52 protein-coding genes (2 of these 52 cut by a window edge) are annotated in these 57671 nt (G+C 33.2%); 34 read left to right on the forward strand and 18 right to left on the reverse strand.

What is annotated here, in order from left to right; all coding sequences use genetic code 11:
- A protein-coding gene (nadC, locus tag AC1RRQ_RS22165; RefSeq protein WP_493025171.1) for a carboxylating nicotinate-nucleotide diphosphorylase crosses the window boundary here: on the reverse strand, positions 1–524 show its 5' portion. Its footprint begins 334 nt before the window's first position; the window shows 524 of its 858 coding nt (coding positions 1–524); it begins with the start codon at positions 522–524; the stop codon falls past the left edge of the window.
- A 203-nt stretch (positions 525–727) separates the two neighbouring features.
- On the opposite strand from nadC, the gene AC1RRQ_RS22170 reads away from it, so the two are divergent.
- The 7 genes from AC1RRQ_RS22170 (at position 728) to rlmH (ending at position 6376) form a co-directional block, all read left to right on the forward strand.
- The gene (locus tag AC1RRQ_RS22170; RefSeq protein WP_493025172.1) at positions 728–1828 is read left to right on the forward strand and encodes a DNA alkylation repair protein; all 1101 of its coding nucleotides are present in this window, start codon (positions 728–730) and stop codon (positions 1826–1828) included.
- A 318-nt stretch (positions 1829–2146) separates the two neighbouring features.
- Positions 2147–3028, forward strand: coding sequence for a pirin family protein (locus AC1RRQ_RS22175; protein ID WP_493025173.1), 882 nt, complete (start codon positions 2147–2149; stop codon positions 3026–3028).
- A gap of 3 nt (positions 3029–3031) precedes the next feature.
- Positions 3032–3427 (forward strand): OsmC family protein, encoded by a 396-nt coding sequence (locus AC1RRQ_RS22180; protein WP_493025174.1) that lies wholly within the window; start codon positions 3032–3034, stop codon positions 3425–3427.
- A gap of 5 nt (positions 3428–3432) precedes the next feature.
- Entirely contained in the window at positions 3433–3717 is a 285-nt protein-coding gene (locus AC1RRQ_RS22185; RefSeq protein ID WP_493025176.1) for a GNAT family N-acetyltransferase, read from the forward strand.
- 239 nt (positions 3718–3956) lie between these two features.
- Positions 3957–5372 carry an amidohydrolase family protein gene (locus tag AC1RRQ_RS22190; RefSeq protein WP_493025178.1) on the forward strand — a complete coding sequence of 472 codons (1416 nt, stop codon included), beginning with the start codon at positions 3957–3959 and terminating at the stop codon, positions 5370–5372.
- Positions 5373–5504: 132 nt separating this feature from the next.
- Positions 5505–5807, forward strand: coding sequence for an antibiotic biosynthesis monooxygenase family protein (locus AC1RRQ_RS22195; RefSeq protein ID WP_493025179.1), 303 nt, complete (start codon positions 5505–5507; stop codon positions 5805–5807).
- A 95-nt stretch (positions 5808–5902) separates the two neighbouring features.
- Positions 5903–6376, forward strand: coding sequence for a 23S rRNA (pseudouridine(1915)-N(3))-methyltransferase RlmH (gene rlmH / locus AC1RRQ_RS22200; protein ID WP_053473473.1), 474 nt, complete (start codon positions 5903–5905; stop codon positions 6374–6376).
- Positions 6377–6432: 56 nt separating this feature from the next.
- Here rlmH and AC1RRQ_RS22205 read toward each other — a convergent pair whose 3' ends face one another.
- Together AC1RRQ_RS22205 and folP are read right to left on the reverse strand one after the other, a co-directional pair.
- On the reverse strand, positions 6433–7065 hold the full coding sequence (locus AC1RRQ_RS22205) for a hypothetical protein (RefSeq protein WP_493025181.1): 633 nt from the start codon (positions 7063–7065) through the stop codon (positions 6433–6435).
- Between the two features lie 135 nt (positions 7066–7200).
- Positions 7201–8034: a dihydropteroate synthase gene (gene folP, locus AC1RRQ_RS22210; RefSeq protein ID WP_493025182.1), complete on the reverse strand. Its 834-nt coding sequence runs from the start codon at positions 8032–8034 to the stop codon at positions 7201–7203.
- Between the two features lie 209 nt (positions 8035–8243).
- On the opposite strand from folP, the gene AC1RRQ_RS22215 reads away from it, so the two are divergent.
- The 5 genes from AC1RRQ_RS22215 (at position 8244) to tpiA (ending at position 12482) form a co-directional block, all read left to right on the forward strand.
- On the forward strand, positions 8244–8786 hold the full coding sequence (locus AC1RRQ_RS22215; RefSeq protein ID WP_053473476.1) for a DUF1599 domain-containing protein: 543 nt from the start codon (positions 8244–8246) through the stop codon (positions 8784–8786).
- An 87-nt stretch (positions 8787–8873) separates the two neighbouring features.
- On the forward strand, positions 8874–9995 hold the full coding sequence (locus AC1RRQ_RS22220) for a BT_3928 family protein (protein ID WP_493025183.1): 1122 nt from the start codon (positions 8874–8876) through the stop codon (positions 9993–9995).
- A gap of 145 nt (positions 9996–10140) precedes the next feature.
- Positions 10141–10809: an alpha/beta hydrolase gene (locus tag AC1RRQ_RS22225; RefSeq protein WP_493025185.1), complete on the forward strand. Its 669-nt coding sequence runs from the start codon at positions 10141–10143 to the stop codon at positions 10807–10809.
- A gap of 338 nt (positions 10810–11147) precedes the next feature.
- Positions 11148–11645: a TlpA family protein disulfide reductase gene (locus AC1RRQ_RS22230; RefSeq protein ID WP_493025186.1), complete on the forward strand. Its 498-nt coding sequence runs from the start codon at positions 11148–11150 to the stop codon at positions 11643–11645.
- Positions 11646–11729: 84 nt separating this feature from the next.
- Positions 11730–12482 carry a triose-phosphate isomerase gene (gene tpiA / locus AC1RRQ_RS22235; RefSeq protein WP_493025187.1) on the forward strand — a complete coding sequence of 251 codons (753 nt, stop codon included), beginning with the start codon at positions 11730–11732 and terminating at the stop codon, positions 12480–12482.
- A gap of 124 nt (positions 12483–12606) precedes the next feature.
- On the opposite strand, the gene AC1RRQ_RS22240 is transcribed toward tpiA, so the two are convergent.
- Both AC1RRQ_RS22240 and AC1RRQ_RS22245 read right to left on the reverse strand, forming a co-directional pair.
- Positions 12607–14943, reverse strand: a complete 2337-nt coding sequence (locus AC1RRQ_RS22240) for a hypothetical protein (RefSeq protein WP_493025188.1) — start codon at positions 14941–14943, stop codon at positions 12607–12609.
- Entirely contained in the window at positions 14903–16039 is a 1137-nt protein-coding gene (locus AC1RRQ_RS22245; RefSeq protein WP_493025189.1) for a hypothetical protein, read from the reverse strand. Before AC1RRQ_RS22245 ends, AC1RRQ_RS22240 begins: the two co-directional genes overlap by 41 nt.
- A gap of 112 nt (positions 16040–16151) precedes the next feature.
- Here AC1RRQ_RS22245 and prmA point away from each other — a divergent pair, with 112 nt between their 5' ends.
- The 13 genes from prmA to AC1RRQ_RS22310 all read left to right on the forward strand — a co-directional run bounded on the left by prmA (position 16152) and on the right by AC1RRQ_RS22310 (position 26513).
- Positions 16152–16985, forward strand: a complete 834-nt coding sequence (gene prmA, locus AC1RRQ_RS22250) for a 50S ribosomal protein L11 methyltransferase (RefSeq protein WP_493025190.1) — start codon at positions 16152–16154, stop codon at positions 16983–16985.
- Positions 16986–17123: 138 nt separating this feature from the next.
- Positions 17124–17399, forward strand: a complete 276-nt coding sequence (locus tag AC1RRQ_RS22255) for an ATP-dependent Clp protease adaptor ClpS (RefSeq protein ID WP_493025191.1) — start codon at positions 17124–17126, stop codon at positions 17397–17399.
- Between the two features lie 86 nt (positions 17400–17485).
- The gene (locus AC1RRQ_RS22260) at positions 17486–18997 is read left to right on the forward strand and encodes a WG repeat-containing protein (RefSeq protein ID WP_493025192.1); all 1512 of its coding nucleotides are present in this window, start codon (positions 17486–17488) and stop codon (positions 18995–18997) included.
- A 139-nt stretch (positions 18998–19136) separates the two neighbouring features.
- Entirely contained in the window at positions 19137–20417 is a 1281-nt protein-coding gene (locus AC1RRQ_RS22265) for a sterol desaturase family protein (RefSeq protein ID WP_493025193.1), read from the forward strand.
- The gene (locus AC1RRQ_RS22270) at positions 20417–21094 is read left to right on the forward strand and encodes a lysoplasmalogenase (RefSeq protein ID WP_493025195.1); all 678 of its coding nucleotides are present in this window, start codon (positions 20417–20419) and stop codon (positions 21092–21094) included. Before AC1RRQ_RS22265 ends, AC1RRQ_RS22270 begins: the two co-directional genes overlap by 1 nt.
- Positions 21095–21138: 44 nt before the next feature.
- Complete coding sequence (locus AC1RRQ_RS22275) at positions 21139–21591, forward strand: 2-dehydro-3-deoxyphosphooctonate aldolase (RefSeq protein WP_493025196.1); 453 nt, start codon at positions 21139–21141, stop codon at positions 21589–21591.
- Between the two features lie 43 nt (positions 21592–21634).
- Entirely contained in the window at positions 21635–21955 is a 321-nt protein-coding gene (locus AC1RRQ_RS22280; protein WP_493025198.1) for a hypothetical protein, read from the forward strand.
- A 105-nt stretch (positions 21956–22060) separates the two neighbouring features.
- Positions 22061–22849: an arylamine N-acetyltransferase family protein gene (locus AC1RRQ_RS22285; RefSeq protein ID WP_493025199.1), complete on the forward strand. Its 789-nt coding sequence runs from the start codon at positions 22061–22063 to the stop codon at positions 22847–22849.
- A gap of 283 nt (positions 22850–23132) precedes the next feature.
- Positions 23133–23951, forward strand: coding sequence for a 3-deoxy-8-phosphooctulonate synthase (kdsA, locus tag AC1RRQ_RS22290; protein WP_493025200.1), 819 nt, complete (start codon positions 23133–23135; stop codon positions 23949–23951).
- Between the two features lie 19 nt (positions 23952–23970).
- Positions 23971–24876 (forward strand): hypothetical protein, encoded by a 906-nt coding sequence (locus AC1RRQ_RS22295; protein ID WP_493025201.1) that lies wholly within the window; start codon positions 23971–23973, stop codon positions 24874–24876.
- Positions 24877–24982: 106 nt separating this feature from the next.
- On the forward strand, positions 24983–25660 hold the full coding sequence (locus AC1RRQ_RS22300) for a YiiX family permuted papain-like enzyme (RefSeq protein ID WP_493025202.1): 678 nt from the start codon (positions 24983–24985) through the stop codon (positions 25658–25660).
- An 89-nt stretch (positions 25661–25749) separates the two neighbouring features.
- The gene (locus tag AC1RRQ_RS22305) at positions 25750–26211 is read left to right on the forward strand and encodes a hypothetical protein (protein ID WP_493025203.1); all 462 of its coding nucleotides are present in this window, start codon (positions 25750–25752) and stop codon (positions 26209–26211) included.
- Positions 26208–26513: a hypothetical protein gene (locus AC1RRQ_RS22310; RefSeq protein ID WP_493025204.1), complete on the forward strand. Its 306-nt coding sequence runs from the start codon at positions 26208–26210 to the stop codon at positions 26511–26513. Before AC1RRQ_RS22305 ends, AC1RRQ_RS22310 begins: the two co-directional genes overlap by 4 nt.
- A 394-nt stretch (positions 26514–26907) precedes the next feature.
- Here AC1RRQ_RS22310 and AC1RRQ_RS22315 read toward each other — a convergent pair whose 3' ends face one another.
- From AC1RRQ_RS22315 to dnaK, 13 genes are all read right to left on the reverse strand, one after another.
- Entirely contained in the window at positions 26908–28299 is a 1392-nt protein-coding gene (locus tag AC1RRQ_RS22315) for a M20/M25/M40 family metallo-hydrolase (RefSeq protein ID WP_493025205.1), read from the reverse strand.
- Between the two features lie 165 nt (positions 28300–28464).
- Positions 28465–30384: a discoidin domain-containing protein gene (locus AC1RRQ_RS22320; protein ID WP_493025206.1), complete on the reverse strand. Its 1920-nt coding sequence runs from the start codon at positions 30382–30384 to the stop codon at positions 28465–28467.
- 29 nt (positions 30385–30413) lie between these two features.
- Positions 30414–31199, reverse strand: a complete 786-nt coding sequence (locus AC1RRQ_RS22325; RefSeq protein ID WP_493025207.1) for a glycerophosphodiester phosphodiesterase family protein — start codon at positions 31197–31199, stop codon at positions 30414–30416.
- A 91-nt stretch (positions 31200–31290) separates the two neighbouring features.
- Positions 31291–33591, reverse strand: coding sequence for a beta-glucosidase BglX (bglX, locus tag AC1RRQ_RS22330; RefSeq protein ID WP_493025208.1), 2301 nt, complete (start codon positions 33589–33591; stop codon positions 31291–31293).
- A 10-nt stretch (positions 33592–33601) separates the two neighbouring features.
- Complete coding sequence (locus tag AC1RRQ_RS22335; protein WP_493025209.1) at positions 33602–34315, reverse strand: carboxylesterase family protein; 714 nt, start codon at positions 34313–34315, stop codon at positions 33602–33604.
- Between the two features lie 6 nt (positions 34316–34321).
- The gene (locus AC1RRQ_RS22340) at positions 34322–35698 is read right to left on the reverse strand and encodes a glucoamylase family protein (protein WP_493025211.1); all 1377 of its coding nucleotides are present in this window, start codon (positions 35696–35698) and stop codon (positions 34322–34324) included.
- A 68-nt stretch (positions 35699–35766) separates the two neighbouring features.
- Positions 35767–37251, reverse strand: coding sequence for a RagB/SusD family nutrient uptake outer membrane protein (locus AC1RRQ_RS22345; protein WP_493025213.1), 1485 nt, complete (start codon positions 37249–37251; stop codon positions 35767–35769).
- A 4-nt stretch (positions 37252–37255) separates the two neighbouring features.
- Positions 37256–40267 (reverse strand): SusC/RagA family TonB-linked outer membrane protein, encoded by a 3012-nt coding sequence (locus tag AC1RRQ_RS22350; protein WP_493025214.1) that lies wholly within the window; start codon positions 40265–40267, stop codon positions 37256–37258.
- A gap of 244 nt (positions 40268–40511) precedes the next feature.
- Positions 40512–43256, reverse strand: a complete 2745-nt coding sequence (locus AC1RRQ_RS22355; protein ID WP_493025216.1) for a helix-turn-helix and ligand-binding sensor domain-containing protein — start codon at positions 43254–43256, stop codon at positions 40512–40514.
- A 99-nt stretch (positions 43257–43355) separates the two neighbouring features.
- Positions 43356–44540, reverse strand: a complete 1185-nt coding sequence (locus AC1RRQ_RS22360; RefSeq protein ID WP_493025217.1) for an acetate/propionate family kinase — start codon at positions 44538–44540, stop codon at positions 43356–43358.
- Between the two features lie 92 nt (positions 44541–44632).
- Positions 44633–46726, reverse strand: a complete 2094-nt coding sequence (gene pta, locus AC1RRQ_RS22365) for a phosphate acetyltransferase (RefSeq protein ID WP_493025218.1) — start codon at positions 46724–46726, stop codon at positions 44633–44635.
- Positions 46727–46787: 61 nt separating this feature from the next.
- Entirely contained in the window at positions 46788–47858 is a 1071-nt protein-coding gene (gene corA, locus AC1RRQ_RS22370; RefSeq protein ID WP_493025220.1) for a magnesium/cobalt transporter CorA, read from the reverse strand.
- Between the two features lie 213 nt (positions 47859–48071).
- Positions 48072–49955 (reverse strand): molecular chaperone DnaK, encoded by a 1884-nt coding sequence (gene dnaK / locus AC1RRQ_RS22375; RefSeq protein ID WP_493025221.1) that lies wholly within the window; start codon positions 49953–49955, stop codon positions 48072–48074.
- 360 nt (positions 49956–50315) lie between these two features.
- Here dnaK and AC1RRQ_RS22380 point away from each other — a divergent pair, with 360 nt between their 5' ends.
- The 9 genes from AC1RRQ_RS22380 to AC1RRQ_RS22420 form a co-directional block, all read left to right on the forward strand.
- Positions 50316–51593, forward strand: coding sequence for a Na+/H+ antiporter (locus tag AC1RRQ_RS22380; protein WP_493025222.1), 1278 nt, complete (start codon positions 50316–50318; stop codon positions 51591–51593).
- A gap of 17 nt (positions 51594–51610) precedes the next feature.
- Complete coding sequence (locus tag AC1RRQ_RS22385; protein WP_493025223.1) at positions 51611–52636, forward strand: saccharopine dehydrogenase family protein; 1026 nt, start codon at positions 51611–51613, stop codon at positions 52634–52636.
- A gap of 8 nt (positions 52637–52644) precedes the next feature.
- Complete coding sequence (locus tag AC1RRQ_RS22390) at positions 52645–53235, forward strand: hypothetical protein (protein ID WP_493025224.1); 591 nt, start codon at positions 52645–52647, stop codon at positions 53233–53235.
- 77 nt (positions 53236–53312) lie between these two features.
- A complete protein-coding gene (locus AC1RRQ_RS22395) occupies positions 53313–53750 on the forward strand; it encodes an acyl-CoA thioesterase (RefSeq protein ID WP_493025225.1) in 438 nt (145 codons plus the stop codon).
- A 185-nt stretch (positions 53751–53935) separates the two neighbouring features.
- Positions 53936–54772, forward strand: coding sequence for a mechanosensitive ion channel family protein (locus AC1RRQ_RS22400; RefSeq protein ID WP_493025226.1), 837 nt, complete (start codon positions 53936–53938; stop codon positions 54770–54772).
- A 148-nt stretch (positions 54773–54920) separates the two neighbouring features.
- The gene (locus tag AC1RRQ_RS22405; protein ID WP_493025227.1) at positions 54921–55910 is read left to right on the forward strand and encodes an alpha/beta fold hydrolase; all 990 of its coding nucleotides are present in this window, start codon (positions 54921–54923) and stop codon (positions 55908–55910) included.
- Positions 55911–55934: 24 nt separating this feature from the next.
- Entirely contained in the window at positions 55935–56324 is a 390-nt protein-coding gene (locus tag AC1RRQ_RS22410) for a DUF1398 domain-containing protein (RefSeq protein ID WP_493025229.1), read from the forward strand.
- Between the two features lie 8 nt (positions 56325–56332).
- Positions 56333–57184 carry a ThuA domain-containing protein gene (locus AC1RRQ_RS22415; protein WP_493025230.1) on the forward strand — a complete coding sequence of 284 codons (852 nt, stop codon included), beginning with the start codon at positions 56333–56335 and terminating at the stop codon, positions 57182–57184.
- A gap of 11 nt (positions 57185–57195) precedes the next feature.
- On the forward strand, positions 57196–57671 hold the 5' portion of the coding sequence (locus AC1RRQ_RS22420) for a sulfurtransferase (RefSeq protein ID WP_493025231.1). 370 nt of this gene lie beyond the right edge of the window; the window shows 476 of its 846 coding nt (coding positions 1–476); its start codon is at positions 57196–57198; the stop codon falls past the right edge of the window.

Below are 57671 nucleotides of genomic sequence, written 5' to 3' on the forward strand. Positions count from 1 at the left end.
AAATCAATATGATTGTCTTTTAGCATAATCATATCATAAAGCGCAAAACGGTGATTCTCGCCTCCTCCTATCTTTACAGCCCATTTTTCGGCCACTCTAAAATTGGGAGTTGTTTTACGCGTATCTAATATTTTAGCATTTGTGCCTTCTAAAAGCTGCATCAAATGATGTGTTTTTGTAGCAATTGCAGACATACGCTGCATGGTGTTTAACACCACTCTTTCGGCCTTTAAAATAGACTGTGAACTTCCTGAAACTTCAAAAACAATTTCACCGTATTCTACATGCGTTCCGTCTTCAATAAAAGTTTTTACTTTCAATTTAGGGTCTACATGTTCAAATATCATTTTCGCAGCTTCAACGCCGGCAATTATTCCCTGATCTTTTACTAATAATTTTGCCTGACCGTGAGCAGTATCCGGAATACAGGCCAGCGAACTATAATCGCCCGGGCCAACATCTTCTCTAATGGCATTACTTATCAAAAGTTGCAATTCTGCTTGAAATTGAGCTTCGCTTATCATTTTTATATTTTTAATAATATGCTAAATTAGGACTTATTTTATGGATTTAAAAGTTCCAACAGCATGAAAAATTATACCAAACATTAAATATCTCTTTTTTAACCATTAAGATATTCTGAAAAATAAAGTTACAATTCTTAACAAAACATAGTCTCTTAATAAGAGAACAATTAAATATCTTTGAGATTCAATCAAACAAAATTATGGGGTTAATTAAAGATATTTATTCAGTTTCTTTTTACGAAAAATTTAGTCAGGCTGTCGCCGAAGTGCATCCGGCATTCGACAAACAAAAATTTATTGAAGCAATTTACGAAGGAGATTTTGCTCAAAAAGAATGGAAAGAAAGAATGAAACATACCACTGTTGTATTTCATGAATTTATGCCTCAAAATTTCCCTGAAGCCGTTTCTTTAATCGATAAAATCATCAAAAACCTAAAGAAAAATAATTTTGCCGACAGCAATCTGGCTTTTATTTTCTTTGCAGATTACATCGAAATATATGGTTTAGACGATTTTAAAACTTCGGCGAAAGCCTTTGTATCGATAACGCAGTTTATAAGCTGTGAATTTGCCGTTCGTCCTTTTATTTTAAAATATAAAGAACAAATGATTGCCGAGATGACCCAATGGTCACTGCACGAAAATCATCATGTTAGAAGATTGGCCAGCGAAGGTTCACGTCCGAGATTACCGTGGGCAATGGCGATTCCGTTTCTTAAAAAAGATCCTTCTTCTATACTTCCAATCTTGGAAAACCTAAAAAATGATCCTTCAGAATACGTTCGCAGAAGCGTTGCCAATAACTTAAATGATATTGCAAAAGATAATCCGCAGATTGTGTTAGAAATTGCTAATAAATGGAAAGGCAGCAGTAAAGAAACCGACGGAATCATTAAACACGGAAGCCGAACTTTACTAAAACAAGGCCATCCGGAAATTTTAAGTCATTATGGTTTAGAAAGCACCAATATTGAACTTTCGTTATTTGAAATTAAAACACCAATTGTAAAAATTGGCAATTATCTGCAGTTTCATTTTCACTTAAATAATAAAAACGAAGAACCAAAAACCATTCGTTTAGAATATGCCGTTCATTACAAAAAAGCAAAAGGGCATTTGGCAAAAAAAGTCTTTAAAATCAGCGAAAAAATCTATCAGCCTAATCAGTTAACTAAAATCGAAAGAAACCAGTCTTTTAAACTAATTACCACTCGCGTTTTTCATACAGGAGCACATCAATTGTCTATTATTATTAATGGAACAGAAAGTGATGTTTTGGAGTTTGAGTTGATTGATTAATATTCCAATTTTAATGCTCCAGCGGAGCAGAATATTTATAGCCAATATTATCGTCTTACACAAAAGAGCTCCAGCGGAGCGGTATATTTATTTCGCCCCGCTGGGGCTTTGTTATTGTGGTAACCTTGTTATTCTACAAATATTTCGTCCCTCTGGGACTTTTTGAAACTAAATTTAATCATCAACTAAAAACTTAACCAACGTTTTTCCTTATTTTTATAATTCAAAAAAAACAAAAACAAGTTTCTTAATCTAAATTAAGTTACAAACAATCCCTGTTGCTGTAATTTTGTTTTCAAATCAAATAAAAAATACCACATGTCAAATATCAGTTTAATTATCGAAGAACGCGCTGCCAATATTGGCAACTTTATGGTAGGCCGTTTATTGCCTTTCCGTGAAAAAAGAGCTGTTGGACCATTTGTCTTTATCGATCATATGGGTCCTGCACATTTAAGTGATCATGAAAATATGGATGTGCCGCCACATCCGCATATCGGGCTTTCTACTTTGACTTTTTTGTTTGAAGGAAGCATCATGCATCGTGACAGTTTAGGAACCGAATTAGAAATAAAACCAGGCGCCGTAAACTGGATGACGGCCGGAAAAGGAATTGTTCACTCCGAAAGAACTCCTGAATATTTAAGACATTCAGATAAAATGCTTCACGGATTGCAAATCTGGGTTGCGCTTCCGAAAGAATTAGAGCAAATGGATCCTAATTTTACACATGTCGAAGCAGATGATATTCCAGCTTGGGAAGAAGACGGAGTTTCATACAAATTAATTGCCGGAGAAGTTTTCGGAAAAAAATCTCCAGTTCCTGTTTATAGTCCGTTATACTTTATTGAAATTAAAAGTACAGCTGCAAAGAAAATAAACATCGGAAAGGATTTATTCGGCGAAAGCGGATTATATATTTTGGAAGGAAGTATTAAAAGCGGCGAGCATGTTTACGATCCGAAACAAATATTAATTACAACCGACAGTACACTTTGTGAGTTTGAAATTGCCGAAAACTCGACCGTTTATATCTTTGGAGGAACGCCTTTTCCTGAAGAACATTTTATCTTTTGGAATTTTGTCTCATCAGATAAAAACCTCATCGAAAAGGCTAAAACGGACTGGACAAACCAAACATTTCCTAAAGTTCCGGGCGAAACAGAATTTGTTCCATTACCTGAACCAAGAATCAAATAAATTATGGATACGATCTCAGCAAAAATAGATATTCGTTTATACCGAACGGAAATAACATCGGCCAGCGGCAACATTGTAATTGCAGATGAACCTCAGGAAGTTGGAGGAAAAAATCTTGGCTTTAGCCCATCAGAGCTTTTGGCTTCTTCATTGGCTTCCTGCACGCTGATTACTCTTAGAATGTATATTAACCGTAAACAATGGGATGTTTCTGAAATCAATATAAAAGTTGATTTTCAAAGAGATGCAGAACAAAACATATCGCATTTCACCAGAAAAATCGAAGTTATAGGCGAAGTCGACGACAAACAAAGACAGCGTTTAGAAACCATTGCAAACAGCTGCCCAATACATAAAACATTAACAAACTCAATAGAAATTAAAACCACATTAATATAATTATCATGGAAATTCAACAAATAAACGATACAAGAAGAGGCTATTTTGAAGCTGTAGAAGACGGAAAACAAGCTGGAAAAATGACATATACCTGGGCAGGAGATTCTAAATTTATCATAGACCACACAGAAGTTAACGAAGAGTTTAACGGAAAAGGCGTTGGTAAAAAACTAGTTATGGCAGCCGTAGAATATGCCAGAACGAACAATCTTAAAATTATTCCGCTTTGTCCTTTTGCTAAAAGCGTTTTTGATAAGGTTGAAGAAATTCATGATGTACTTTTTTCTTAAAGGTACTGAGGTTCTGAGATGCTAAGGTTCTAAGGTTTTAGGCTCAAAGAAGCAAAGGAACAAAGGTTCAAAGATTTTATGTAGAGACGCACAGCAGTGCGTCTTTCTTGTTTCTTATAATACTCATTTCTCTTAAACTTTGTACCTCTGTACCTTTGAACCTTTGTACCTAAAAAAAAAAATGAATTTTCAAATCTCCGCAGAAACTCGTATATTTGCATGTAATTTAAACTTAGAGTATGACAAGGATAATTACGCTTTTCTGTATTTTTATAGCACAAATCGGCTTTTCTCAATCGGCTGAGAGTTATTTAGAAAAAATCAGAAACAATGAAGCTCTCTTAACAGCTTTCTTTCAACAAATGCCAAAAGGAGGCGATTTACACCACCATTTTTCAGGATCAGTTTATGCAGAACCTCTTTTAGAAAGAGCCATTGCAGAAGACTTTTATTTGAATCTGGAAACTATGGCAGTTTCAAAAACAAAACCCGAAAAAGGAAACTGGGAAAGCTTTTCATCTCTTAAAGCAAAAGATAAACTAGAGTATTACGAACAGCAGATTATGCAGACTTGGTCTGTTAAAGATTATAATGGTTCTGTTCCTTCTGACGATCAGTTTTTTGATTCTTTTATGAAATTTGAACCTACTATAAAAGGTCATTTTACAGAAGGAATGCTTGAATTAAAAAAACGCGCCATTGCCGAAAACGTAAGCTATATCGAAACACAATTGTCCACAATTCCGTGTGATATGAATGTTTCTGACTTAAGTGATTTCAACACAAAATTACGCCAGGCTTCTGCTCAAAAAGACGAAAAAGCAGTTTTAAAACTTTTAGACGAATTGTATAAATCGATTCAAAAAAAAGATGCCAAAAAATATGCTGACGATTTCAATAATAATTTCATAGCAAAACTTCACAAAGACCTGAAAATGGATGATGAGCGTTTTACAATGCGTTATCAGAACTTTGTGCTGCGCTTTATGGAACCGGTAGATTTATTTAAAAATCTGGTTATCGCTTTTATTTCTTCAAACGAAAGCAAACTAACCGCAGGTGTAAATATCGTTTCTCCAGAACACGGACAGACTTCTATGAAAGATTACTGGCTTCACATGGTGATGTTTAAATACTGCCACGAGAAATTTCCTGATGTAAAATATACGCTTCACGCAGGCGAATTGACTTTAGGTCTGGTACAGCCGGAAGATTTAACCTGGCATATTAATGACGCAATTTACATCGCGGGCGCTAACCGAATTGGTCATGGAGTTGATATTGCTTACGAAGCAAATTCGTATGATTTATTGAAATATATGTCTAATAAAAATATTCCTATCGAAATCAATTTAACAAGCAACGAATTTATTTTGAAAGTGAAAGAAAACAGACATCCATTTACACTTTACAAAGAATTCAATGTGCCAATTGTAATCAGTACAGACGATGCGGGAATTTTAAGAAGCAATATGACAGAGCAATATGTTTTATTAGCCAAAAGATATCAGGATGTATCGTATGCTACTATAAAAAAATATGTTTATAACAGCATTAATTACAGTTTTATCCAAGATCCATCAGTTAAAAAACAACTGATTAAAGATCTTGATAACAGATTCAAAACTTTTGAAGCTAAGTTTTCTAAAAATTAAATTTGTCCAATCTTTAATAGATTCAACGCAGATTTTAAACAGATTTGAGCCGATTAGCGCAGATTTTCATTTTAAAATATCAAAAATAAAATCTGCTAAAATCTGCTAAATCTGCGTGAAAAAAAATATAATATGATTTTAGAAGCCGCATATCTTTTCGTTAAACCCGAATTAGCCTCTCAATTTGAAGCTGATTTTGCAAAAGCAAGTCAGTATATTTCATCCATAAACGGTTATGTAGGACATCGTTTAGAAAAATGTCTGGAAGTCGAAAATAAATATCTTTTATTAGTCGATTGGAATACGCTTGAAGATCATACAATTGGTTTTAGAACTTCTGAAGCTTATCTGGAATGGAAAAGGATCCTGCATCATTATTACGAACCATTTCCTATTGTAGAACATTTCGAAACTGTTTTTGAAAATAAAAAGTAAAGCCCGCAGATTTTACAGATTGAACAGATTTATACAGAATTAATTTAAAAAAAATCTTTTTAATCCTTTTAATCTGTGGCAAAAAAAAACTTAAAATGAACATCAAACTTATCGCCATTGGCAAAACAGACAATAAATCGCTTCAGACTTTGATTGACGATTATACCAAACGTTTGTCTTTTTATATCAAATTTGATTTGGAAATTATTCCCGATATCAAAAACGTAAAAAACCTATCCGAAAGTCAGCAAAAAGAAAAAGAAGGCGAATTGATTCTGTCTAAACTTTCACCAACCGATCAATTGATTTTATTGGATGAAAACGGAAAAAACTTCTCCAGCGTTGGTTTTTCTGAAGAATTGCAAAAGAAAATGAATTCGGGGATCAAAACTTTGGTTTTCGTAATTGGCGGTCCATACGGATTCTCTGATACAGTTTACAGCAAAGCGCAGGGAAAAGTTTCGCTTTCGCTGATGACGTTTTCGCATCAAATGGTTCGTTTATTTTTTATCGAACAATTGTATCGCGGCTTTACCATTTTAAGGAATGAACCTTATCATCATCAATAAAGAATAGTGTTCAGTCGCGGTGTTCAGTATTCAGTCACTCTTTACAGTGTTCGGTTTTAGAAAATGAATTCTACGGGAAGTTTATCAAGATTGTAAGTCACGTATTTTTGCAGTACAATTTTATGCTGTATATATTCTTCATAACTCATGTTCTTGTCAAATAAGAATACCAAATCTGGTACTTTTTGAAACTTGAAGCTGTAAAAATATTTTAATATTTCTGATGTTTTGATCTCCATATTTCCCATGAAAACTTTTTTTTTTCCTTTTCTAAAATAAAAAACAAAATTTCCTTTAGTTGGTTTTTCCATTTTATAATACACTTTCGTGAAAGGCAAAAATGCTAAATTCTTTCCGATAGAATCTGCATAGGAATAATAATTTTCGGCGTTTTCGTTTTTATGGGCGCTGTCGGCACGCTTTTTTTCTTGTAATTTCATTACTTCCGGAATTACCAATTTCAAAGGTAGACGTTTATCGATATTGAAAATCCAATTGGTCGAAATAATACTGCTTTTTCGGTTTACATCAGCAATTGTATCTTTTCCTTCGGTTTTAAAAAAGATGTAAATTGGTGAAAGATCCTGTACGTCTTTTACAATCGTAACATTTGATTTTGGCAGTAAAACGTCTTCCTTTTTTCCACAGGAGAAAAGAAGAAACATTATAATTAAAGAGAAGTATTTCATATTCGTTTTATTTTAGCACAAAGTGTGTCATTCCGAGGAACGAGGAATCACACTAGTATTTCCTCAAAGAAAGTCGCCAATCTTTGTCGAGTTTCGAGTGCGATTCCTCGTTCCTCGGAATGACAAATCTGTCGTTTAGATCGTATTCAAACTCATTTTATTAAACAATGTCACACATTCTACTGCTTCTTTTACATCATGAACACGAAGAATTTTTGCGCCTTTTGTCAAAGCAATTGTATTTAAAAATGTTGTTCCGTTTAAAGCTTCTTGCGGCGTAATATCAAGTGTTTTATAAATCATCGATTTTCTGGAAATCCCAGCTAAAACCGGCAATTCTAACAAATTAAAAAGTTCCATTTTTTGCATGACTTCATAATTCTGATCAGTTGTTTTAGCGAAACCAAAACCTGGATCCAGAATCAAATCGTTAATTCCTAAACTTCGGGCTTTATTTACTTTTTCAGAAAAATAAAAAAGCATTTCTTTTACAATGTCATCGTATTGTGTTAAACTCTGCATTGTCTGCGGATTGCCGCGCATGTGCATCATAATATACGGCACGTTGTATTTTGCAATCACATCAAACATTTTATCGTCTAGTTCTCCCGCTGCAATATCGTTTATAATCGCAGCACCGCTTTCTATACTCGCTTTTGCAACCTCAGCTCTAAAGGTATCAATCGACAATAAAGCTTCAGGAAAATGTTTTAAAATTAGTTCTATCGCAGGAACGATTCGGTCGATTTCTTCTTGTTCCGAGACGAATTCGGCGCTGGGTTTGCTTGAATAAGCGCCAATATCTATAAAGGCAGCACCTTCAGAAAGCATTTTATCAACCTGAGAAATAATTTCGTCTTCGTTTTTATATTTTCCTCCATCAAAGAAAGAATTGGGCGTAACATTCAAAATCCCCATTACTTTAGGAATCGATAAATCTATAAGTTCGCCTTTGCAATTTATTAGCATTTTGTTTCAAGTTTTATTTGTTTCAAGTTTCAAGTTGATGCAGATTGCGTAAGTTCTAGAACTTGAAACTTTTAAACCATTTTCTAGTTTCAAGTTGCGGCCGTTAACACTTTGTTAAGAAAAAACTTGAAACAAAGAAAACCTGAAACTTGAAACTCTTTAATTTAATCCTTATTTTTGGAGAAATTTACGCAAATATACAGCAATAAATGAAGAATACTTCCCTTGAATTTGATAATGTAATTACGGTTTGCAGAACCCTATTTATCAATAAAATGAAAGATTATGGCAGTGCATGGAGGATTTTAAGACTTCCATCGCTTACAGATCAAATTTTCATAAAAGCACAAAGAATCAGAAGTTTACAGGAGAATGATGTCCGTAAAGTTGATGAAGACGAAAAAGGAGAATTTATCGGAATCATCAATTATTCTATCATGGCTTTAATTCAGTTAGAATTGGGCGTTGTTGATCAGCCGGATCTAGATGTTGAAAAAGCAACCGAATTATATGATGCTAAAGTAAAGTTAACCAAAGACTTAATGGAAGCTAAAAATCATGATTACGGAGAAGCCTGGCGAGATATGCGTGTAAGTTCTTTAACCGATTTGATTCTGCAAAAACTGCTTCGAGTAAAACAAATTGAAGACAATAAAGGCCTTACCTTAGTTTCTGAAGGTATTGATGCAAATTATCAGGATATGATTAATTATTCTGTTTTTGCTTTAATCTTAAACCCTATAAACAAATAAAATCCAAAAAAAATTAATTTTCAAAATCCAAACAAATTGGAATTTGGAATTTATTATTTGAGATTTAAATATTTTAATATTTACGTCATGAAAAACATCATTACTCAATTCTCCCGAATATTTGTCGGTGTGTTATTTATCATTTCCGGATTAATTAAATTAAACGACCCGGTTGGTTTCTCTTATAAATTGGCTGAATATTTTAGCGAGCCGGTTTTCAATATGCCATTTTTAGAGCCTTTAGCTCTAGGATTAGCTATTTTTCTAGTCATTTTTGAAGTGGTTCTGGGAGTAATGTTATTAGTTGGATACAAAACAAAAACTACAATTTGGGCTTTATTACTTTTAATCGTTTTCTTTACCTTCCTTACCTTCTACTCTGCTTATTTTGATGTAGTAAAAGATTGCGGTTGTTTTGGAGATGCATTACACTTAACGCCTTGGCAGTCTTTCACAAAAGATGTTGTTTTATTGTTCTTTATCTTGATTTTATTCATCAACCAAAGATTAATAAAACCATTATTTTCAACTCCAAAAACCAATTTTGCCGTTTATGTGAGTGTCGTTTTATGTGCTTTTATGGCTGTATGGGTTTTAAACCACAATCCTATAAAAGATTTCCGTCCGTATAAAGTGGGAACGAATATCGAAAAAGGAATGGAAATTCCAGAAGGCGCTCCAAAATCTGTAGTTGAAATGATTTTCATTTACAAAGTAAACGGCGTTGAGAAAGAATTTACCGAAAAAGATTTAATGAATATTCCTGAAGGCGCAACATTTGTTGACCGAAAAGATAAAGTAATTTCAGAAGGCTACATTCCGCCAATTCATGATTTTACAATGACAAAAGACGATTCTGATTATAAAGAAGAATTATTAAAAGAACCAAAATTACTTGTTTTTATTACTTACGATTTAAGCAAATCTGAACCAGCGGGAATGAAAAAACTAGCTAAGGTTACAGCCGATGCAAAAGCAAAAGGTTACAAAGTAATTGCCATGACAGCTTCTGGCGCTGACGAAATTGCAAAAGCTAAAAAAGAATACAACTTAGATGTTGATTTCTATTTCTGCGATGCAACGGCTTTAAAAACAGTTGAAAGAGCAAACCCAAGTATTGTAGTGATTCAAAAAGGAACCATCGTCCAAAAGTTACATTATAATGATGTTGATGATTTGAAATTATCTGATGTTGCTTATAGTCTTTAAAAAATAAATTGATGCAATTAAAAGCGCCGATATTCTAAATCGAATATCGGCGCTTTTTTTGTTTGGATATTATTCTAATAAGCGAACAAGAGCACAAACTATTTTTCTTACATTTGATCAAATCATCACAAAACCAAAATCATTCATGAAACATTTTCAAAAAATCTTTTTCACATTTTTATTTACTTTATCTATTTCTTTTATGGCTTTTAGTCAGGAAAAAACGGCCAAACAAGACCAACGATATATATTCTTTTTCCACAATAAATTTGTTGAAGAAAATGATTTGAACACTGCACATCCTGAATATGGCAAAGCCGAATACAATGAAATTGTAAACTCTTTTAAAAAAGATAATTTTATTGTTTTTAGCGAAAAAAGAAAGAAAAATACAAATGCGGCTGATTACGCAGAAAAAGTGGCAAAACAAATCAAAGCACTTATAAAAAAAGGAATTAAGCCTAACAAAATAACCGTAATTGGAACTTCAAAAGGTGGTTATATTGCCCAATATGTTTCGACTTATTTGGCAAATCCCGATGTTAATTTTGTTTTTATTGGATGTTTTCAGGAATCTGATATAAAAGAAATTCCGGATATTAATTACTGCGGCAACATTTTGACTATTTACGAGAAATCAGATATTTATGGTGTTTCGGCTATTAAAAGAAAGGAAACTTCAAAACTCAAAGTAAATCATTTTAAAGAAATTGAACTGAATACCAATTTAAAACATGGTTTTCTGTATAAAGCTTTAGATGCATGGATTGTTCCTTGTAAAAAATGGGCAAATGGAAATTATGCACTGAATTAAAACTTTCAAAATAAAACAGAATAAAGCCTTTAATTCCTTTAATAATTAAATTTTATTGAAGGCTTTTTTGGTTGAAATCTGACGTTTTTTTGCTTTAAAAATCAACCATAAAACCAAAAATTTCATCTTTTTTTCTGCTTCAAAAAATGGCATTCAAAAAAAGACCTCATTTTAGAGCCAACTATTACGATTTCATTCGGGTTTTTCTAACCGAAAATACTCGTTTTGTTACAAAATAAACGAGTCTTCAATTTTTGTTAATCTGCATTTGGCTTTCAATTTGTTTGTTTAACTTTGTGAATTCAGTACTTTAATAAAAAAATAATTTAATCTACAATATGAAACAAATCGCTTTAATCGCTATTGCATTTATAACATTTTCTTGTACGCAGGCTCAAAAAACAAGTTTTTCTAAAGAAGCCTTGTCTGAAAAATTATTAGCCACGGATGGAAGTCAGGTTACTTTTAAAAACATTTTAAAAAAATATAAAGGAAAAACTTTGGTTATCGAAGTTTGGGCTTCATGGTGTGGTGACTGTGTAAAAGCAATGCCAAAATTAAAAGAATTGCAAGCTAATAATCCTGATGTTTCTTACTTATTCATCTCTGCTGATAAAACGGCTGATAAATGGAAAGCAGGAATCGAAAAACATGAATTAAATAAAGGCGATCATTATATGATGAATGACGGTATGAAAGGTCTCTTTGGAAAAGCAATTGACTTAGACTGGATTCCGAGATACATTATCGTTGACAAAACAGGAAAAATTACATTGTATCGTGCTATTGAAACTGATTTTGACAAAATCAATGAAACTTTAAAAGGTTTAAAATAATTTTCAATTAAAAATATCAAGGTCAAAAATCAATTTTAGTTTTTGGCTTTACTTCAATAAAACAAAAAAATAAAAACTATCAAAATGAGAAAAAAGATTGTTGCAGGAAACTGGAAAATGCATAAAAATGCCGGACAAACTGAAGAATTATTAAGTGAATTAATCACAAAAATTCCAGCACAAACAACTGCACAAGTAATTGTTGCACCAACATTTGTAAACTTACAAGCTGCTGTTGCAAAATTAAAAAACACAACAATTGGAGTTTCTGCTCAAAATGTTCACCAAGCCGAAGGCGGTGCTTTTACAGGAGAAATCTCTGCAGATATGTTAACAAGCATTGGTGTAAATACTGTAATCTTGGGTCACTCTGAGCGCAGAGCTATTTTCCACGAAACAGATGCTTTAATCTCAAACAAAGTTGATACAGCTTTAAAACATGATATGACTGTAATCTTCTGCTTTGGAGAAGAATTAAAAGACCGTCAGTCTGATAATCATTTCAATATTGTTGAAAACCAATTACGTGACGGATTATTCCAAATTTCAAAAGAATCATGGTCTAAAATTGTTTTAGCTTATGAGCCGGTTTGGGCTATTGGAACTGGAGAAACTGCTTCACCAGAACAAGCTCAGGAAATGCACGAATTCATCAGAGAAGTGGTTCGCAAAGCTTTTGGAGCTGAAATCGCTGACGAAGTTTCTATTTTATACGGTGGTTCTGTAAAACCAGAAAACGCTAAAGAAATCTTCTCTAAACCAGACGTAGACGGTGGTTTAATTGGAGGTGCTGCTTTAAAAGCTGATGATTTCTTAGCAATTGTAACGGCTATTTAATTTTAGATTTTGAAATCTCCTATATAAAAAAAGCGTCCCGATGCATCGGGACGCTTTTTTTATGCTATTCTTTTACATATAAAGCAAGCTTATATTTACTTATATAACTTATATGGTAAAAAAACTAATTAATAAACGATTTCAAAAGCGGGCAATTGTACTTTTTAAACGTTGGTGTTGTTTTATAAATAGAATAAAAATTAACCAGCTCCTTCCCTGCTTTAAACGGGTTCTTTTTTTCTTCTTCCTCCGTAATGATCTCCGCGTAATGATCGTAATAATTACATTCAAAAATCATTAAGCTTGCCATTGCCTTTTCGTTGTTGTTTTTAGACATTTTTAAGGCCTTTTCGTAATATATTTTGGCCATTTTAAGATTGTAATAATTTCCGTTTTGGTATTTCTTCTCATTCGCTGTATTATCACCGTAAACATAATCTGTATACGATTCACCCGATGTCCAGTCATAAGCGCTCATCATCCAGGAATTTCCTAAATAAGATACATTAAAATAGGCGTGTGCCAATTGCAGGTTACTGCTAGCTGTATTTTGTTTTTTCAGCTGAATCAGTTTGGCAATAAAATCGGTTTTATTGAAATGATAGTCAAACTTGCGTTCTTTATCGTTTTGGAGAATTTTAGGCGTAAACGGATTTTCATTTAAATACGTTTTATACTCGTAATTCTTCTCCCAAAAATCCTGAGGCATACTTGAAAACGTTTTATGAGCCAATTCCAGATCATTAGTTCTAAAAGCAATTGTTCCTTTTAGATCTTTGTAATAATCAACATTTGGCGCAATTGTTCCGGAACAAAGATATTTTTCAAATGGCGTTTTGTTTTCTTTTTGCTGTAAAGCGATCAAACGATCAACATCTTTTGCAGTTGCATTTCGGTCAAAATAACCTATATAACTGTAAAAATAAGGATTATTATAGGCAGAGTATTCTCCTTCATTTTTAATATCCGATTTCATAGACAATAAGCCCGCTGCAACTGTATCTCCTTTTTTCTGAAATTCTCTACTGGCAATTCGGTACAAACTATACAAGTTTTTAAATAATCCGCGATCTGTTTCAACTAGATTTTCAACCGAATTAAAATAAGTATAAAGCTGATTCTGAACTTTTTCGTTCTTTAAATCATCTTGTTTTAAAGAAACCAAAGCCAGTTGAATATTTTTCTGCATTTGTATTGAGGTATTGGCTTTATCAGAAATCATATTAGTATATTTTTTCCCTTCGTCAACTTGGTCATCAATAAAACAAAGCTGTGCAATTGCAGCAGTAATGTAATCTTTCTGTTCTCCGGAAGTCTGCTCACGAACAGAAATTAAATAATATTCTAATTCTCTTAAATATAAAATATCCTTATGGAAGTTTTCTTCTTTTGCTTTAGCGTAATTCTCATACCAATTTGTACTGCTGAAAGTTACAGACGGCGTTCCGTCATTTGTATATTGAGGCGTAAAAATCCAATCTTCGAGCTTGTTAATTTCTCTTCCAATTAAAAAACTCAAAAACAAACTATTCGGATTTAATTCATACATCTCCTGAATTGTTTTTAAATCAGGTGCGGGATTTCGAAGACTTTCAATAGCCAGAATAACACTTCGTTCTTCATCATTTTGAGCCAAAGCTAAAGTTTCGGCAGTCAGTTTTTTGTTGTAATGCTGTAAAACCGCAAATGATTTTTCTTCGCAGGTATTAAAAACCCGGCTTAATAAATAGTTTTGCAACGGCAGATTATCAATACATAACGCCTTATAATACAAAGCCCAAGGTTCTAAAATCGTATTCTTATTATCCGCAAAATAAGTATCGTATAATTTGATTACTTCGTTTTTATCTTGACTGTAAAAACTATATCTTAAAATTAAAAATGCATAACGCTGTTTTAAAAACGAGTCTTTTGCTGTTTTAATTCTTTTTTCAAAATTTTCTAAATCAGCCAGTTGATGATTTTGGTTACTGTAGCCAATTTGTCCCCAGGATTCCCATTTTACATCTGTATTACTATTGTATTCGAGTTTTTTAGCAAATAGAATATAACTTAAAAAAGCTTTGTTTTTAGGCAGTAATAAAGTCTTTATAAAGGTATTTTTTTCAAATACTTTATGGAGCATTTTATTTTCGTAAGCCGTTTCAAATTGTTCTGAATCTGTTTCGTATAAAACAGCGTAAACATCGTCGGTCTTAATTTGATTTCCTAACTTTTTCTGCCATTCTAAACAATTCAACTGCTTGTCAGCGTCTGAAATTGTATTGGTTGCATAATAATTATCAGCCGAATAATAGAAGGGTGTCAGCTTAAAAAATCCTTCACGCTGCGCTTTAAACAAAGCAAGCCGACTTGTTTCCGGAGAAACACTCCATCCGCAGGCAAATGAAAACTGAACGCTTAAAACGAAGAGCAGACTGCTAAAAACGCGCATAATAATTGGAGATGTTTTCGGTTCCATAATCGTTTATATATTTTTTATCAAAAGAGAAAAATGTCACTTTAGTTTGATTGTCAGTTTGAATTTTACTTTTTAAAATCGAAATCATTTTATCGAGTTCATCGTTTGAAATTTTCTCGATCCTTATTTCGTCGCCATTTCGCAAATAAGTCTGCCCCACTAAAACATCATCCTGCAAAACATACTTAGAATCTGAAGTTTTCTTTACTTTAAGAGTATCTTTTAGTAATTGGTCATAATCAGACAAAATTCCTTTAAACTGATTTCCTCTAAAAGCAACGGCCCAGCTGTACAAGGGCAAAGCAATATCTAATTTGAGTTTGTAATCGCTGTGCGTAATATATTGTGCTAGTTCGTCGCTTGTTCCGATAGAATTTTTGGTCTGAAAATCTTCTGGTTTTGTAATATTATAACACATCAGCAAGCCTTTATCTACAGGAGGAATTCCGGCTTTTGAAGCATATTTATACTGCCAGAGTCTAATTGTTGCTGTTATTTTTGAAGATGGAAACTGGCTTTTAATTTGTTTTAACAAATAGAAATAATTTTTCTGCGATTTCTCTGTCCAGTCGCAGTCAATCAGGATTTCTTTAAAATCAACTTTTAATTTGGATAATTCTATCGACTTAACTGAGTCGTAATTTAGGCGTTTGCGATTTTCCTGTTTGTAATAGTCTTTTGGATAAACAATACTTGAAGCAAGGTTTTCGGCTTTTGAATTGTTCATTTTCTCCCCTATTTGCTGTACTCGTTTTGCCATTCTTACAGCAAGACTATCCAATTGCTTTTTATCGGATTTTAAAACTACTTCATTTGTAATAAAGATACTTGGTGTAATTTCGGGATTGCTTTTATTTAAAGAAACATCCCAAATGGTGGCAACAGGCAGCGGTTCTTTTGAATACGGATTATAATCGACATCAAAAAAACGAACATACAGGTGTTTTACATCTAATTTATTAATAAGAGAATCTTCTTCTTCCTGAAAATATAAATTGGTTTTCCAGTAACAAAATGAGCGAATTACTTCGTGTTCATTTTCGCAGCTTCCAGAGCTTAAAATAACAAAAAGCAGTACAAAAAAGATATTCTTCATGGTGGTAAAACTTACAAAATGCCGTTCAAAATTAGTATTAAAATTTATAACAATATGATTTATTTATGAACAACTTTTGCTTTGTATTCTTACCTTTGCAAAAAAATTATTTATGTCGAATATATATTTAGGATATCATTTTACAATTGAACCAAAAGAACTTGGATCAGAAATTTTAGTTGCTGAATTAGGCGAAAAAGCGTTTGAAAGTTTTACAGAAACAGAAAACGGAATTTCTGCATTTGTAAAGAAAGATTTATGGGATGAGAATATTCTGGATGATATTTATATTTTACAATCTGAAGAATTTAAAATCGAGTATACAATTGAAGAAATCGATCAGGTAAACTGGAACGAAGAATGGGAAAAGAATTTTGAAGCGATTGATGTGAACGGAAAATGCCATGTTCGTGCTCCTTTTCACGAAAAAACCGATGCTGAATTTGATATTGTAATCGAACCAAAAATGAGTTTTGGAACAGGACATCATGAAACCACTCACATGATGATTCAGCATTTATTAGAAATGGATGTTAAAGGTCTTAAAACTCTTGATATGGGCTGCGGTACTGCAATTTTAGCCATTTTAGCTGAAATGAAAGGTGCTGAACCAATTGATGCCATTGATATTGATAATTGGTGCTATTTAAATTCTATCGAAAATGCCGAACGCAATAATTGTAAACATATCAGCGTTTATGAGGGCGATGCTGCTTTATTGGCAGGCAAAAAATACGATTTGATTATTGCTAATATCAACAGAAATATCCTGTTGAATGATATGCAGGCTTATGTTGATGCATTAAATAAAGACGGTATCATATTATTTAGCGGTTTTTATGAAGAAGACGTTCCTTTTATCGATGCTTCGTGTACCGAAAAAGGTTTAACGTATGTTAAAAAATTAGAAAGAAACAACTGGGTTTCATTAAAATACGTAAATTAGATAGTTGCTTATTTAACTATTAATTAATCAAGCATATAGACTAATGAATTGAATAAATTTTAATTTAAAATTCTATTTAATTCATCCATCTACGGCAAAAAAAATTAGTAATTACAACAGTACAAAAAACTAAAAAAAATGAGTACTAAAGAAAAAGTAAGAGAAAGAGTTCGCGAGAAAGAAGCGACGGGATTCAACAACGAAATCATTGTGTACAACGACGATGTAAACACTTTTGATCATGTAATTGATACCTTAATGCGTGTGTGCGACCACACATCTGAACAAGCAGAACAATGTTCCTTAATTGTACATTACAACGGGAAATGCACTGTAAAAACAGGGCCAATCGACAAATTAAAACCTCAATGTACGCAACTTCTGGAAGCTGGACTTAGCGCCGAAATTGTTTAAATTGCCAATAATTTAAAAACGCATTCTATTTTGTTTTACAATTAAACTAAATAGAATGCGTTTTCATTTTTAATGAACTTCAAATTATGAGATTTATCGCATTTTTTCTACTACTTTCATTGCCTTTTATTTCAAAAGGCCAGTCAAAATTTGAGCCACTTCGAAAACAATTAATCGAGAACAAAACATACGAGTACGTTTATAAGTTCGAAAATAATTATGCCGTATTTCGAACTTTTAATAATAAAATGGGATTGATCGACAGCGTAGGAAACGTGATTATCAAACCAAATTATGAGTATATTGACAATAAAGAAGAGCTGAAAAATTTATTCGAAGCTGGTATCATAATCAATAAAAAGTACAAAAGAGGGTTTATCGATCTCCAAAACAGGGTTAAGATTCCTTTTGAATATGAAGATATTTTCTATATGGGAAATGGTTTGATCCGGGTTTCAAAAAACAACAAAACAGGTGTTATAGATATAGAAAACAAGATTATCCTGCCTATAAAATACGATTACATACAAAACCAGAATGGTATTTTGTTCGTTCAAACTAATAATACAATTGATTTATTTGATTCTAAAGGAAAGCCGATTACTAATTTTAAGGCTGCAGATATTGATTATTTCAAAAACAAAAGATCAATTGTAACCCTGCCAAACAAAAACACGTTGATAATTGACGATAAAGGAAACATCGTTCTAAATTCTATAAAAAGCCATCAATTCGAAGATGTCTTTGAATCTGATTCTTATCTTATTAAAAATACAATTACAAAGAAAAAAGGTGTAATCAATTCTTCAGGCCAATATGAAATTGAATGTAAATACGATGAAATTTCACCATCTGCTTCTATTTATGTGGTTCAGAATAATAAAAAAAGTGGTATTATAGATCAAAAAGATGTTGTTTTAAAACCTTTAATCTACGATCATATTTTTTCTTTATTCTATAGAGACAGTATTCATTTCGAAAATCAATATTTGGCGCATAAAGGTGATTTAAAAGGCATCATAAATCCCTATTTAGAGAAAGAGATCATTCCTGTTTCCTATAAAAATATAGAACAGCTTTCTAAGTATTATATTACAGCCAATTCGAATAATAAAAACGGAATGTTTTCATCAAATGGTACGATTATAATTCCAGAAGATTATGAGTTCTATAATGTGTCTCCAAATAAAATTTTTGCTGTAAAAAACGCTGGGGAATATCTTCTTTCAATTGGAGACAATAGTTATACTGAAACACAAATATCTGCCGGCGAATTTGTTAAGGATAAATTTAGCTTTGGCGGATTTTCAAAAAGTAAGTATCAGATTTTTAAAAAAGACAATAAGCTTGGTGTAATTAGTAACGAAAACAAAATCGTGATTCCATCTGAATTTGATTCTATTACCGAAATCTATTCTACAGGAGAATTTATCGTTCAAAAAAACAAGAAATACGGCGTTGTAAATGCCAATAATCAGGTGCTTTTAGAATTAAAATATGATACTTTTCAAATAATTAAAGAGGTTGTTAAATTTGGAATTAAGAATCAAAAAACAGCCAAATTTTATCCGGTAGACTTTTCTAAAGAAATTAAATAATCGCTTTTTGATTTCAGGTTTAATTGCAGTATTCTGTTTAAATTTAAATCTTAGATTTTATTTCGTTGTTTAATTTCTTAATAATTTAAAAAACATTCTATTTTATTTTATATTTGAAATAAATATAGAATGTTTTTTTATGGAAGAGTATGGAAAAATATTGATTATTGCGATGCCTGTTTTTTTAGTTCTAATTGTAATTGAAAAAATATACGGCATTTATAAAAAAAATGATACCGCTCCGTTAATTGACAGCGTTTCTAGTATCAGCTCCGGAATTACCAATTCTGTAAAAGACGTTTTAGGTCTAAGCGTTACTTTTCTTTCTTATGAATGGATGGTTTCTAAAATTGCCGTTTTTCATTTACAAGCCAATGTTCTCTCTTATATTATCGCCTTTTTTGTGATCGATTTCTATGGTTATTGGAGCCATAGACTGGCACATCAAATCAATTTTCTTTGGAACAAACATGCCATTCATCACAGCAGTGAAGAGTTTAATCTGGCTTGTGCACTTCGTCAGCCTATTGCGAGTTTGGTTAATTTATTTACTTTTTTATTAATTCCTGCTGCAATATTGGGCGTTCCGGCTTCGGTAATTGCGATCACTTTACCGTTGCATTTATTTTTACAGTTTTGGTATCATACCAAACACATCAAAAAAATGGGATTTGTTGAACAAATTCTGGTAACGCCTTCGCATCATCGTGTCCATCATGCCATAAATCCGGAATATTTAGACAAAAACCATTCGCAGATTTTTATTTTTTGGGATAAACTTTTTGGAACTTTTCAAGAGGAATTAGATGATGTTCCTCCAGTTTTTGGAATCACAAGACCGGCAAATACATGGAATCCTATCAAAATCAATTTTCAGCATTTAGCCTTATTAATTAAAGATGCATGGCGCGCCGAAAACTGGAAAGATAAACTAACTATTTGGTTTAAACCAACCGGATGGCGTCCTGAGAATTTTGAAGAAAAATATCCAGTAAACAAAATCGAAAATGTATTTGATTTTGACAAATACGGAACTCAAAATTCGCAAAAACTTATTCTTTGGTCCGTTGCACAAATTTTAATTACGCTTTTGTTTGTGAGTTATCTTTTTGAAAATATTGCCAAAATTGGTCTGCCCTCTATTTTTGTATACGGTTTCTTTATTCTGGTTACCATTTACAGCAACGCTGAATTAATGGACAAAAGCAAATATGCCATTTTTTGGGAAGGTTTTCGATTAGCGTCCGCTGTTAGTATTATTAGCTTTTATGGCGATTGGTTTGGTTTAAATAACGTTTTCTCTTTTAGTACTTATATCATTTTAGGTTACTTAAGTTTATCATTTTTAATAACGATTTACTTTGTAACAGTCGATTTTAAAAACATCCAAAACCAAACCATAACCACACAAACCGTATAATGAAAAACGCTGTACTTTTTAAAATTTATATTGCATTGAGCTTTATTTATTTACTGCTTTTATATTTCGGATACGAAAGCTTAGACTGTTATTTAAAACCTGCTTTGATTCCGTTGTTAATTTTAGGAGTTTATTTTTCTAAAAAATTCCTAACGCAAAATATCCTTTTAACCGCACTCTTGTTTTCCTGGATTGGCGATGTAATATTACTTTTTTCAGATATCGGCGAAATCTATTTTATACTGGGTCTGGTTTCTTTTTTAATTTCTCACCTGCTTTATTGTGTTCTATTTAATAGACAGTTTAAAGAAAAAATGAAACGAAATGCTATTATTTTTATCATTGGAAGTATTTTAATTGCCTGTTATTTAGTAGGAATGTTATTGGTTTTACTGCCTTCGCTGGGCGATTTAAAAATTCCGGTAATTGTATATGCCAGTGTAATTTCGGTTATGCTTTTGTTTGCTTACAACGGACTTATGACTTGGAAAAAACCAGGCAATCAATATGTATTTATTGGTGCTTTATTTTTTGTGATTTCTGATAGTATTTTGGCTCTCAACAAGTTTCATACGCCATTTAAAAAAAGTTCGTTTATTATTATGCTGACTTATCTTGTGGCACAATATCTGATTGTGATTGGTATATTAAAATTAAATTCAAAAAAGGAACTGTAATAAAAACCTTTTTTACATTTGTACGACCAAAATAAACCTCAACCATGAAAAAAGCTGTCCTTTTCATTATTTTAATACTTACTGCAACGTCCTGCATCAGCACGAGATCTACTTTAAAAAATGTAGACGATAACGCTCCTGATTTAATTTTAAGCAAAGACAATACATTTGTAATTTCGTTATTTAGTAAAGACAAAAAGTATGGCTATGATCCTGATTATCCTGTAAATATATTTTTTAGAAATACCAAAGACGAAGCTTTAAATGAAATGCGTTTTTTGAATGCTTTAGCCGGACCAAACGGAGAAAAAATCACTTATAAACGTTTAGAAACCTGCTGTCCCTTCCCTACTAAAAGAAGCGATATGGGGGCTGGCTTTTTAAATGTATATGAATTAACCTGGGACGGACAAAAGAAACCTGTAACGCTCTATTTGAATATTTACGAAAAGGGAATTTTAATGGTTCCGATGGGATTGACTTTGAAGAAAGAGTAAAAAACTTATTTGTAATATATCAACCAGTACCATTTTTTTTAATATGTACGGAATATCTCCTTTTATTTTAATCGCATTACCATTATTATTTCAGCTGATATATGGTCAAAAAGCAATTCAAGAAACTATATCTTATAGTCTTGGAAGGATAACTTTTATCAGTCTCATTTCGCAAATTGTTTTATCGATTGCAGCATTTTTTATTGCTTCATACAATTTTACAGAAAGTCTTAAAGGCCAACCGTATAGATGCGGAATGGGATTCCTGGGGATAATTGCATTTGCGTTCTTGTTTACGATTATTCTTTTAATTTCTATTATCGTTCAGTATTTTACCAAGAGATCGTACGATAAGAACTCCTAACTACTTCACTCGTTTTATTGAGCAGGAATTAGAGACAAAAAATATTTTTAAGTGATTAAAGTTTACTGAATTTGTAACTTTACAAAACGAATAAATTTTAATCAGATGAAACCATTAAACAATCATAAAATTGAGGCTTCGAACTTCGATTTACAGCAATATTTAAATAGAATCAATTTTTCGGGAGAAATTAAATTAGACTTAGCCGGAATAAAAAAACTCATGCAGAGTCAGCTGTTTAGTGTACCTTTTGAAAATATTGATGTACAGGCCGGCAAAACGATTTCGCTTATTGGTGATGATATTATAAACCAAATTGTAACTAAAAATCGCGGTGGATACTGCTATCAAATTAACGGAATCTTCTCGTTATTGCTTCAGGAAATTGGTCTTCCGCATTATTATATTGCGGTACGTCCTTTGGTTAATCCGGGGCAAAATCCGAAAACGCATTTGGCTATAATTGCCACAATTGAAGGCGAAGAATATTTGATTGATTTGGGTTTTGGAGGAAACAGCATTAGAGAGCCTTTGAAACTGAGCCAGGCTGGAACTGAAATTCAGCAGGATTTTGAAACTTTTACTTTGGTAAAAACAGAAGAAGATGACTATTTATTGCAAATTAAGATTGGAAATGAATGGTCTAACTTGTATTCGTTTGATTTAACTCCTCAACGGTGGATTGATTTTAAACCCGCCAATCATTATAATTATTCGCATCCGGATTCTTTTTTTACACAAAACCTGATTGTCGTTTTACAGAATCCGCTGGGTAAAAAAATAGTATTTAAAAATGCTGTAAAATCAGTAACAAATGGAGTTACAGAAATTATTCCTTTTGAAGACAATCAGCTGGATACTCTTTTGAAAACAGAATTCAATTTAAGTATTTAGTAAAAAAGCGTTTTGAGGAGATATTCCTCAGTAAATCCAATAATTCCACTGGATTTTTTAGCCCCGATAGAAGCGGAAATCCTTTTTTGATAAAGCCTATTTTTTCTGGTTTTTGCAGAGCGACCAACGGAAGCTCCTGCAAAGACCAAGAAAAAAAGGATTTAGAGAAAAAGATTACAGCGGGCGGTCCCGATAGCTATCGGGAAGCTTCTTAAAATAATCTTAAATCTTCATCTCCTATTCATAAATCATGACTACCTTTGCAGTGCAAAAAAATAACTTTATGAATTTACAACATATCCCACAAATTAAGCATACTGACAGCGGGAATTTCTTTTTACTGGCGGGGCCTTGCGCTATTGAAGGTGAAGAAATGGCTCTTAGAATTGCTGAAAAATTAGTTGGTATTACCGACAATCTTCAGATTCCTTATGTTTTTAAAGGATCTTTTAAAAAAGCAAACCGTTCTAGAATTGATAGTTTTTCTGGAATTGGTGACGAAAAAGCTTTAAAAATTTTAAGAAAAGTTTCGGAAACTTTTCATATTCCTACTGTAACCGATATTCATACTAATGAGGATGCTGAAATGGCTGCTCAATACGTTGACGTTTTACAGATTCCTGCATTTTTAGTTCGCCAGACTGATCTAGTTGTAGCGGCTGCTAATACCGGAAAAGTGGTAAACCTGAAAAAAGGACAATTTATGAGTCCTGAAAGCATGAAACACGCCGTTCAAAAAGTATTAGACTGTAATAATGAAAATGTTATGGTTACAGATCGCGGTACTATGTTTGGTTACCAAGATATGATTGTGGACTATAGAGGGATTCCTACTATGCAGCAATATGCTACAACGGTTTTAGATGTTACGCATTCTTTACAACAGCCAAATCAAACTGCAGGTGTTACAGGCGGAAGACCAGATATGATCGAAACTGTAGCAAAAGCGGGTATCGCGGTAGGTGTTGATGGTATTTTTATCGAAACTCACTTTGATCCTGCAAATGCAAAAAGCGATGGCGCTAACATGCTTCATTTAGATTATTTTGAAGGTTTAATGAAGAAGCTGGTTGCCATTAGAAAAACTGTAAATGCCTTTTAATTTATAATACTTAAGTTCTTTGAAAACAAAAATTTTATTTTTCTTTCTGACTTGTGTTTCGTTAAACACTTTTGCTCAGGAAGAAATTCCGGTACAAAAATACGCTGCTCACAATAAAGGAAAATTCTTTGTAATGTGGGGAGGAAATAGAGAAAGTTACTCAAAATCTGATGTAAATTTCCGTGGTAAGGATTACAACTTTACAGTTGAAAATATGGCTGCTCATGACAAACCAAAAGGATGGCATGTAGATTATATTAATCCTGCAAATATGACTATTCCTCAGACCAATTTAAGACTTGGTTATTTCTTTAGTGATCATTACAGTGTAACAATTGGTGTGGATCACATGAAATATGTAATGGCACAGAATCAAATTGCAAATGTTAATGGAAATATCAATTTACCTGCAGATGATCCTGGTTCAATTTACAATGGTGAATACAATAACAGACCTGTAGATATGTCTTTAAATGGAGCTATAGAAGGTGGTTATGACAAAGGTGTAACGAATCCAAACGGTCCTGCTTTTTTAATGTACGAACATACAGATGGTTTAAACTATATTAATACTGAGGTTGCCAGATTTGATGATGTTTCAAAATGGTTTGGGCTGCCAAATATTGATAAAGTTCAGATTAACTTAACTGAAGGATTAGGAGCGGGTATTTTATATCCAAAAACAAATACTACTCTTTTAGGTAAAGAACGTCATGATGATTTTCATGTTTCCGGATACGGTGTTTCTGCAAAAGCGGGTCTAAATATTACTTTTTTCAAACATTTCTATGTTCAGGGAGAATTAAAAGGAGGCTATATCAATATGCAGGATATTAAAACTACAACAAGTAATGAAGATAAAGCTTCTCAGCATTTTACTTATTTTCAACGAATTATTGCTGTTGGGGGAATCTTTAGAATCTAATTTCAGTTAGAAAATATATTAAAAATAGTTATCATTAATTTGGTAACTATTTTTTTTATTATTTACTTTGCAATTCAAAGTACTTTATTTATTATTTGAATACATCATGAAAAAGCAAAAATATATTTTCCTTATCATCACATTCGCACTGAGTTTTGGCTTGGCGTTGTTTGTGGCAATGAAAGTTTTCCCTAATAATCCGTTTTCGAAAAAGAAAATTGAAAATGCGGCAGTCAATAAAGTTGAGAGTGGTGATATTATATTTCAAACTTCGCAATCTCCTCAATGTGAAGCGGTACGAATTGCTACGAATTCGAAATTCTCTCATTGCGGCATTATCTATAATCTTAACGGAAAATGGTTTGTTTTTGAAGCTGTACAGCCTGTAAAACTTACTCCGTTTGATGAATGGATCACGCATGGAAAAGACAATAAATATGTTGTAAAGAGATTAAAAAATGCTAAAACTGTTTTGACTCCGGAGATACTCCAAAAAATGGAAAATTACAGTCAGCAGTTTGATGGAAAACAATATGATGCCTATTTTGAGTGGACGGATACTAAAATTTATTGTTCTGAATTGGTTTGGAAAATTTATAAAAATGCGGCCGGAATCGAACTTTCAAAACTAAGAGAATTGAAAGACTTTAATTTAAGTGATACCAGAGTACAAAAAATCCTAAAGGAAAGATATGGTAATACTATTCCGCTGAATGAAAAAGTGGTTGCGCCTTCTGACCTTGCCGATTCTGATTTACTTATAACGATAATAGACAATTATTAAAAATCAGTAGAAAGCTAATTCTAAAACAAATTGGCTTTTTTCTTTATTATTTTACTTTGAAATTCAAAGAACTTTTAACTAACCAAAATATGAGAGATTATTTAATTGAAAGACTATACGAAAGTACAAAAAAGCCGTATCAAAAATATTTTAAGAAGAACGAACCCTGGAACATCAACAAAGCTGGTTTAATGAATTATCCTAAAGACAGCTTAGGATTTGGGTTAGGAAATTTTCTCTTTAATAATCATTTTGATATTCAGGAGAAACTGGAAAATCATGACATTATTCATGTCCTAACCAATACTGGAATTTCTGTTTATGAAGAAATTGGAATGCAATATTATCTCTTGGGAAATGGAAAAAGAAGTTTGTATTTGTTTATGGTAATAGGAACTGGGACGCTTTTTTATCCGAAACGATTAAACTATTTCATTAAGCAATATAAAAGCGGTAAAGAGGCACTTCCGTTTTATTATCTGGATTTTTCTAAAATGCTTTTTATGTCTATTCAATCTATTCAGCAAACTTTTAAAATACAACACTCATGAAAACTATCAGCAATAAACCTTTTGAAGAGAAACAATCGACCGAACTCGCAGTTGGTACTTTTATTATTAGCAGCATCTTGTTTGCACTTTATATTATTTCCAACGAAAGTCCTTATGTTTTAGTTATTGCATGGCCGTTTGCCGCATCTGCCATAATAGTAAATAGTATCATGTTAGTGAATCTAACGGATCGATTTATTCATTTACCGGAATATCGAAAAGATATTGCATTTAAGATTTTAATGCTGCTTTCTAATATCCCAATTACGTTTTTGTATTATTTGATTGTGATGAAATTTTGATTTTTTGAAATGCATGGAATAAGGATCGTTCCTATGGAACTTTAGAAATTCGTTTATTATTTTCAACGGATTAAAATCCGTTGCTACAATATGATCATTTCTACCGAATTTTGAGCTGAAATCTATTTCATTTTTTTAATTATAAAAATCAAAATTATTTCAGCTTCGGAGAAGCATAATATTTATAGAAAAACAATTACACAAAGCTAAAAAGCTCCAGCGGAGTGAAATGATAATTTTTGTTTATTTATATGTCGCTCCGCTGGAGCTCTACAATAACAAAACTAATTCTTTCTATAAATATATCATCCCTCTGGGATTATTTCCTGGGACGCAAAAAAAACAGGCTGTCATTTTTGACAGCCTGTTTTATATAATATCGATTTTTAAAATCTTAGTTTGCTTTTGGAATTTCTATTCCGTTTTGATCTATTAAATAAACCAATGAAGCCATTGTTGCGGCGCCAAGTTCTAATTCTCTTTTGTTGATGGCATCAAATTTATCGTTTGCTGCATGGTGGTAATCAAAGTAACGCTGTGAATCTGGTTTTAAACCTGCTTTAACAATTGCTTTTGACGTTAAATGACCAATATCTGAACCTGCATGTCCAATTGTAAAACTATGCACTAAATAAGGCTCGAAAAAGTCTTTAAATCCTTGTATTTTTTTCAAGTTAGCATCATCAGCTTCAATTGAAAATCCTCTTGGCGAAAATCCTCCTGAATCACTTTCTAAAGCAAAAATATGGTTCTCATTCTTTTGTTTTGAAACTTCTTCGTATTTGGCGCCGCCTTTTCCTCCGTTTTCTTCATTCATAAACAATACGACACGAATGGTATTTTTAGGTTTATAGTTTAAGTTTTTAAGAATACGAATTACTTCCATACTTTGTACTACTCCTGCTCCATCGTCATGAGAACCATCGGCTAAATCCCAAGAATCCAGGTGACCGCCAACAACCATGATATTCTCAGGGCTTACAGTTCCTGTTAATTCTCCAATTACGTTATGCGATAATACATCTGGCAGCGTTTCGCAAGACTGCTTGAAATAAAACTTTAAAGTTGGATTTGCTTTTAAAGATTTACTTAGTAGTTCTGCTCCGTTTGTACTAATTGCAGCGGTTGGAATGTATTGCTCTTTTGGTAAATCGCCATAACTTTGAGCTCCTGTATGCGGGAAATCGTCTAAACGTAAGTTCATAGAACGAACAATTGTTCCTACGGCGCCAAGTTTAGCTGCTTCTTTTGCGCCAGCATATCTTTGGTCTACGCATGCTCCGTATGATGTAAACGTTTCGATGTTTTCAGGATTCATTGGTCTGTTGTAAAAAACAATTTTTCCTTTTACTTTATCAGCTCCAAGTTCGGTTAATTCTTTGATTCCCTGTACTTCGATTATTTCTGCTGTAAGTCCTGTTTTTGCAGTTGCAACAGATCCGCCTAAAGCGCAGATTGGTACAGTAGTTTTTACTTTTCCGTCTAAAATATATGCTGTTTCTTTTTCTCCTCTAACCCAATGAGGCACCATCACTTCTTGTAAATATACTTTATCAAGACCTAGATTTTCTAATTGTCTTTTGGTGTAATCTACCGCTTCTGCTGCTCCTTTTGATCCAGATAAACGACTTCCAATATCATTTGATAAATATTCCAGCCAAGAATAGCATTTTGCTTCGGTCAAGGCTTTTTTGTAAAATAATTTAATGTTTTTTTCATCATTTGATTGCGCAAACAATGTCAATCCGTTTAAAACTAAAGCAGTTAAAAGAATCGTTTTTTTCATAGTTTTTATAGCGTTTTGGGTTACACTCCATTTTTTGGTATCTTACAAAGAAACAAAAATTCTATAGAATTGTCAGAGTTTTTCTAAAGCCTTTTCTCAAAAAAAACTCCAATTATAAACCTTATGATTTATAATTGGAGTTTTTATCATTTTAATAAAATAAAACTATTTTACTTCGATAATCTTATTTTTTTGGCCAATGCCGTTTTCGTTAAAAGGTTCAATTGTAAAATAATACTTTGTTCCTTTGTCTAAACCTCTAAAGTCGTATGAATTGTCGCCATACACCATAATATTGTTATATAATTTATCAGGAGCGATTCCGTAATAAATAGTATAACCCACTGCATCATTTTGTTTTTTCCACGAAATTATAGCATTTCTTGAATCTGCTTTATTTCTGTCTACTTTAAATGAATTAACTGCTTTTGGCTTTTCTAATAATCCATTTCCAAATACTCTGAAATCTGAAATTGCAAACAGTCCAGATGCATTGTGAATGTTTTCCATTTTGATGTATCGCGCTTTAATTGATTTTGTTAACTCTACATAATCATGCGGTACATCTTTGTCGTTTTTAGATTTATCTACAACCAGTTTCCAATTTACAGCATCATCAGACATGAATATTTTATATTGATAATAAATGTCCATTGCTTTATTGTACTGAGTGGCTTTATGATCTGCATAATTAATCTGAAGTGCTTTAATCTCCATTTGTCTGCCTAAATCCATCTGAAGCCATTCTCCTGCATTGCTTGTTTTAGCAGACCAATAGGTTTGAATGTTTTCATCGGTTAAATTTTCGGGACCGTAACAGAATTTCTCGTATACTTTTTTTCCGCCGTTGTCCATTCGGTGTGTTTCCACTTCCATACAATCTTCGGAAGAAGAAACGGTTACCGGTTTTTTATACGAAAGCAGCATCCATCCAGATGAAGCACCTTTTGTTTGATCACGCTCACTTGTTGGAAGTACAATTGGAAAATCTCCGTAAGAGGTAATAGAATACATTACATCATCTTTATCAAAACCAGCCGGAAACATATCTATACGACGCTCGAAACGGTCTTTAATCGAAATTTTGCACGTTCCGGTATTCCAGTAATTTCCGTAATTGTCCGCAAAAGTGTTTCCGTGTCCAGCTCCAATTACAAATCCGCCTGGTTTATAAGACATCGGATTGTGTTTTTGATACGTAAATGGCCCAAGAGGATGATCTCCTACGTGAACACCATTTGCATAACCTTTAAACTCTGTTGCCGGTGCTCCGTACTGCATATAGTATTTTCCGTTGTGTTTAGTCATCCAGGCTCCTTCTATAAAATTACCCCAAGGTGCAGGTTCCATATCATTGTTTGGTCCGAAACGCTCCCATCCATGAGCAGAAGGATCTAAAATGGCAACTTCCTTAACTTGACCGTAAACTTTTTGAATATCTTCAACCTCGGTTGCTTTATATAATGCTGCATAATCAGCTTGATTTCCTTTCGGAAGCCATGTATTATAATCAACCTCAACTCCTACTAGAGGCAGTTTTCCGCTTGAACCATAATACATATATACTTTTTTGTCATCATCCTGAAAAATAGCTGGATCCCAGGTTGGCAGCATTGCTTTATCTACATGACGTGTCCATCTTCCTGATTTAGGATCGGCTGTTTTCCAGATTGGATGGTCTCTTTTCCAGGTTGAACCTACGTAAAATAAGGTATCGTTTACAACCCAAGCAGCTGGCGCGCATTGGTCGTCGTCACCCGGTTGTCTTTGAAAACTTCCGTAAACGAAATTCCAGTCGGACATATCTTTACTCCAAAAGAATCCTGCCTGATTAGTTGCAAATAAATAATATTCGCCTTTATACGTAATAATTACCGGATCTGCACTTGAACGGCGCGATTCAGGAATTCCGTTATGATTATGAGTAGTATAATTGTATCCAATGTTAATTGGGTTACAAAATGTAGTGGCTGGTTTTTTAGGATCAAACCATTCTGTTTTTCCTAAATTTTGTGCCAAAAGATTGTGATTGAAAAGTATCACAAATAAAATTGGCAGTGTCAACAGTTTATGTATCTTTTTCATTTCTTGATTTGTTTTGTATAAGCTCAGGATTATTTTTTAATTTTTAATCTTTCGCTTAAAAGTTCCGGTTCATTTGTGGTGATATAATTGAATTTATGATCAATAATCCAATCCATATCAGCCGCTTCATTGACTGTCCAGGCATTTAGAATCATATTATTTTCTTTTGCCTCTTTAATCCATTCCGGATGTTTTTTAAAGAATGAATAATGATAATCAACGCCATTAATATTGTCCGCTTTTACTTCTTTTGGAGATTTATTTCCTTCTAAATATTGTAAAACTGTTTTGGAATCAACTGCTCTAATTTGTTTTAGAATTTCGTAATCAAAACTTATATAGCAGGTATTTTTATCTGCTTTTAGTTTTTTGATTGTTTCAACCGACATTAGTGCTGTTTTTTTTCCTCTTTCTTTACTTATTTCCGAAGGTTTTATCTCGCAGACTAAAAGGGTGTGTTTGTTGTTTCGCTTACCCTCTGTAATATACTCGTGTAAGGTTGGAAGTTTTTCTCCGTTAGAAAGTTTAAACTTTATTAAATCAGCATAATTTGTTTCTTCGATAAGCAATTTATTATAATGCGCATCATGATTAATTACAAGCGAATCATCGGCTGTTCTCCAAACATCAAATTCTGAACCGGGAAGTTTTAAATCGATGGCGTGTCTTAAAGAGACAATTGAATTTTCAGGAAGATTATTTTTTTTCCATGCACCGCGATGTGCTACTATTGCATTCTCTTTTACAGCACAAGATTGAAAGGCAATTGTTACGGTCAAAAAAAGTGATACTCTGAGTGCTTTAATAGTGTTCATTATTTTAAAATTATAATTTATAAAAAATGTTCTTTTATGAAAAAGCCCTCCGTCAACCAAACGAAGGGCTCTTTACTAATCAATAAACCAACTATTTAGTTAACTCAAAACTAACTTTCTTATCGGCATTTGAATTTCCTCCAACGAAAATATCAAACTGTCCAGGTTCTGCTACGAATTGTAAGTCAGAATTATAAAATTTTAAATCTTCAACCGTGATATCAAAAGTCACCGTTTGTTTTTCACCTTTTTTAAGTGCTATTTTTTGGAAACCTTTTAATTCTCTAACTGGTCTAGTTACTGAACCAACTAAATCTCTAATGTATAATTGAACTGTTTCTTTTCCGTCAAAGTTTCCTGTATTTGTTACATCAACTGTTACTTTTAATTTACCGCTGAAATTCATTTTGTCAGAAGAAATTTTCAAGTTTGAATAATCAAAAGTGGTGTAGCTTAATCCAAATCCAAATGGGAATAAAGGTTCGTTTCTTTCGTCAATATAGTTTGATCTGAATTTTTCGAACTTTCCTTCTGTGTTAGAAAGCGGTCTTCCTGTATTTTTGTGTGCGTAATAAATTGGTAATTGTCCAACACTTCTAGGGAAAGTTGAAGTTAATTTTCCTGAAGGATTTACATCTCCAAATAAAACATCAGCAATTGCATAACCAGCCTCTGTACCAGCAAACCAAACATTTAAGATTGCAGGAACTGTTTTTTCTTCTTCGGTAATAACTAACGGACGACCGTCAAATAATACTACAACAACTGGTTTTCCTGTTTTTAATAAAGCGTTTAATAAATCTTTTTGCGCTTGTGGAATTTCTAAGTTTGTACGGCTGCTAGATTCTCCGCTCATTTCTGCAGATTCTCCAAGTGCAGCAACGATTACATCTGATTGTTGAGCTACTTTTAAAGCTTCAGCTAACAATTCTTCTTTTGAACGTGCATCACGGTGTAATGTTTTTCCAAACATTGTAGCATTAGTTTCAAAAGTTTCATCGTAATCTAAGTTACTTCCTTTTGCATATAAAACTTTTGTTCCTGCTCCTGCAACTTCTTTAATACCTGCTAATAATGAAACTGCATTTTCCATTTTAGTAGCAACACTCCAAGTTCCCGGCATATTTTCTTTAGCATCAGCTAACGGTCCGATTAAACCAATTGTACCCGATTTTTTAAGCGGTAATAATTGATTTTTATTTTTTAACAATACCAATGATTGTGCTGCAATCTGACGTGCTTCTTTTCTGCTGTCTGCTGTAAAGATTTCAGTTTTTGCTCTTTTCTCATCACAATATTTATATGGATCCTGGAATAATCCTAAATCATATTTTGCTTCTAAAATAAGTTTAACAGCATTGTCAATTGTTTCGATAGTTACTTTTTTCTCGTCTAAAGATTTTTTCAAAGTAGTTAAGAAACCTTCTCCAACCATATCCATTTCAACCCCAGCGTTTAATGATAAAGCAGAAACCGCTTGTAAATCACCCATTCCGTGTTCGATCATTTCTGGAATTCCAGTAAAATCTGTTACAACAAAACCTTTAAAGCCCCATTGTTTTCTTAAAACATCTGTCATTAACCATTTGTTTCCTGTTGCAGGAATCCCGTCAATTTCGTTGAAAGAAGCCATAACCGAACCTACACCAGCATCAACTGCCGCTTTGTAAGGAGGGAAATAATCATTAAACATTCTGATGTGACTCATATCTACTGTATTGTAATCACGACCACCTTCTGGTGCTCCGTACAATGCAAAGTGTTTTACACAAGCCAAAATTGAATTATTTTTTGAAAGATCGTGTTGTTGGTATCCGTTAACCATTGCTTTAGCAATTTGGCTTCCTAAATACGGATCTTCTCCTGAACCTTCAGAAACTCTTCCCCAACGCGGGTCACGAGATACATCTACCATAGGAGAGAATGTCCAGTTAATTCCGTCTGCGCTTGCTTCTTTTGCAGCAATCTGTGCACTTCTTTCAATTAAAGCCATATCCCAAGTACAAGACAATCCTAACGGAATAGGGAATGTTGTTTCGTAACCGTGAATAACGTCCATACCAAAAAGTAATGGAATTTTTAAACGGCTTTTTTCAACAGCAATTTTTTGTACTTCTTTAATTTTTTGTACTGATTTTATATTGAACAAACCGCCTACTCTTCCTTCGGCAATATTTTTTGCAACGTTTGAGCTGTTTGCTTGTCCTGTTGTAATATCACCAGATGTTGGTAAATTTAACTGTCCTAATTTCTCGTCTAATGTCATTTTTGACATTAACTCTGCTACAAACTCTGACTTAGGTTTAATTTTCACTGTACTTTTTGTGCTCTTTTTTTGAGCGTAACCCAAAACAGCACATCCTAAAAAAAGTAAGACTAATTTGTTTTTCATTCTATTTTATTTATTTGTTCGTATTCAATTTTATCTGTTTAAACATCCACTCATAAATTTCGGGGTTGTCATAAACTCTTGTCCAGCTGTCATGACCTGCATCATCAAAAATGGTTAACTGAACATCTTTTGCATTGCATTTTTTTAATTCTTTATAAATGGCAATCGCATAATCTACTTTTACTACATCGTCTAATAATCCGTGAAAAATTCTCGTTGGAGTATTAGCAATTTTGCAAGCACTTTCTAATTCGATTAAATCAACAAAACCTGAAATTGGTACCACTGCCGCAAACTTATCAGGATATGAAAGCGCCAAGTTCCAAGCTGCCCATCCTCCAGAGCTTAATCCTGTAACATAAATTCTGCTAGGATCTATTTTGTTCTCCTTCTGAACTTTTAAAATCAGTTCATAAATAGATTCAATGCTCCATTTCTCCTCTTCTTTACACTGCGGAGCCAAAACATAAGTATCTAACTCATGCGTCTTTAAATATTTTAAAGGACCATTGATTTTTACTTTTTCAAGGTCTGTTCCTTTTTCTCCGTCACCTGAAATAAAAACAATTAACGGCTTCTGCTCTTTTATGTTAGCCGGCTTGTGCAATATGTAGCCTAATTCATTATTCGTTACAATAACTGTTTTTATTTTTCCTGAGGTTTCACTTTGCGCAAAGCTAAATACAGAAATAAACAGGAATAATAAGCTTAAGTTATGTTTCATAAAAAATTAGATTCCGTATTTACCAGATTTAAATCCAAGTTTTGTCAAACCTTGTTTTACCTCTGGTGCATTCATAAATAATTTCCACAATAATCCAGTACGGTAATTTTCTAACATCACAACTTCCGGTCCCTGATCAATTGCTAAATAACGTTTTGCAACCCAATTATTCCCTAAACTAAGTGCATCGTAAAAACCAGCATTGCCCCAAGTTTCTGTTTTATGATTTTCATAAAGATTTCTCATTACAGCAAGAGATTCTTTTGGAGTATAAACAATTGAACTGATTGATGCTGTTGGCGAAATAACACCTTGATCGTTACTTGGCATGTGTGCATTATAACCAATCGATCCATCAGGATTTCTAGAATATGATGCTGTTAATCCCCAGTAATTTGGTCCGTAACCTTCAGTTTTCTTAGGATTTTCAACACAGTATTCATAATTGATTTTCGTTTGATTCACATTCAAATCCCAATAATTTGCATACTTGTCTGTTAATTGATTTGGATCTAATCCTACATAAGAATAATGCGCCCAGAATAAAGGGCCGCCGTATTCTTCTGCTCCATTGTGCTTTAAAACTAACGGGATATTATATTTTGTTTTTGAAGTAACAATGCCGCCACTTCTTGCCCATCCTTCGTGGTATGCTTTTGCATCTATAGTATGCGTTGGAGATGAAGCTGCTAATACATAAGTAATTAGACATTCGTTATATCCTTCTAACGGAAAATTCATTTGCCATGCATAAGAAGGAGACCAATGCCAATACAAAACATTTTTATTGTTTGTGTACCATTGCCAATCTACACCTTTCCAAAGTGCATCATATTTTTGTGCTACTGCTTTTTCTTTCTCAGACCCATCTTTAAGATATTCACGAACTGTAATCATCCCTGCAACCAAAAATGAAGTTTCGACTAAGTCGCCGCCATTATCTTTGGTTCCAAAAGGTTTTACTTTTCCTGTATTTCCATCGATCCAATGAGACCATGCGCCATGAAAACGATCTGCTTTGCCTAAAAAATCTGCAATTTTGTTAAGTCTCTCTACACCTTGCTCCTTAGTAATATAACCTTGAGACATTCCTGAAACCAATGCCATTAACCCAAAACCCGAACCACCTGTTGTAACAATATTGGCATCGTTTTCTGGATAAACTCCATCTGGATGGTAACGTTCTCTGGCTAATCCGGAATTAGGCTCTGCATAATCCCAAAAGTATTTAAAAGTTTGTTTTTGAACAACCTCGATAAGCTGTTCGTCACTTAATGCAACAACGCCAGAAGTATTTTCTTCTGCATTTTCTTTTGATTTCTCTGCATTTGATCCACAACTAAAAAAAGTAAAAGCTAAAAATAAAACTGAAATTCTAATCATTATAAAAATTTAAATATTGAATAAATAATCACTTCCCTTAGAATTCTAAGGGAAGTGATTTTAAGATTTTAATTGTAACCAGGGTTTTGAGTAGAATACCCAACTGATTGTTGAATAAAACTAGATGGAATTGGATACAATTCATGTTTTCCAACAACAAAAGTTTTTCCATTAGGGAATTGTAAACTCTTATCTGCTGCCATAGCTGCCTGAGCTTGTCCAGTTCTGATAAGATCAAACCATCTGTCGTGCTCAAAAGCCATCTCAACTCTTCTTTCTTTCCAGATAGCAATTTTAACGTCAGCTTGAGATACTGCTGGTGTATCACCAAGATTAGCTCTGTGTCTCACTTGATTCAATAATGGAATAGCAGCACTTGTTTGTCCTAATTCATTTAACGCTTCAGCTTTCATTAACAATACTTCAGCATAACGTAAATATCTAAGGTTTGTATCTGTAAATTCCAGATTGTAAAAAGCAGAAGAATACGCTTTGTAATTGTACATAGGATTACTTACAGTTGAAGCAACTACTCTGCCATCGTATAAAGTCGAACCTCTAAAAATAATAGTAGCGGCTCTCCTTACATCTCCTGGCTCATAAGCACTAGCTAAGCCTTCCGTTGGTGTATTGAAACCCCAACCCCATCCACCAGCACCACGAGGTGCTTGAGAAACGGTGTAGTTTCCAATACCAAATCCTGGAGCAGTAGGTGAACCAATACCATTAATTTCAAAAATTGATTCAGAACCAAATTCTCCTTCTTTTTTATATTGCAAAGAATAATCAGAAACTAAAGAATAACCTGTTACTTTATCGCAATTATCAATTACAGCCTGCCATTTTTTCTGATACAAACTTACTTTTGCTAATAGTGCATAAGCAGATCCCTGAGAAACTCTGGCAACATCCGAACCTGAATAAGCAGATTTTAAAGGCAGTGCCTGTATTGCATCCTTTAAGTCTTTTTCTATAAAAGCATAAACATCTGCAACTGGCTTACGTGTTAATTGCATTTCTTTATCTGCTTGTGAAATTGGAACAGGAGATAAATGATCTACAATAGGAACTGCTCCATATCCTTTTACTAAAGTAAAATACATAAATGCTCTTAAAAATTTAGCTTCACCAGCTAATCTAGTTTTTAAAGATGGTGTAACCTGATCTAATTTAGGTAACATTTCTAATGCCTGATTAGCTCTGTTAATACCTGCATAATTGTAGTCCCAAATACTTTGAAATGATGGAGTTGAAGCGTTATAAGTTAAAGCATCTACAACATCTTTATCAGTACCAGTATCACCTGGATCTGAACCTTTATCTGCATCATCTGAAATAATACTTGTTACAGCATTCCAGGCAAAAGAAGACATATCCCAAGATAAGAATATATTATAAACTGCATCTACCATTGATGTAGCTCCAGCATCACTATTAACTTGCTCAGGCTCACCAGGTACATTTTTTGTTTGATCTATATCTAAAAAATCATCCGAACATCCAGACATACATAATGCTGAAAGTACAAAAAGTGATATATATAATTTTTTCATAATATTAAAATTTTAAATTAGCCCCAATAACAAATGTTCTTAATGCTGGGTAAGCATCTAACTCAACCCCCTGAGTTCCTTTAACTAAGTCTCCGTCACCCAATACTTCAGGAGAAAACCCTGAAAATTTTTGAGTAATAAATGGATTCATAGCATTTACATAAATTCTACAGTAGTTTATAAAACCTTCTTCTCTAAGAGGAAGTTTATATCCTAGTGTTATATTATTTATTCTAAAGAAATCAGCTGACTCTAAATAGTAAGTTGAAGCAACTGGAACCTGATTAAATGGTGCCGGATTTGATGCTGCTGCATTTGGCAGAGTCCAAAAATCTCTAGTAAGTGAAGCTTCTACATTTTCTCCATAAAAACGTTGTGCTTTTTTACCATTATAAACCTTAGCACCACCAGTACCATAGCCATCAACAGAAAAATCAATATTTTTGTAATTTAATCCTAAAGTAACTCCATAATTAGAAGTTGGTAATACTGAACCAACATATTTTCTATCTTTTGTTTGATCTAAAGCTCCTTGAGGTACTTTATTTCCATTTGCTGCATAATATAACATTTGTCCGTTCGATGGATCTACACCAGCATATTCATACATATAAAAGCTGCCTAAAGGCTGGCCTATTGATGTATTATCAAGCATTTTTGTTGTTTGACCATTCCCTAATGAACCTCCATTAATTACAGCTAATTCTACATCCTTAAGATGAGTTAACTCATTTTTATTATGAGAAAAATTTCCTCCGATCCAATAACTCAAATTATCATTGATTTTATCATCCCAACGTAATGAAATTTCATAACCTTTGTTAGAAACTTCTCCGACATGTGTTGGAGATTCAAGTGTAATACCAGAAGTTGAATAAGGTTTCGAATTCAATATTGCATTTGTGGTATTTTTATTATACCAATCGAAAGTTCCTTTTAATCTATTTTTAAACAACTCAAAATCTAAACCAGCAGATGTCTCTTCAACAATTTCCCATCCTAAACTAGGATCAATTTGAGCAATAATACTTTGACCAGTATTACCATTGTAATCTAATCCTGAACTGAAATATGCTCTATTAAGCGGTACTTTTTGGTTTCCTAATCTACCCCATGAACCTCTTAATTTTAGAAGATCAAGTCCTTTTACATCTGATAGAAAACTTTCTTTAGTTACAATCCAGCCCAAACCAACAGATGGGAATGTTCCCCAACGGTAATCACTAGCATAATTAGAAGAACCATCACGTCTAATTGTTCCTGTTACTAAGTATCTATCTTTTAACTTATATTGAAAACGTCCAAAATAAGAAGCCAATCGTTCTTCATTATCATCAACTGCTTTATAATTTGTTACCCCTCCATTTTGTGCGTAAGGATAATTTTCAAGTGCCCAAAAATTACTATTTGGATTCACATTTTTAATATCTGCAGTTGTTTTACTTCTAGTTCCTCTTACGTTGGCTTCGATACCTGCTGTAACTTCTACATCATGAATTTCTCCAAAAACTTTGTTATAAGTTAAATAGTTTGACAAATTCCAGTTGAAATAATCATCTGTATTTCTTGTCAATGTATTTCTATTTGAACTTTTATCATAATTTGCTGCATCTCTAGTTGGATCAGCTGCTAGCCATGTTGCAACATTATCTACAAAATTGTACTGTTTGTAGGTAAAATATTCTCCATTAAATTGTGACGTAAACTTTAATGATTTTAGAACATCCCAATCTAATTTTAATCCCCCTTGAAGAACAACTGTTTTTTGCTGCTCATCATTTAAATCTAAAGTGGCTACAGGATTTCCTACTGAATTAAATGAATCACCAGTTTCTCCAACAATACCATTTTTTACAAATGGAACACCATATTTTCCATCAGCATATCTAACTGGAACTAATGGAGATTGTCTGTAAGCAGAAGTAAATGCGCTCAAAGGTTTTGGCGTATTTTTTATAGAGCTAACACTAAAGTTTTGGCTTAATTTTAATTTCTCAGAAATCTTATATTCATTATTACTTCTAAAAGTAGTTCTGCCATAATCAGTTCCGTTTAAAATACCCTTTTCTTCATAATTACCTACACTGAAAAAATATTTTATGTTTTCTGAAGATCCAGAAAGAGATATATTATTTTGAGTATATGTCCCTGTTCTTGTAATCTCATCCATCCAGTTGGTATTGTAAGGTTGATTTTCAGAAAATCTTCCTCCTGGAAACTGAGCGCTAAAAGCGGCATTGTTATACTGAATATATTGATCAGCATTAGCCATTCTAACCTTTTTTAAAGGTGTTCTAAATCCTGCGTAACTGTCAATATCAACAGTAACTTTTCCTTTACCAGTTTTGGTCGTAATCATAATTACACCATTTGCTCCTCTTGTACCATAAATAGCAAGGGCAGAAGCATCTTTCAATACCTCATACGAAGTAATATCATTTGTATTGATATTATTAATGTTGTCTGCCGGCATACCATCTACAACGTATAATGGATTTCTACCACCTAATGCTGTACCAACACCTCTAATTACAATAGATGGTGTACTTCCCGGTGCATCTGAAGTAGCTACCTGAACACCCGCAGCTTTACCTTGAATCGCTTGCGAAGCATTAATTACTTTCATCTTGGTAATTTCTTCAGACTTGATTGAGCTCACAGCCGAAGTATTATCAATCTTTTTTCTTGTACCGTATCCAATTACAACAACTTCTTTAAGAGCAGTGTCACCTGATTCTTGTAAAGTAATTGTCATTGGTGCGGCAGTTGCCGGTACAGAAACTGCATCAAAACCTAACATAGAGACTTTTAATATGTCTCCAGGCTTTGCATTGATTGTAAAGTTTCCGTCGAAATCTGCATCAGCAGTCGCTCTAGCATCAGATGAAGCAATGATTGCTCCGGGAATTCCCATTCCGCTGCTGTCTACTACTTTTCCTTTAATTGCTTGTGCCTGTCCAGACATATAAGCTGGTAATAACAGGAGCACAAATAAGCTAAAAATAAAATTTTTCATACAGTTTGTAATCGTTTAAGTTAGTGAAGCCAAATTACGCAATTACAACGTTGTAGTACATCATAAACCACTACAGCATAGCTACATCATTATGTTAAATTTTGTTCATATTAACATGATTATCAACGTAATAAATGTTAAAATAATTTCATTAACACTACATTATGATGTAGTAATGATGTATTGGAATTATATAAATTTTGATGTAGAAAAATATAAATTCTGTAAAAAATAAAGCCGAATCTTACAGAGTTAATAAAAATTTTGACAGGTTTTCGTCCTGTGTTAGATTTAGCTTCTTTCTTAGACGATATCGATGTAATTCAACACCTCTAAAGGAAATATTCATCATAGGTGCAATTTCTTTAGAAGAAAGATTCATTTTTAAATAAACACACAGTTTTATATCCTTAGGAGTTAAATGCGGATACTTTTTAGAAAGATTTATAATAAACTCGTTGTGAATTTGATTCAAGTTCGTTTCAAAAATCTCCCATTCGTGTTTATTTACTTCATTTATCTTAATTGCTTTTTTAATTTCACTTTTCAGCTTATTAAAATCTTTTTCTGAATTTAGAATATTTTGAATATTCTCTATCATCTCACTTTGCTTTGCTATAGACAAAGATTTTCCGGCAACCTCAGATGATTTAGTTTGAAGTTCTAGTTCTAAAATATGTTTTTCATATTCTTGAACATTCAATTCGTTTTCGGCTTTTAATTCCATTTCCAGAATTTCGCGCTGATGCTTTAATTCTTCGGCCTGTAGTTTTAATTTTTGGGTATAGCGAAGTTTATTCCATTTATAATAGAAAAATAACACTGCTCCTATCACTAATAAATAAAGTAAAATCATCCAAAATGAAAAATACCACGGCTGTGCTACTTTAAAATCAAAACTGGAAACTTTTTCATAATTAGCTCCATCATGTTTGAAAATTACAATAGAATGTGAACCGCTGCCAAGATTGTTTAATACAATAGAACCATTTGAAATTGGGATATAATTTTTCTCTCTATTAATCTGATAAAATAAATTTGGTTTACTTGCACCATAAATTCCAGATATCACATTTATTCTAAGTTCTGTATTGTGTTTTATTTTTTCATCGTTAGGCAGTAACACATTATTGTTATAAGCTTCAACTTTTACTCCCTTGTTTTGTTTGTTTTGATATTCTAACTGAAGCGAAATAAAACCATCATCCAGATTTAGTAAATAATGATTCTGACTTTTAAAAATCCTAAGATTTTCATTAATCAATTTTCCTTTATAATACTTTTCCTGAATTATATTCCAGACAAATTTGTTATCATGTGAATATATGTGATACAAAATTCCATCTTGAAGCACCATAAAGTGATCCTGATCTATAGCTACTATATCGGAAATGTTTTTGAAATTAGCATTAAACAATTCGTTTTCTTCTAACTTATTCGAAATCGAATTGAATGTATACCAGACATTATTAATTAGGAAAAGTATCTCATCTCTAAATTCAAAAATTTTGACTCCAAAATCATTTGCGATCTTGCTTTGCTGTGTGATATTCTCAACTTTTTTAGTTTTATAATTATCATCAAATAAAACTCTGTAAAGTCCTCGGTAATTATCTGCTGCCCAGATTTCATTTTTTTTATTTTGGGCAACGTACTTTATAGGTTTTGAAAGATCATTGATTATTTTGTTTTCATTAAGTTTCGATGCATCCTTGTAAGCTACAACACCGCTATAGGTAGACTGAAAATAAGTATCATTGATCATACTTTTAGATAAATTCCAGCCTCCGCTTATATTATTAATTCTGGTAAGTGCACCATTTTCATAACAATAAGTTCCATCGTTATGACCTATAACATATTTATCACCAATTTTAGTAATATTCCAGCCTTGTCCCTGAGTGCTAGGGAGCATCTTAAAATTACCCGAATCAAATTCAAAAATTCCATGATTTGAAGCTATCAAATACCCTTTATCTATAGTTGCAACCGAATAAACAGACCCTAAAATTCCTGAATTATCGTAAAAAAAAGAAATTGGAGAATTTATCTCAACATGAGCAATTCCGTTATCGAGACCAAGCCATAAATCCTCTTCTTTATCAAAACCAATACTTAAAACAGAATTGTTCATCAAAACATTATTCCTGTCAATGTTCTTAAAAGTATTTGTTTTGAAATCGTAAATAAAAACACCTTTATTTCCAGTTCCAACAACAAGTTTATTGTTTTTAATAAACTTAGCAACGTTTATTCCGTTTGATTTTAATGTTTCGTTTAAAGGATTATTCCATGGCTGTAACCCATTTTTTTCTACCGTAAAAATTCCTCTCTTTTGCGTAAAAATATAAGTCTTGCCTTCATACTTTTCGACAGCATGAACAACGGTATTTTTTAAAACATCCCATCCTTTTGGATTAGAAATTTTTGATCCATTCATTTTAAACAGACCTTTATTAACAGAAGCTGCATAAACAGCATCATCAATCACAAAACAGTAGGATATTAAAAATGGAAATTTTATTTTTTTTATGTGTTTTCCATCATAAATAAAAACATCATTAAAAGATTGAAAATAAAGTGAATCCTTAAACCTAAAAATTTTCCAGATTTCCTCATTATCCTTTTCATCAAACAATCTAAGATTTTTGGTAATCGAAACATAATGCATTTTGCCCTCTTTTCGGTACCAATATCCAAACTCTTTATAAGAACCCGAGTAAATTCGATCTCCTTCAATTAAAATAGAACGAATAATAGTTTTGTTTGGCAGAGAGTATTTTTCCCAAATTACACCATCATATCGCAATAAATAATGGTTATTGGCAAAATACATGGCCTTATCATTACCCTGAACGACATTCCAGATTTGATTATCGCCTTGGTAATCTGATTTATTATAATTTTCGACAAAGGGAAGTAATTCTTGTGCTTGAATTTGAAAAGCAATGAAAAAGAAGAAAACTGATTTTAAAAGTATCGATTTCAATATATTCGGATTTATATTCAAAGATACTCACAAATATTTATTTTTAAGCGTAAAAAAAGCCTCTCGATTGAGAAGCTTTTGAAAAACTTGATTTATTTTTTAGTTTTGAAGCAGTTGAAAAACCTGATTCGCAATTTCATACTCTTCGTCAGTTGGTACAACTAAAATTTTTGTTTTTGAATCTGAGCTGTTTATTTCTCTTATTTCTTTTGAGCGGACTTGATTTTTCTCGTCGTCGATTTGAATTCCAAAATAATCCATATCTGTACAAATTAATTTACGCATATAAGAAGAATTTTCTCCAATTCCTGCTGTAAATATAATAGCGTCTAGTCCGTTTAATGCTGCTGTGTAAGAACCAATTGTTTTTCTTATTCTATACGCATTCATTAATAAAGCCAATTGACAATCTTTGTTTCCTTCTGATGCTTTCAACTCAATATCACGAAGATCGCTATATCCTGTTAAGCCAAGCATTCCGCTTTGTTTTAACAAAATAGAATTTACTTCGTCCGGCGTATAACCTAAATTTTTAACCAGGTAAAAAATAACTGATTGATCGATATCACCAGCACGAGTTCCCATAATTAAGCCATTTGCAGGCGAGAATCCCATTGTGGTATCAATACTTTTTCCGTCTTTAACTGCGGTCATACTGCAGCCATTTCCTAAGTGAATGGTAATTATTTTTGAATTCTTTTCTAAATAACCAATAGATTTTTCTGAAACATATTTATGACTTGTACCGTGAAAGCCATAAACGCGGACTTTATGCTCTGTTAAAAGAAAATTAGGAATAGCATATTTATAAGCTTCAACCGGAATAGTTTGATGGAAAGCGGTATCAAAAACTGCTACTTGTTTTGCAGAAGCGAATATTTCTTCGGCAACGTTTATTCCAACTAAATGAGCCGGATTATGTAAAGGAGCTAATTCTGAAAGTTCTTTTATTTTTTCTTTAACCTCGTCAGTAATAATGGTTGTATTCGAGAAATAACTTCCTCCATGCACTACTCTATGACCCACTGCTGTGATTTCTGATGTCGTTTTTATAACTCCTGTCTCAGGGTCCAAAAGCATATCGGCTACTTTTTGCAATCCTACTTTATGTGTTGGAATTGGCAATATTTCTTCAAACGAATTTGAAGCTGTTTTAAAGCTGATATTTGACGTTTCTAAACCAATTCTATCTATCATACCGCTGCAAATTACTTCGTTTGCCGGCATAACCATTAATTGATATTTTATTGAAGAACTTCCTGAGTTTATTATAAGTATTTTCATTTATTTAAAGGTGCTAAGATGCTAAGTTTTTAAGGTGCTGCGCTTTTACTAAAAGACTCAACGCAAATTCATAATTTATAATTCATAATTAACTACATTCCCTGTGCCTGAATTGCTGTAATTACGACTGTGTTAATAATATCATCTACAGTACAGCCACGGCTTAAATCGTTTACAGGTTTGTTTAATCCTTGCAGCATTGGACCAATTGCCAAAGCTCCGGTTTCTCTTTGTACTGCCTTATAAGTATTGTTTCCTGTATTTAAATCCGGGAAAATAAGCACGCTTGCCTGCCCTGCAACTTCAGAATCCGGCATTTTGCTTTTTCCAACTGCACGGTCAACTGCAGCATCATATTGAATTGGACCTTCGATTTTTAAGTCTGGACGTTTTTGTTTTACAATCTCGGTTGCAGTTCTTACTTTATCTACCTCATCTCCTTTTCCTGATGATCCTGAAGAATAAGAAAGCATGGCAATTTTTGGTTCAATTCCAAAAGCAGCGCTTGAATCTGCAGATGAAATTGCGATTTCCGCCAATTGTTCAGCCGTTGGGTTAGGATTGATGGCGCAATCTCCAAAAACAGAAACCCTGTCTTCTAAGCACATAAAAAATACAGATGAAACTACTGATGAATTTGGTTTCGTTTTAATAAACTGTAACGCCGGTAAAATAGTATGCTGTGTCGTATGTGCTGCACCAGAAACCATTCCGTCTGCGTGGCCTTTATACACCATCATAGTTCCAAAATACGAAACATCTTCCATTAAATCTCTTGCCATTGTAATACTTACGTTTTTAGCTTTTCTAAGCTCATAATAAGTATTAGCATAATCTTCATAAAATTCAGATTCTATTGGATTTATAATATTCACTTTTGAAAAATCAAGTGTAATTCCAAGTTCTGTTACTTTATTCTCTATCTGTTTTTTATCGCCAATAATTGAAATATCAACCACATTCATGTCCATCAATCTTGATGCAGCTATAATAATTCTGTCATCGTTTCCTTCCGGCAGCACAATATGTTTACGATGTTGTTTAGCTCTTTTAACCATGTTGTATTGAAACATTTTTGGTGTCATACCTTCTGCTTCAAAAGTGATTAATCTTTCAGATAAAGCGTCATTATCAACGTATTTTTCAAAAGTACTTATTGAGGTTTCTATTTTATGCGTGTTGTTAGCATAAATCTCTGATTTTATCTTCCCAATTTTATTTGTAATATGATACGTTCCGCCATCAACAGCGATAATAGGTACAATTGCAGAAAGTCCTTCTATAAGCTTTAAAATGCTCTCTTCCGGAACAATATTTCCTGTTAGAATAATTCCCGAAATTGTTGGATAATTAGCCGATTCATTAGCTTGTAAAGCCCCTAAAATAATGTCTGATCTGTCTCCCGGAGTAATTACTAATGCATTATCATGTAAATGCACTAAATAGTTATGCAATTGCATGGCTCCAACGCTAAAATGCCCAATTTCATTATTCAGATAATTACCTCCAAATAATACTTTGGCATCAAGTTCATTTACAATTTCCTGCATTGTTGGATTGTTTAAACTCGAGATAAGCGGAATTGTATTTACCAATACATTTTCAGGCAGACTTTTCTGCAGACTCTTAGTAACCAATTCAATATTCTCAGGCTGTACCTTATTGGCAATCACGGATAAAACCTCAACATCTTTTACTTTGAAAGAGTCATAAACTAAATACAAATTATCTACTAATTCTTCTAAAGTTTTTCCAACTCCAGATGCCAGTATTATAGTTGGAATTCCAAGATTTTTTGCAATTAAAACATTCAAATCTAATTCAATAGAAGTTCCTTCACCTGTAAAACTAGTTCCTTCGACTAAAACAAAATCAAAACGTTCTTCAAGTTTTTTATATTTCTCAATAATTAAATCTAAAACATCTCCTATTTTCCCTTTGTTTTTCTTTTTAATCAGTTTGCTTTTTGTAATGGCATAGGCATCTTCAAACTTAATATCCAGATTAAAATAAGACAAAACGGTTTCAATATGATTGTCTAATTCACCATCTTCAAAATCTTCTATAATCGGTCTAAAATACCCCACTTTCGCCGTCTTACCAATCAAAATGCTCATTAATCCGAGGGTAATAATTGATTTCCCACTATTATGATCACTGGTTGCTATATATACTGCTTTACTCATAATTTATATTTTGAAACTAAACATTATGTATTTTAAATTGTAATTTTTAATTATTAAAACGCTAAAACCAGCGTCTTTTTTTGAAATAGACTATCAGCCCTATTACCAGCAGAAACATGATCCCCATAACGACAAAATAGCCATTCTGAGTTTTAAGTTCCGGCATGTTTTCAAAATTCATCCCGTATACTCCAACAATAAAAGTCAGCGGAATAAATATGGCCGAAATTATAGTCAGAGTTTTCATGATTTCATTCATTTTTCGGCTTTGTTCCGAAAAGTAGAAATTCGAAGCACTTTCTAATGCGCTCATATCCGATTCTATTTGTTCTAAGAGCTCTAAACTCTTTTGGTGTAGTCTGATAAAGAAATTAAACGTATCTTTCTGAATCAGGCCGTTTTCATCGTCATCTTTAATGGTTTTAAGATAGTACAAAGAATCTCTAAGCGGTACTATAGAACGCTTTAAGAAATTAAAGTTATCACGATGATTTTCAATTTTTTCTAAAATAACAGGATCTGCGCCTTTTTTTGTCAAATTGATCAATTCTTCAATTTTATCTTCTTCATCTTCAATTGTAATGTAGAAGTTTTCCATAACGGCATCTAAAAGTAAATACAAAAGATAATCTACTTTTTTAGTTCTTACAATTCCCGCATGTGTGCGAAGGCGTTCACGGACATGCGTAAAGAAATCGCTTCGTTTTTCCTGAAAAGAAATTAAAACTCCTTCTTTTAAGATAAAACTAATTTGCTCAACGCTTATATTATCTGAGTATTCAGAAGGTAAAAGCGATTTTATATTAAAGAACAGAACGTTTTGCTGTTCTTCTAACTTGGTTCTTTTGGTGGTATTTAAAATATCGGCAAGAAGAAAATCATCCAGCTTAAAATGAGCACCAATTGTTTTAATAAGATTGATATCATTTAAGCCATGAATGTTCAACCAGTTGTTTTTTGTATAATCAAAACAAGAATTTAGGGCAAGAGTTGTAAACTTATCATATTCTACAACATCATTATCATCATACACAAAAAGCTGCATTTCGGTTTCGTGCTCTTTATGCGACCCTGTGTACTCTAATGTAATGTGCTGAAGTTTACGTCCTTTCTTGTATTTGATCTTTCTCATTCAAAAAAAATTTACAATAGTAATATTACGAAAAAGAATCCGAATGGAAAATGACATTTATCATTTTGTCAGAATGAGTGTAGAGACGCACTGCAGTGCGTCTACATCCTAAATATAATCCTAAATTTACCCATAAAAAAAACCGAGCCATTTCTGACTCGGTTTTTATATTCAATTGTAAAGACGCACTGCAGTGCGTCTCTACGGAGTAAATTATTTCACCTCTTCGAATTCAACGTCTTCAACGTTGTCTCCTTGAGACTGCTCTTGTTGTGGAGCAGCTTGTTGTCCTTCACCACCTTGAGCGTACATTGCTTCTGTAGCTGTTTTCCAAGCTGCATTAACATTGTCTAATCCTTTTTGGATTGCATCAAGATCTTGAGATTGGTGAGCCATTCTCAATTCAGTTAAAGCATATTCGATAGCTGTTTTGTGCTCATCTGTAAGTTTATCTCCCAATTCTTTCAATTGACTTTCAGTTTGGAAAATAGTACTATCAGCTTCGTTCAATTTCTCAGCTCTTTCTTTTGCAATTCTGTCAGCATCAGCGTTAGCTTCAGCATCTTTTTTCATTTTTTCGATTTCTTCAGCTGTTAATCCAGAAGAAGCTTCGATACGGATATCGTGAGATTTTCCAGTTCCTTTATCAGTTGCAGAAACTTTGATGATACCATTAGCATCAATATCAAAAGTAACCTCAATTTGAGGAACTCCTCTTGGTGCTGGCGGGATACCATCTAAGTGGAAACGACCAATAGTTTTGTTATCAGCAGCCATTGCTCTTTCTCCTTGTAATACGTGGATTTCAACAGATGGTTGAGAATCAGCAGCAGTAGAGAATACTTGAGATTTTTTAGTTGGGATAGTTGTGTTAGACTCGATTAATTTAGTCAATACACCACCCATAGTTTCGATACCTAAAGAAAGAGGTGTTACGTCAAGTAACAATACATCTTTTACATCTCCAGATAAAACTCCACCTTGAATAGCAGCTCCAATAGCAACAACCTCATCAGGGTTAACACCTTTAGATGCTTTTTTACCGAAGAATTTTTCAACCTCGTCAGCGATTCTTGGCATACGAGTAGAACCTCCTACAAGGATTACTTCGTCGATATCAGATGTAGATAAACCTGCATCTTTTAATGCTTTAGCAACTGGCTCCATAGAACGTTTTACTAAAGTATCAGATAATTGCTCAAATTTAGCTCTAGATAATTTTTTCACTAAGTGTTTTGGTCCAGAAGCAGTAGCAGTTACGTAAGGTAAGTTGATTTCTGTTTCAGCAGAAGATGATAATTCAATCTTAGCTTTCTCAGCAGCTTCTTTTAAACGTTGTAATGACATTGGATCTAAACGTAAATCAATACCTTCTTCAGTTTTGAATTCGTCAGCTAACCAGTCAATAATAACTTGGTCAAAATCATCACCACCTAAGTGAGTATCACCATTTGTAGATAATACTTCAAATACACCGTCTCCTAATTCAAGAACAGAGATATCAAAAGTACCTCCACCTAAATCGTAAACAGCAATTTTTTGGTCAGTTCCTTTTTTATCTAATCCGTAAGCAAGTGCAGCAGCAGTTGGCTCGTTGATGATACGCATAACTTTAAGACCAGCAATTTCTCCAGCTTCTTTAGTAGCTTGACGTTGTGCATCGTTAAAGTAAGCAGGAACTGTAATAACTGCCTCAGTTACTGTTTGACCTAAATAGTCTTCAGCAGTTTTTTTCATTTTTTGAAGTGTCATTGCAGACAATTCTTGAGCAGTGTATAAACGACCGTCAATATCCACACGCGGCGTATTGTTGTCACCTTTTACAACACTGTAAGGAACTCTTTTTGCCTCATCTTGAGTTTCAGCAAAAGTGTGTCCCATAAAACGTTTAATAGAAGCAATCGTTTTTGTAGGATTCGTTACTGCTTGTCTTTTTGCAGGATCACCCACTTTAATTTCGCCACCTTCAACAAAAGCGATGATAGATGGAGTTGTTCTTTTTCCTTCTGCGTTAGGAATAACAACTGCTTCGTTACCTTCCATTACAGAAACACAAGAGTTCGTCGTACCTAAGTCAATTCCGATTATTTTACCCATTTTTTATATATTTAATTTTGATTTAATTTTTATAACTCAGGTGGCATAAGTCAATCTTTGTGCCAATATAAAAAACCAAATAAAATTGTCAGTTTTACTATTGGCACGACAATAATCATCTGACAACATGACATTTTTAAAACCTGACATACGTGGCATACCCTTCTAAATATGTCATAATTAAGGAGCTGTTCCCGCTATCCGCTCTATCTTTTGTGCCGAACCCCGGCACAAAAGGATGTCGCTTCTATCGGGGCTAGGGCACTCTTTTTCATTACTTTTTTTTCGGCATTGTTAAAGCATTTTAATTTTCAATTAAATAATGAATTACTTACATTAGCGCTTTTCTAAATTATAAAAATGGAAAATTACAGCATTATTATTTTCATACTCGCCATTGTTATCGGATTATCTGCCTTTGCTGACAAAGCAAAATTACCCTATCCTATTCTGCTCGTTATTGCCGGAGTTGCAATTGGTTTCGTGCCAACAATGACCGAAATCGAAATAAACCCTGAGATTATTTTTTTATTATTTCTGCCTCCATTATTATATGACGCTTCGTTTAATATCTCTCCTAAAGATTTCAAAACCAACATCAACACCATAAGCACGCTTGCCATAACTTTAGTTTTTCTAACTACATTTTGGATTGCAGTAGTTGCGCATTATATGATTCCAAATATAACCTGGCCGCTCGCATTTGTACTTGGAGCCATACTTTCTGCAACCGACGCCGTAGCAGCAATAAGCATAACCAAAGGACTCGGTATATCTCATAAAACAATTACTATTCTGGAAGGCGAAAGTTTGATAAATGATGCCTCGGCCTTAGTCGCTTATCGATTCGCCGTTGCGGCAGTAATGGGATCTGCTTTTATCATCTGGCAGGCCACATTGCAATTTATTTTATTATTAGGTGGCGGCTTTCTGGTAGGTTTTGTAATGTCAAAAACTCTGGCTGTGATTTTGAAAAAAGTCCACAAAAACGCAAATGTTACGATTAGTTTCATGCTTTTAATGCCATTTGTAACCTATTTAATTGCCGAGCAATTACATGTTTCCGGAGTAATTGCCGTCGTTATTTCAGGATTGGCCATTGCACGTTTTAGCAAAAAAATCTTTCCCGAAAGCTTAAAGAACAGTTCAAGAAGTCTATGGGATATCATCATCTTTTTATTAAACGGATTAATCTTTATCCTCATCGGACTTAATTTTAGATACGTATTAAAAGACATTGACGACGATATGCTATTGCCTTACATTGGTTACGCATTCATCATAACCATTGTTGCTTTATTAATACGATTTGTTAGAATATTTCTGCAAAAAATAAATCTCCAAAAAGCATTTCTAAAAAATCGTAAAGGAAGAAGAAAAATCAGCGAAGATGCACTTCTCGACTTTAACAACAGTATCATTCTGGGCTGGTCAGGAATGCGCGGCATTGTCTCACTTGCCATTGCCATTGGACTCCCAAGATTTCTTGAAGACGGAACTCCTTTTCCCGAAAGAAATGCAATTATCTTTATCTCTGTTGCCGTTGTACTTTTTACTCTTATTGGACAAGGACTTTCTCTGCCTTGGATTGTAAAGAAACTAAATGCTAAAAAAGAAACAGAAAATCAACTATCTTAGTTGAATAAATTTCTCACATGAAAAACAGCATCGCAATTTATGGCGCTTACGGCCACACAGGAAAATTTATTACCGCCGAACTTGATCGCCAGGGATATCAATTAATTCTTTCCGGAAGAGACGAAGAAAAACTGTTACAGCTCCAAAAAGAATATCCTACTTCAATCGTAAAAGCAGCAGATATTAACGATTCAAAAACGTTAGACGATGCATTTTCTACTGCGCAGATTGTCATAAATTGCGCAGGCCCTTTTCTGGACACGGCAGAACCTATAATCAAATCGGCATTGCGATTGGGGATTCATTATATTGATTTAAGTGCCGAACAAAAAGCAGTTTTGGATGTATTTGAACAATTCTCTGAACTGGCAAAAGATAAAATTTTAATAATTCCGGCCGTTGCTTTTTATGGCGGTTTGGGAGATTTATTAAGCACTGCACTAACTCACGATTGGAATCAAATTGACGAAATAAACGTTTATATCGGTCTTGATTCCTGGCATCCTACAAAAGGAACCAGATTAACCGGAGATCGAAATCATTATAAAAGATTAACTTTTAAAGACGGTCAGCTGCAAGAATTACAACCATCTGCTCCAATAAACTGGGATTTTAAAAACCCAATTGGAATTAAAGAAGTTGTAACACTGCCACTTTCAGAAATCATCACTATTTCTCGTCACTTAAAAGCAAATAATATTTCTACTTATCTAAGTCAAAACTCATTAAACGATCTTAGAAACGCAGATACACCTGAGCCAAAACCAACAGATGCAAAAAACAGATCTTCGCAGCTTTTCTCTCTGGAAGTAGTTGCTCTAAAAGACAATCAAAAAAGAACAATTACAGCTCAAGGTCAGGATATTTATGCCGTTACCGCACCTCTGGTTGTCGAAGCCGTAAATAGAATTTTATCTCATAAAACTAATAAACAAACCGGAGTTACTACTCTGGGAGAAGGATTTAATGCAGGAGATTTTTTTAAATCTTTAAACAAAGATGATATCGTGATCTCACCTATACAAGAATCTGATTTAAAATAATGCCACTAATGTCAAAATTCTTTTTACTATTTCTCTCCCTGTTCTCAGTCACACTCTTTGCTCAAAAAGACAATTTCAATAAAGAAATTGCTAAAGCAAAAGGCGACTTAAACAAAGATGGATTAATCGATTATGCCGAGGTTTTACAAGATACTTTAAACGAAAAACATCCGTATAAAATCAATATTTATTTTGCTGAACCAAATGGCGGTTTCAAACTTAATATTTCTTCTACACAAGCCATTGACCCGCAATATCCGGAAGGCAAAAACGGATACAGTAACGGAAATTCATTTTATGAAATTAAAATCGTAAAAGGAATTTTAATTATCAGCAACGAACTTATTAGAGGACATTTTGAACATAAATTCAGATATCAAAACGGGAATTTCGAGCTCATTGGTTTTTCAGAAGTTTATTCGGATGGACAGGGAACTATGGGAACAATCGATTTTAATTTATCAACCGGAATCAGACTCAAAACAACAGAGCCATACGGGCAGGATGATTTTCCTGTTACCCATACAAAAAAGAAAATCGTAATTAAACCATTACCCAAACTGCAAGACTTTGTTCCTTTTAAAACAGAATATTATTAATACTTTTAACTATTCAGGAAAACAGTTTTTCTATTTTATTCGTAATTTCGGTTTCTCATTAAAATTAAAATTAAAAAATGGCATCATTTAGTAAAGAAATATCTTTTCGCTGGTCAGATCTTGACCCTAATTTTCACGTTCGTCACAGTGCATATTACGATTTTGGCGCACAACATCGTATCGAAATCCTTGAAGAATTAGGCTTAACCCTAAAAGTAATGCAAACACAAGGTTTTGGCCCTGTTTTATTTAGAGAAGAATGTGTTTTCAGAAAAGAATTAAAACTTTCAGACAAGATATTCATCCACACCAAAACATCAAAAATGAAAGCCGATGCTTCGCGTTGGTCTATCATTCACGAATTTAGAAGAGAAGATGATACACTTTGTGCAGTTATTACCGTTGACGGTGCATGGATGGATACTAAATTAAGAAAATTAGCTTCTCCAACGCCGGAAATTGCGATTCAGGCACTGAGTATTTTCCCTAAAAGCGATGATTTCGTTGGACTTTAAGTTAAAAAAAAAGATCAAAATATAAAAATCCAAAAGCAGAAGTCTAAATTCTGTTTTTGGATTTTTTCTTTTTTAGAATTTTCAATATCAAAACCATTCTTTTTAAAATTGTTATTTTAGATATGTCGTATTATATTTAATAACAATAACTTTGTTAAACTACGAATTTAAAATATCAAAAGCTTATGTTCGACTTTGCAAAAGACTTTAGAATAGGCATAATCATTTCTATAATTGCACTTACCACAATTATTTTAGGAGCAGTTACGGATAAAGTATTACGCTATTTTTTGTATCGAAAACTAAGTAATAAAGAATATGATGCAACCGGATTCAAATTCTTAAAACACTTAATCATAACCGTAATTTACATTTTGGGATTTGCTTTTGCCTTAATTCAAATTCCCGAATTTAGAATCATTGGTCATTCCTTTCTGGCTGGTGCAGGTGTTATATCTATAGTTGCCGGTTTAGCTTCGCAACAGGCTTTGAGTAATATTGTAAGCGGTATTTTTCTCGTAATTTTTAAACCTTTTAGAATTAATGATAAAATCACTATCAACAATTTTGTAGGCACGGTTGAAGATATAAACCTTAGACAAGTTGTTTTAAAAGATGCCGAAAACAACCGAATCATAATTCCGAACTCCGTAATAAGCGCTCAGATTATTGTAAATACTAATATGCACGATACAAAATGCTGTAAAATAATCGAAATAGGAATTGGCTACGAATCAAATGTTGAAGAAGCACTGGAAATAATGAAAGATGAAATTTCTAAACATCCGCTTTTTGTCGATACCAGAACTGCCGAAAACAAAAAACAAAATACGCCTTTGGTAATTGCAAGAGTTGTAGCTCTTGCCGATTCCAGCGTAACATTAAAAGCCTGGGCCTGGGCAAAAAATTCTACAGATGGTTTTGTTATGTACTGCGATTTACTGCAAAGCATAAAAAAACGTTTTGATGAAGCCGCAATAGACATTCCATATCCGCAAAGAGTAGTAACAATAAAGAAATAGCTTAAAAAAGACAACCACAAATATTGCAGCCGTAATGGCATAATTGTAACAGTTTTCATTTATTTTCTGATAATTTTAAGACATTAATCTTTGCATTTCAAAATGCATAGCGGTAAATTTATAATCCTTAATAAAAACCTGCATCTAAATGAAAACTATAAAACTCATTATATTATTACTGCCCCTTTTTTGCTTTTCGCAAGAAGAAAAAATAAAGCAGTTAGACATCAACTTAACAAATTACGAATATCCGTTTCCCGTACAATTTTTAGAATTGAGCAATCAGCGTCAATATTTAAAAATGGCTTATATGGATGTAAAACCAGCCAATTACAACAATAAAAACATTGTATTACTTCACGGAAAAAACTTTAACGGCGCTTATTGGGAAACCACTATAAAAGCCTTAACAAAAGAAGGATATCGCGTTATTGTTCCAGATCAGATAGGTTTTGGGAAATCATCAAAACCAGATAATTTTCAATATACATTTCAGCAGTTTGCAGAGAATACTAAAAAACTGCTCGATCATTTAGGAATTGAAAAAGCCACTATTCTAGGGCATTCTATGGGCGGTATGTTAGCTGCAAGATTTACTTTGATGTACCCGGAAACAGCAGAAAAACTAGTTTTAGAAAACCCAATTGGCTTAGAAGACTGGAAATTGGTTGTTCCGTACAAACCTGTAGATTGGTGGTATGAATCGGAATTAAAACAAAATTACGAGGGTATTAAAAAATACCAAATGGCGAATTATTATGATGAAAAATGGAACGCCGATTACCAAAAATGGGCCGAACTTGGCGCCGGATGGACTTCGGCGCCAAACTACAGCATAGTAGCCTGGAATTCTGCTTTAATGTACGACATGATCTTTACCCAGCCGGTTTTATACGAATTTAAAAACATCAAAAGTCCTACGCTTTTAATCATCGGAACCAGAGATAAAACCGCAATTGGAAAACCTTTGGTATCTGAAGAAATCAGAAAAACAATGGGTAATTATGCCGAACTGGGCAAAAAAACTCAAAAAGCAATTCCGAATTCTAAATTAGTCGAAGTACCCAACACCGGACATTTACCGCACATTGAATCTTTCGATCAATTTATAAAACCATTAATCGTATTTTTGAAATAAATAACTAAAAAAATTAAATATCTTATGTTTACAATTGACCAAATTAAAGAAGCACATTCTAAAGTAAAATCAGGTGCTGATTTTCCAAATTATATACAAGACCTAATTATTTTGGGTGTAAAAGGTTACGACACTTTCGTGAATGACGGACACGTCGAATATTATGGCGTAAATAACTACACGGTAACTTCTGACGAAAAATACAATCCAATTTCGGTTGCAGTAACCGTTAACAAGGAACTTTTTATTGAATTTTTAGTAAAACATCAGCAAGGAGAAACAGATTATCTTACTTTTTGCAATCATGCCGGACAATGCGGTATTGCAAAATGGAGAGTCGATATTATCGAAATGACCTGCACTTATTTTGATATTGCCGGAAACGAAATATTAATTGAAAAAATTCCAGGTTAATTTTAAAAATGAGCAGTTTTAACCTATTTCATTCAGCAGCCAAAAAAGGAACTTTAGTATTGCTTTTACTGATCTCTTTTACAGGATTTTCACAGCACAAAAAAGAAAAAACTAAATTTAAAGTAATTGCTTTTTATACGGCAAAAAACGATCAGGCCCATATTAGTTTCGTTCACGAAGCCAACAAATGGTTCCCAAAGATTGCCCAAGAAAATCATTTCGTTTACGATTCTACATACAATTGGAACAACTTAAACGCAAAATTTCTGGCCAATTATCAAGTGGTTTTATTTTTAGACACCAGACCAGAAGCTCCGGAACAAAGAGAAGCTTTCCAAAAATACATGGAAAACGGCGGTGGTTTTATGGGCTTTCATTTCTCGGCTTTTGCTTTAAACAATTCCAGCTATCCACAAAACTGGAACTGGTATCACAATACTTTTTTAGGTTCTGGCGAATACGGAAGCAATACCTGGAAACCAACATCAGCCGTTTTAAAAGTCGAGAAACAGCATCCGGCAACCAAAAATCTGCCTAAAACTTTTACTTCGGCACCAAACGAATGGTATCGCTGGGGAAATGATTTAACCAAAAATCCTGATATTGAAATTCTGGTTGCTATTGACCCTAGCAGTTTTCCTTTAGGAACAGGACCAAAAGCGCACGAAATCTGGCACAGTGGTTATTATCCCGTTGTTTGGACCAATAAAAAGTACAAAATGCTTTATGTAAACATGGGACATAACGATATTGATTACGAACACGGAACCAACAAAACGCTTTCGTATACTTTTGATAATAAAACCGAAAGCAAATTAATTCTCGACGGATTACTTTGGTTAGGAAACTCTAAAAAATAAATCAATTTACAATGGCTGGCAAACTTTCTCCCATAATCTCAGCAGAAGAATTATTAAAACTTGATTTATCTGAAATCATATTAATTGATGCCAGAGCAGGAATTAATGCCGAGGAAAATTACAAAATAGAACACTTAAAAAACGCTCGATATGTTGATTTAAACAAAGATCTGGCAACTGTCGCAGATCCTGCAAATGGCGGCAGACATCCTCTGCCATCTTTTGCTAAATTTTCTGAAGTGCTTTCTAAACTCGAAATTCTGCCTTCTTCTCACGTCATTATTTACGATGATAAAAACGGCTCAAATGCCGCTGCAAGATTTTGGTGGATGCTAAAAGCAATTGGGCATGAAAAAGTTCAGGTTTTAGATGGTGGTTTGCAAGAAGCTATAAAAGCAGGATTCCCCGTAAGCAATCAGCCGGAAAGTTTTAAACCAGCCGAAAAATATCCAATTTCAGAATGGAAACTAGGTTTAGCCGCTATAGA

Source organism: Flavobacterium sp. GW821-FHT12A05 (genome assembly GCF_058807735.1).

What these genes read in the sequence shown, in the direction of transcription:
- AC1RRQ_RS22170 (WP_493025172.1), top strand. Translation starts at nt 728, where the DNA reads ATGGGGTTAATTAAAGATATTTATTCAGTTTCTTTTTACGAAAAATTT.
- AC1RRQ_RS22175 (WP_493025173.1), top strand. Translation starts at nt 2,147, where the DNA reads ATGTCAAATATCAGTTTAATTATCGAAGAACGCGCTGCCAATATTGGC.
- AC1RRQ_RS22180 (WP_493025174.1), top strand. Translation starts at nt 3,032, where the DNA reads ATGGATACGATCTCAGCAAAAATAGATATTCGTTTATACCGAACGGAA.
- AC1RRQ_RS22185 (WP_493025176.1), top strand. Translation starts at nt 3,433, where the DNA reads ATGGAAATTCAACAAATAAACGATACAAGAAGAGGCTATTTTGAAGCT.
- AC1RRQ_RS22190 (WP_493025178.1), top strand. Translation starts at nt 3,957, where the DNA reads ATGACAAGGATAATTACGCTTTTCTGTATTTTTATAGCACAAATCGGC.
- AC1RRQ_RS22195 (WP_493025179.1), top strand. Translation starts at nt 5,505, where the DNA reads ATGATTTTAGAAGCCGCATATCTTTTCGTTAAACCCGAATTAGCCTCT.
- rlmH (WP_053473473.1), top strand. Translation starts at nt 5,903, where the DNA reads ATGAACATCAAACTTATCGCCATTGGCAAAACAGACAATAAATCGCTT.
- AC1RRQ_RS22205 (WP_493025181.1), bottom strand. Translation starts at nt 7,065, where the DNA reads ATGAAATACTTCTCTTTAATTATAATGTTTCTTCTTTTCTCCTGTGGA.
- folP (WP_493025182.1), bottom strand. Translation starts at nt 8,034, where the DNA reads ATGCTAATAAATTGCAAAGGCGAACTTATAGATTTATCGATTCCTAAA.
- AC1RRQ_RS22215 (WP_053473476.1), top strand. Translation starts at nt 8,244, where the DNA reads ATGAAGAATACTTCCCTTGAATTTGATAATGTAATTACGGTTTGCAGA.
- AC1RRQ_RS22220 (WP_493025183.1), top strand. Translation starts at nt 8,874, where the DNA reads ATGAAAAACATCATTACTCAATTCTCCCGAATATTTGTCGGTGTGTTA.
- AC1RRQ_RS22225 (WP_493025185.1), top strand. Translation starts at nt 10,141, where the DNA reads ATGAAACATTTTCAAAAAATCTTTTTCACATTTTTATTTACTTTATCT.
- AC1RRQ_RS22230 (WP_493025186.1), top strand. Translation starts at nt 11,148, where the DNA reads ATGAAACAAATCGCTTTAATCGCTATTGCATTTATAACATTTTCTTGT.
- tpiA (WP_493025187.1), top strand. Translation starts at nt 11,730, where the DNA reads ATGAGAAAAAAGATTGTTGCAGGAAACTGGAAAATGCATAAAAATGCC.
- AC1RRQ_RS22240 (WP_493025188.1), bottom strand. Translation starts at nt 14,943, where the DNA reads ATGGAACCGAAAACATCTCCAATTATTATGCGCGTTTTTAGCAGTCTG.
- AC1RRQ_RS22245 (WP_493025189.1), bottom strand. Translation starts at nt 16,039, where the DNA reads ATGAAGAATATCTTTTTTGTACTGCTTTTTGTTATTTTAAGCTCTGGA.
- prmA (WP_493025190.1), top strand. Translation starts at nt 16,152, where the DNA reads ATGTCGAATATATATTTAGGATATCATTTTACAATTGAACCAAAAGAA.
- AC1RRQ_RS22255 (WP_493025191.1), top strand. Translation starts at nt 17,124, where the DNA reads ATGAGTACTAAAGAAAAAGTAAGAGAAAGAGTTCGCGAGAAAGAAGCG.
- AC1RRQ_RS22260 (WP_493025192.1), top strand. Translation starts at nt 17,486, where the DNA reads ATGAGATTTATCGCATTTTTTCTACTACTTTCATTGCCTTTTATTTCA.
- AC1RRQ_RS22265 (WP_493025193.1), top strand. Translation starts at nt 19,137, where the DNA reads ATGGAAGAGTATGGAAAAATATTGATTATTGCGATGCCTGTTTTTTTA.
- AC1RRQ_RS22270 (WP_493025195.1), top strand. Translation starts at nt 20,417, where the DNA reads ATGAAAAACGCTGTACTTTTTAAAATTTATATTGCATTGAGCTTTATT.
- AC1RRQ_RS22275 (WP_493025196.1), top strand. Translation starts at nt 21,139, where the DNA reads ATGAAAAAAGCTGTCCTTTTCATTATTTTAATACTTACTGCAACGTCC.
- AC1RRQ_RS22280 (WP_493025198.1), top strand. Translation starts at nt 21,635, where the DNA reads ATGTACGGAATATCTCCTTTTATTTTAATCGCATTACCATTATTATTT.
- AC1RRQ_RS22285 (WP_493025199.1), top strand. Translation starts at nt 22,061, where the DNA reads ATGAAACCATTAAACAATCATAAAATTGAGGCTTCGAACTTCGATTTA.
- kdsA (WP_493025200.1), top strand. Translation starts at nt 23,133, where the DNA reads ATGAATTTACAACATATCCCACAAATTAAGCATACTGACAGCGGGAAT.
- AC1RRQ_RS22300 (WP_493025202.1), top strand. Translation starts at nt 24,983, where the DNA reads ATGAAAAAGCAAAAATATATTTTCCTTATCATCACATTCGCACTGAGT.
- AC1RRQ_RS22305 (WP_493025203.1), top strand. Translation starts at nt 25,750, where the DNA reads ATGAGAGATTATTTAATTGAAAGACTATACGAAAGTACAAAAAAGCCG.
- AC1RRQ_RS22310 (WP_493025204.1), top strand. Translation starts at nt 26,208, where the DNA reads ATGAAAACTATCAGCAATAAACCTTTTGAAGAGAAACAATCGACCGAA.
- AC1RRQ_RS22315 (WP_493025205.1), bottom strand. Translation starts at nt 28,299, where the DNA reads ATGAAAAAAACGATTCTTTTAACTGCTTTAGTTTTAAACGGATTGACA.
- AC1RRQ_RS22320 (WP_493025206.1), bottom strand. Translation starts at nt 30,384, where the DNA reads ATGAAAAAGATACATAAACTGTTGACACTGCCAATTTTATTTGTGATA.
- AC1RRQ_RS22325 (WP_493025207.1), bottom strand. Translation starts at nt 31,199, where the DNA reads ATGAACACTATTAAAGCACTCAGAGTATCACTTTTTTTGACCGTAACA.
- bglX (WP_493025208.1), bottom strand. Translation starts at nt 33,591, where the DNA reads ATGAAAAACAAATTAGTCTTACTTTTTTTAGGATGTGCTGTTTTGGGT.
- AC1RRQ_RS22335 (WP_493025209.1), bottom strand. Translation starts at nt 34,315, where the DNA reads ATGAAACATAACTTAAGCTTATTATTCCTGTTTATTTCTGTATTTAGC.
- AC1RRQ_RS22340 (WP_493025211.1), bottom strand. Translation starts at nt 35,698, where the DNA reads ATGATTAGAATTTCAGTTTTATTTTTAGCTTTTACTTTTTTTAGTTGT.
- AC1RRQ_RS22345 (WP_493025213.1), bottom strand. Translation starts at nt 37,251, where the DNA reads ATGAAAAAATTATATATATCACTTTTTGTACTTTCAGCATTATGTATG.
- AC1RRQ_RS22350 (WP_493025214.1), bottom strand. Translation starts at nt 40,267, where the DNA reads ATGAAAAATTTTATTTTTAGCTTATTTGTGCTCCTGTTATTACCAGCT.
- AC1RRQ_RS22360 (WP_493025217.1), bottom strand. Translation starts at nt 44,540, where the DNA reads ATGAAAATACTTATAATAAACTCAGGAAGTTCTTCAATAAAATATCAA.
- pta (WP_493025218.1), bottom strand. Translation starts at nt 46,726, where the DNA reads ATGAGTAAAGCAGTATATATAGCAACCAGTGATCATAATAGTGGGAAA.
- corA (WP_493025220.1), bottom strand. Translation starts at nt 47,858, where the DNA reads ATGAGAAAGATCAAATACAAGAAAGGACGTAAACTTCAGCACATTACA.
- dnaK (WP_493025221.1), bottom strand. Translation starts at nt 49,955, where the DNA reads ATGGGTAAAATAATCGGAATTGACTTAGGTACGACGAACTCTTGTGTT.
- AC1RRQ_RS22380 (WP_493025222.1), top strand. Translation starts at nt 50,316, where the DNA reads ATGGAAAATTACAGCATTATTATTTTCATACTCGCCATTGTTATCGGA.
- AC1RRQ_RS22385 (WP_493025223.1), top strand. Translation starts at nt 51,611, where the DNA reads ATGAAAAACAGCATCGCAATTTATGGCGCTTACGGCCACACAGGAAAA.
- AC1RRQ_RS22390 (WP_493025224.1), top strand. Translation starts at nt 52,645, where the DNA reads ATGTCAAAATTCTTTTTACTATTTCTCTCCCTGTTCTCAGTCACACTC.
- AC1RRQ_RS22395 (WP_493025225.1), top strand. Translation starts at nt 53,313, where the DNA reads ATGGCATCATTTAGTAAAGAAATATCTTTTCGCTGGTCAGATCTTGAC.
- AC1RRQ_RS22400 (WP_493025226.1), top strand. Translation starts at nt 53,936, where the DNA reads ATGTTCGACTTTGCAAAAGACTTTAGAATAGGCATAATCATTTCTATA.
- AC1RRQ_RS22405 (WP_493025227.1), top strand. Translation starts at nt 54,921, where the DNA reads ATGAAAACTATAAAACTCATTATATTATTACTGCCCCTTTTTTGCTTT.
- AC1RRQ_RS22410 (WP_493025229.1), top strand. Translation starts at nt 55,935, where the DNA reads ATGTTTACAATTGACCAAATTAAAGAAGCACATTCTAAAGTAAAATCA.
- AC1RRQ_RS22415 (WP_493025230.1), top strand. Translation starts at nt 56,333, where the DNA reads ATGAGCAGTTTTAACCTATTTCATTCAGCAGCCAAAAAAGGAACTTTA.